Below are 57,671 nucleotides of genomic sequence, written 5' to 3'. Positions count from 1 at the left end.
TGAAAACGGGACACTTGGAGACAGAAAGCGCCTCACTCCACCCGTTACTGGCTTGCACTCATCAAGATTACTGCGCGATCGCCCCAATGTCAGAACTCGTCACCCGATTTTACGCCCGCTTCCTCACCAAAGACCATCCTGGGGTAATTGGTAAGTTGGGGACCTGTTTTGGTTCCCACGGTGTCAGCTTAGAATCTGTCGTGCAGACGGGAATTCACAAACATTTAGCTGAAATTGTTGTTGTCACCCACAACGTGCGCGAAGGCGATTTTCATCAAGCTTTAGCAGAAATTCGCCAGCTCGAAGCAGTGGATAGCATTCCTAGTATTTTGCGCGTGCTGGAAGAGAGGAATGGAGAGGAGTGAGGAGTGAGGAGTGAGGAGTGAGGAGTGAGGTACAAGGCGGACAAGGAAGAATAATTACTGTCAACCGTCAACCGTCAACCGTCAACCAATGACAAATGACAAATGACAACCAATTGAAAAAATTAGCCTTAAGGTAGTAGATTGAGCGAATTAGTACAAGTAGATTGTCTTAGACACGAAATCCTGATTCGATGGGCGAAAATGCATGACTAATTCCCCACCTCCCGATCCTCGGTCTTCCAGAACTCCTTTAGGATTTGATGAATTTCTTGCAGTCGTGCTGGCTTTGGCTGCGCTCGGCGGAATACTATTTTGGTCGCTATCTCGTTCGGGGCGAGGTTTTCAGATTCCCAATATCTTACCGTTGGTGACTGCCCCAGAAGCGCGATCGCCTGTGGCTGTGTCTCCCCAACCGCAAGCTAGTCCCGAACCTAGAGCGGAACTAGCGCCGATCCCCAGTCCTGCCCCAGAAGCGATCGCTCCAGAAACGCCTGTCACGCCCCGCAGACAGCCCGTAGCTCCATTTCCGGCGATCGTCCCTGTTCCCACCAGACCAACCACTCCAGCATCTCCAGAACCATCTCCAGCGCCACAAGTTAAGTTTCAAGATGTGCCTGCTGATTATTGGGCATATCCATTTATTACTGCTCTTGCCGAGCGCGGCATCGTCAACGGTTTCCCTGGCGGCTATTTCAAACCCACCGATCCGGTAACAAGAGCTGAGTATGCTGCGATTTTGCAGGAAGCCTTCAATCAATTGCCTGGTGTCGATAACCAAACTAAATATATAGATGTGCCGGATACTTTCTGGGGAGTTCCAGCGATTAATCGTGCCATTCAAACTGGGTTTTTACGGGGATATCCTGATAATACATTTCAACCCCAGCAAGAAATTCCTAAAGCTCAAGTTTTAGTGTCTCTCGCTAGTGGCTTAAACCTCGCACCACCAGCCATACCAGAGCAAGTGCTGAAGGAATTGTACGTGGATGCAGACCAAATTCCTAACTATGCCAGAGAGAAAATTGCCGCAGCGACCACATCTGGGTTAGTTGTAAATTATCCCGATGCAAAACAGCTCAATCCTAATAGCAACGCTACCCGTGCTGATGTAGCAGCCATCGTTTACCAAGCTTTGGTAAAAGCAGGACGGCTCGACCCGATTCAATCTCCTTACATCGCTGGAGTTCAACCGCAATGAATGGGAAGTGAGTATTGATAACTGATAACTGATAACTGAAAAAGCGATCGCGCCAAGATATATTTGTTGATTTGGGCGATCGCTTTTATTTGTTTGTGTTTTTATTCAGCTCTCCGCTACTGCGGCGGGCTATTTTTTACTACCGACGACTTGACTGGTAATAGCTTGAATTTCTTGCCCCAATTCTTCCCGTGTCTCTACTTTGAGTAGGTAACGATAGACAAACCAAGCAGAATAACCGATCCCGATTAATTCAAAAGTTGGTGCAAGCAGAGGAATATCATTGAGAGCATCTAAGATTGCCAAAACGACTTTGACAGTGACAATTGTTGCCACAATCAAGAGGACAACAGTAATTGGCTTTTGGTTTTCGTTATAAAACTTGGCAATGTATTCTGGTAGTTCGTCCAGAAAGGCTCTGACTTGAGCGCCTAGTTTTTTCAATTGCGCGTTCGACTGAGGAGCGGGAGGAAGCGCCAAAGTGCCTGCGGGTTCGCTAGCTGGCATTCCTTCAGGCGTGGTGGTGTATTCTTGTTGCTGTATCTGAGATTCCATAGTTTTACCTTGTTTTTGATGATGACTACTTTAATATCGCTGATTTAGCAACTGTCTGCATATACTACTGAACTGATTAGTTTGAGAATCAAAAATTCAAAACAAGTTCTTGGTTATTGTTCAAATATACTTAACTTCCACGGACGACTCGATCGACTTCAAGATAGATAAATCAGATCGAGTTCGTCAGCACTCAGACTGTCATAAGTTGTAAATTAAGCTACTTGACATTGCTAGCAACCGCTTGAGGAGACTCTACTTTAATTTGATTAGGACAAGGTTTTCCGGTTTCAAAATCGCTAATATTAGCAAGCGTAGTCTGGGCAATACTAGTCAGTGCATCTTTGGTAAAGAAGGCTTGATGACCAGTAATCAGGACGTTGGGAAACGTCAGCAACCTCTGTAACACGTCATCTTGCACGATGGTGTTTGAGAGATCTTCAAAAAAAATATCTCCTTCTTGCTCGTAGACATCTAAACCAAGATATCCAATTTTACCGGATTTTAAGCCTTTAATAGCTGCTTTTGCATCGATCAACGCTCCACGACTGGTATTAATCAGCATTACACCTGTTTTCATCAAGGCGATCGCTTCAGAATTAACTAAATGGTATGTCTCTGGTGTGAGCGGACAGTGAAGGCTGATAATGTCAGTACGGGCAAATAATTCCTGAAGCGAGACATACTGCACGCCTAAAGCTTGACAGTCAGGGTTTTGATATTTGTCATACGCTAGCACATGACAGCCGCAAGCATGAAGAATTTGCGCGACGATCGCCCCAATCTTACCAGTACCAACGATCCCCGCTGTCTTGCCGTGTAAGTCAAAACCCATCAAACCTTCCAGCGAAAAATTCCCCTCGCGCACGCGATAATGAGTGCGGTAAATTTTACGATTCAGGGCAAGAATCATCCCTAGAGTATATTCTGCTACTGCATAGGGTGAGTAGGCTGGCACGCGCACGACTGGTAAACCTAATTCAGTAGCAGCGATGATATCTATGTTGTTATATCCGGCAGCACGCAAAGCAATTAACTTCGTACCGCGATCGGCTAGACAAGTCAAGGTTTTACGATCTAATTGGTCGTTGACAAAGACGCAAACTACTGGATAGCCTTTTGCTAAAATGCTCGTTTCGCAGGTCAGACGAGGTTCAAAAAATACCAGTTCGTGTTTGTATTCGGCATTTGCAGTTTCTAAAAAGGTGCGATCGTAGGATTTGGTGCTAAATACAGCAACTTTCATCCTTATTCCTCTACTCAGTAAGTCAACAGTGAAAAGTCAAAAGTGAAAAGTTAAAAGTCAAAAAAGCGAACTTTTAGCTGTTGTGCTGTTGTAAAGATGTCATCCTGATGTGGCAAAGCTGCTTTTCATTGTACTTGAACCAGTAGTCGTTACAGTTCTTTGCGAACAGTTATCAGTTGTCAGTGGTTCATTAATTGTGACTTGTGACTTCTTCCCCGACTTCTTGCCGTATGAAGATGAGTGCTGCGATCGCACCCGATGGATTGTATCGTTATTCCCTAACTAGGGTTTGGGAAACCGATCTACCATGCATTGGCTTTATTATGCTCAACCCCAGTACGGCAGATGCAACCAAAGACGATCCTACGATTCGTCGCTGTATCAATTTTGCTCGTAACTGGGGATACGGAGGCATAGAAGTAGGCAATTTATTTGCTTACCGCGCCACCGATTGGTTAGTGTTGCGAAGAGTCTTCGATCCGGTTGGCTGCGAGAATGACTCTTATTTAATGCGAATGCAGCAAAGTGTCGAGAAAATTGTCATTGCTTGGGGTAACTATGGTAGTTGGCAACAAAGAGATAAATCCGTACTAGGTCTCTTGAGTCAGGGTCGAGTCTTGTATTGTCTAGGAGTCACCCTACAAGGACAGCCACGTCATCCACTCTATGTTAGAGGGGGTGCAGTCTTAATACCATATCGGGAGTCGGGAGTCGTAGGGGCGGGTTTCATGAAAAATTCCTGCGAACAACTAGAAGATCTGCAATTAAACGCGCCCGTACGGGAATCGGGGGAAGAGAGCTGAGGGAGAGTCGCCCAGCTGAGGGAGCAATTCTAGTCACCAGTCACCAGCCACTAGCCACTGATAACTGATAACTGATTCAGCCTCCAGCAGCAAATGTAACCAGAATTATGACTGAAAGCAAAATCCCAGGAGTTAAAAGCATCACTAGCGTTAATAGATCGTGGGCGTTCATGATTTTGCTGTTTGATAGCCTTACTCTACTACTCTAATCATTGTGAGTGAAAAATGAATTCTCACCATTGTAAGAGCTATTGATTTAAGATTTCACGTTGTAGAGACGTTACATGTAGCGTCTCTACTTTAACCCCATCAAGGGCTGTGCTACTTCTACCTCAGTGAGTCCCCGGCTTTGAATCAAAACACCAAATCCGCCTAAACCCATAGGATCGAGCAGTTGATGTAGGGCATCACGCCGCCATAGGACTTGCTGTAGCGATTGGCTTGTGGTTTGAGATAGTGCTGCAAGGCGATCGCCCAATCCTAACGCCATCAAAAATAATCCTTGTTGGGTGAACCCTATGGTTCGGAGATCGCAGCGATCGCCCCATCGCTGTAGAGCTGTAAAATCAACGTGAGCGGTGATATCTTGTTGTCCGATATTGATATACGGATCGTTGTGATGGTGGTGTTGATAGTAACACTGTAACGTCCCTTGCGATCGCACTGGATTGTAGTATCGATTGGCAGGATAGCCATAATCAATTGTCAATACATATCCGCGTCGCAACTTCTGAGCTACTGCTTGCAACCAGTCTAAAGCAGCCAAATTTACCTCGCTGCGATATCCATCTGGATAGGTAGAAGAAGTTATATTGATGCCAACCAAGTCGAAATATTCTTGCAGTCTGGGTGTAGATATCTCATCTGTAATTTCTGTAAAAGGAGAGTGGCTAGTGGCTAGTGGCTGGTGACTAGAATTGCTGTTTCCTTGTCCCCCTTGTCTTCCTTGTCCAACGTACACCTCTCGCAGCACACCTCGTTCGATCGTAATTTGATGTACGGGTAGTGCGTCTACTAATTCATTGGAAAAGAAACAGCCAGCGATCGAATTATCTGGGATTTCTTCTAGACTGCACCAGCGGATAGATCCCCCCGCCTGCGGAGAACCCCTTAAAAAGGGGGTTGTAGAGGAAATCTTGCCCCCCTTCTCAAGGGGGGTTGGGGGGATCGCCTCGCCTTGCTCAAGGAGGGTTGTAGAGGAAATCTTACCCCCCTTCTCAAGGGGGGTTGGGGGGATCTTCTGCTGCTGTAACTCTCGCAAAGCAGGAGACTGCTCGACTATGATGTAGTCTAGTACGGCGAAAAACTCTGGATAATGTTGCTCGACGTAATTAATTAAATCTAAAGCCAGAAAACCTTGTCCTGCCCCCATTTCGACCAAAGTAAAGGGCTGAGGTTTTCCTAAAATCTGCCACATTTGAACGAACTGCTCTGCTAGCAACTCGCCAAAATCAGCACCCAGATGAGTAGACGTAAAAAAATCACCCTGCTTGCCCATTTGGACGGCTTTAGTCGTGTAATAGCCGTAAGTAGGGTGATATAGTGCTAAGTCCATAAACTCAGCAAAAGCGATCCGCTGCTGAGAACTTGAGGCGATTCGACGCGCGATCGCCTCCTTCAACTCTAAACTGGAGTCATCTGTCATTTGTCATTTGTATTGATTATTTTTGACTGACGACTTTTGTACGGGCGGGTTCACTAGTTTGCTCTAACTTTGACAAATATTTTAGGTAAACCCGCCCCTACGACTTACGACTTATTTATCGGTCTACCGATCCCATGATGATGTCAATACTACCCAGGATCGTGACGATATCAGCAACCTTCACGCCTCGGAGGATGTGAGGCAGAATTTGCACGTTGTTGAAATCAGCTGCGCGGATTTTCCACCGCCAAGGGAAGACATTATCATCGCCGATAATATAAATGCCTAATTCCCCTTTGCCACTCTCGACACGGACGTAGTGTTCGCCTTTGGGAATCTTGAATGTGGGGGCAACCTTCTTACTGATGTATTGGTAATCAAAACCACTCCATTCAGATTTTGGACCAGCTTGCATCCGCTTGGCTTCTAGGTTTTCGTAGGGTCCACCTGGTAGTCCGGCAATGGCTTGGCGCAGAATTTTCACCGATTCGCGCATTTCCCGAATTCGCACTAAGTAACGCGCAAAGCAATCTCCGGCGGTTTCCCAGTGAACATCCCAGTCGAAGTCGTCGTAGCATTCGTAGTGGTCAACTTTCCGCAAGTCCCACTTTACGCCACTTGCCCGCAGCATGGGACCGGAAAGCCCCCAGTTAATGGCTTCTTCTCTTGTAACCGTGCCTACACCCTCGACACGACGACGGAAAATCGGGTTGTTGGTGATCAGGCGCTCGTATTCGTCTACTTTGAGCATGAAGTAGTCGCAAAAATCGAGACACTTATCGATCCAGCCGTAAGGTAAATCGACGGCTACACCACCAATGCGGAAGTAGTTGTTATTCACCATCCGGTAGCCTGTAGCCGCTTCCCAGAGGTCGTAGATCATCTCGCGTTCGCGGAAGATGTAAAAGAAAGGAGTTTGAGCGCCAACATCAGCCATAAACGGTCCCAACCAAAGTAGGTGGTTGGCGATCCGGTTCAGTTCCAGCATGATGACGCGGATGTAGCTGGCGCGTTTGGGAACGGGAATATCGGCTAATTTTTCGGGGGCGTTGACAGTAACAGCCTCGTTGAACATCCCCGCCGCATAATCCCACCGACTCACGTAAGGAACGTACATGATGTTGGTGCGGTTTTCGGCGATTTTTTCCATTCCTCGGTGCAGGTAGCCGATGACGGGTTCGCAATCGACCACATCTTCGCCATCCAGAGTCACGATCAACCGCATCACGCCATGCATGGAGGGGTGATGTGGTCCCATGTTGAGTACCATGGGTTCTGTTCTGGTTTCTATCCTTGCCATATGTTTAGCGATCGCTCCTTGAGCAGACAGTTATCAGTTATCAGTTATCAGTTATCAGTGACCGCTAACCGCTAACGACTCACCGCTTTTATTGCGTTTCTTTAATAATTATAAGAATTGACGGCTCCGAAAAAGTTTTATAAACCACTGATATTCATAAACTTTGGCAACTGTTGGTATAGATGGTTTAGCTGCCGATCTCCACTTGCTGCTCGTCGGTCTGTCGCAGGCAAATCCGTAAATGACTTGCCGTTCCTTCGCGATCGCGCACGACAGTTGCCGTCAAGAGTGCGTCATAGGGTTCGCAATTGTGGGGTTGGATGCGGACTTGCCAGTTTTGCAGTCGGTCAATTTGATAGCACAGTCGATTGAGTTGAGAACGAAAGGATGAGCGATCGCCTCGTTCGACAAACAAGACAAGTGGTTTGCCAACTAAATATTCTGGCGCTGCATTCAGTAGACTAACAGCAGCACGGTTAGCTTCGAGAATAACTCCCGCAGCATTGGTGACAAAATAGCCATCTGGAGCCAATTCAAATAAATCTTGGTAGCGTTGGCGCTCCTGCTCGACTAAAAATCTAGCTGCTGCCAATTCTTCATTTTGCTGCCGCAGCTCCTCAATAGCAACATAAATCTCTTCTAGAGAACAACTGAGTTCTCTAAAAGATTCTGCCAGTAACTCGGCTGGCGACCAAGCTGGTTCTTTTGCACGAATATACAAATTTTCTAAGCGACGGCACATTGCTTCTAACTGCATCGTTAGCTCGCCCGTGTTCTCAGCAAACTTATTTGGATTGATGGGCATAGTCTGCAAGAATAGCAATTTTTCTACAACACTTTAACTCTCAAGTATGACATTTGCTATGGAAAGCAAAAAAAACAACAACTTCTGACTTCCTATCTCAATACTTTTCGGTTAAAACAAGATCCCCCTAACCCTTCCTGATAAAGGGAGAATGAGAGAAAGTTGCACATTGGACAAAAATCTCCAGAAACCCGCCCTTTCCATGCAGCAAAATCATGAAAATCAAAGTCATCAACCCTAATACCACAGCTAGCATGACCCAAAAAATCGCGTTAGCAGCAAAAGCCGTCGCCAGTCCTGACACTGAGATTATTGCTTGCAACCCAACTATGGGACCAGTTTCAATCGAAGGACATTATGATGAAGCACTCAGCGTAGTTGGCTTGCTTGAAGAAATTCACCAAGGAGAAGCGACGGGGGTAGATGGTTATGTCATCGCTTGTTTTGGCGATCCTGGCTTGTTGGCTGCCCGCGAACTGGCAAGGGGTCCCGTCCTCGGGATTGCGGAAGCGGCGATGCACGCTGCGAGTTTTGTGGCTACTGGATTTTCCATCGTTACCACCCTCAAACGCACGCGAGTCATTGCTCAGCAATTAGCAGAAAACTACGGTATGAGTCGCTTTTGTCGTAATATTCGCGCGATCGATCTCCCCGTGTTGGAATTGGAAATTGTAGGATCTCTAGCTCGTAAGGCAATTATTCAAGAGTGTAAATCTGCCCTAGCTGAAGATGACTGCGGGGCGATCGTTTTAGGATGTGGTGGTATGGCTGATTTATCTGCTGAAATCAGCGGCGAGATTGGTATTCCCGTCATTGATGGTGTTACTGCTGCTGTCAAATTTGTAGAAGCTTTGGTAAGTTTGGGTTTAAGGACTAGCAAAGTTGGCGATCTAGCATATCCCATTCCTAAGCCTTATACTGGTATGCTTGCCCCTTTTGCTCCCAAACAGTAACAGCGATCGCATTTAATTTTAACTTTCAGTCAAACTAGCCTTGTAAGCAGCCCACCCACCAAGATGCGAAATATCAGTCCAATTGTATTTTTCAATTAATTCTTGCGGATAAAGAAATGCTGTCAAGACTTCTCCATCCTCTAGAACAATATCGCTTGCATACATATTCGGTGGCTCATTTGCCGACAAATATTCAAACTGCTCTTTCGTCATTTCATAGACTTCCCCAGGAATAGAAATTCCACCTTCTGCTACTTCATAAATCGCCGGATGCCAACCGTCACCAGCAGCATGAAGGCGATAGCGGGGTTGAGTTGCTGTTGTTTTGACAAACTTTGCTGACTGAAGATTTTGATGATCTGGTTGTCCGCGCAATGCCGAACCACAAATAAAAACTTTCTTCATACCTGAGTTAGTCATAGTTGGTAGTTGGTAGTTGGTAGTTGGTAGTTGGTAGTTGGTTATTGTTGGTCAGAGATTCCCTGTTCCCTGTTCCCTGTTCCCTGTTCCTTGTTCCCTGATAACTGTCAACTGTCAACTGTCAACTGATTTCTGTAATTGCTCGACTTCCTGTACGACTCGCGCTTTACTTGCTTTTAAGTGGGCAACCATTGCCTCAACTGCTGCTTTTTCATCTCGCTGCTGTATGGGTTGGTAAATTTGTCGATGTTCTGTACGAATTTCTAATACATCGGGGTTATGTTTGGTTGTTTGAATTCTCAACAGTTGCATTTGATCGAAGACTCGATCTAACAGGGAGACAAGCCAGGGATTGCCGGAACTCTGCGCTAATAACCGATGAAAACGGTAGTCAATATCTAATAAGCGAAAGCTAGTCAGTTGTGTAGGTTTACTATTCACTAACTTTTCTGCTTGCTCAACCATGCTTTCAAGTTCTTGCAGTTGCATTTCTGTCGCATGGTGACAGGCTCCTCTGACAGATAATTCTTCTAATGCAATTCGACAATCATATAATTGCATTGCGTCCACAATTGAGATCGTCGCAACCCGCAGGACTCCATCTAGGTCGCTTGTCGCTAGATTTTCATGCTGAAGTAAGCGAATTGCTTCTCGGATCGGCGTTCGACTTACCTGAAGCTTGTTCGCTAATTTGGTTTCTACTAGTCGCTCTCCTGGTGCTAGTTCCCCTGAGAGTATGGCATTCCGCAACGCCTGATATGCTTGTTCTTGTAGCGATCGCTGTCGCTGGAGCGACTGAGGAGACAGGGACAAAGCGGGACTCCTTAGCATCTGTCTGAAGAGGGATATTTGAGCTATTCCTATTTTATGTTTTTGACGGCACGATCTCCCTTAACTGTCGTTGTATATGTCATTAAGATGGAAGTCAGGGGATTGGAGCCAGAATGAATTTTGTGCGGCTAGCTCCTGACCTCTTCCTTATTTCTGCATACAGTATACAATTTTTCTCTGAGCGAGCGCGAGTTTTTGCTAGCGATCGCCACCCTCAATGATTAAATAGACATCTTCGATTGTCGAGATCCTTTGCCTGAGATAGACATACCCTTTCTATTAGGGAAGATTGTAGTCCAACATACAGTTTATTTTTTCAATTTATTCTTATATATCATCGTATACAGCATACACGGTTTTTAGCTCGGCTTCTGAGTCCAAACATGCATACCTGCTGACGAGTAAAGCGCACTGTCAGAGCAAAATTATCAGAGCGACCTAATGTTATAGCTTTCCTATATTCGCCCGTTCGCAGCAGATTTAAGTCAAGCTAGCAATTGCAATACAGAACTAATCATGACAACAACTGGAGTTAGACAAGAATTCCTCCAAACGAGTTCAGCAACGCAACAAGCCTTAGCTGATGCGGCAGCTGGCGTATCGTTGCGATCGGTGACGAAGAAATACGGCTCGTTTACAGCAGTTGAAAATTTGACTTTAGATATTCCTGCCGGAAACTACTGCTGTTTATTAGGTCCGAGTGGATGTGGCAAAACTACGGCACTGAGAACGATCGCCGGACATGAAGAAGTAACCAGTGGAGATATTTTAATTGGCGATCGCCGCGTCAACGACATTCCAGCAGCGAAACGCAATACTTCGATGATGTTCCAAAGCTATGCCTTGTTTCCACATAAAAGCATTTGGGAAAACGTCGAATTTGGCTTGAAAATGCGGAAACTCCCAGAACAAGAACGCCGTACCAGAGTGGGGGAAATGCTAGAAATGGTGGGTTTAAGCCATGTAGCCGAGCGTAAGCCAAATATGCTCAGCGGTGGACAACAGCAACGAATTGCACTAGCGAGAGCTTTAGCCACCCGTCCCCAAGTGTTAATGTTGGACGAACCTTTAAGCGCCTTGGATGAAAACTTAAGAGTCAGGATGCGGACGGAGTTACGCCGAATTCAGAAACAATTTGGCATGACCTTCATTCAGGTAACTCACCACGTCGAAGAAGCTTTTTCTCTCTCTGATATGGTGGTGGTGATGACCCACGGACGCATAGATCAAGTTGCCACACCTTCAGAACTTTTCAACACTCCCGCTTCTCAATTTGTGGCTAAATTTATGGGAGACAACAATATCTTTACAGGTAAAGTTGTCAACAGCGTTACAGATACGAGTTTGGATTTAATTCAACTAGAAGTAGAAGGAATTGGTTCGCTATTTTGTCGCGGTTATGCTGCACCAGTAGGCTCTACAGCAGCGTGTTCGATCCGTCCCGATTTAATGCAGATCGAGCCTCATTCACCTACTGTTCCTATTCAGTCTTCTCTCGCTGCCAATCAAATTACGGCTCGGATTGTCGCTGTAGAAATGACGGGTTTTGTGACGCGAGTTTCCTTGATGGCAGAAGCTACAGGGCAAGAAATATTATACAAAGCCCGTACAACTGATTGGGATGCAAACGCACTTGCAGAAGGGCAATTAGTTGTACTCAGTTGGTCGAAAGATAACTGCGTTTTCTTGGCTGCATAAAAAAAGTCAAAAGTCAAAAGTCAAAAGTCAAAAGGGCTTTTTTCTATTGGCTTTGGACTTGATGATGATGGCAGCGATGATGTTCATTAGTTCATTTACCTCATTTAGTAAAGATAACAATCTTCTTTCGGGGACAATGGCAGTAGCAATAATTAGTTTGAGCCAATACCTAGTTTCTCTAGCTTCTTTTAAGGCGATTTCTAGTTTGTGGACGAAATCAGCAGTACTCTGTGCTGCTCTGGATTCCTCAACATTTGCTCCTACAGAAGTTCCCGATCGAATAAGTTGCTTTGATATCTCCCTTGCTCCTCCCGATTTTTTATTCAAAAAACTGCAAAGCTTAACTCTCCGAACAGCGAACTGAAAAGCGCGATCGCAAATATCAACAGGCGGTGTCATATCATGCAAAAAGTGGCGATCGCGCCATCTTAACTTTTGACTTTTAACTTTTGACTTTTGACTTTGTAAAGTTATGGCGAAAATTAGTCGGCGCAAGCTGCTTAAAACAGGTTTGGCAGCAGGAGGAACTGCGATCGCGGCTGCTAGTTGTTCCAACCGTGGTCCAACAGTTATTACTAACAAACTTCAAGATGTGACGCTGCGATTAATTGGCACGGGTGCGGCACAAATTAATGATATTCGCGTCCAAGCCGAGAAAGATTTGGGTTTTAAAATTCAAATGCGGGCGTTGAGTACGGCAGAAAATATTCAAATTGCCATTACTCAACCCAAACAATACGATATTTTTGACGGTGAATATTTTGCCCTACCATTAGTCGCTCCTTCTGGCAATCTTCAGGCAATTGATACTAGAAAAATCAAAGAATTCGATAAAATTACACCGATCTTCACGACTGGAGAATTGTATCCAGGGGCAAGGGTTAACGCCTCTCAGGGAACGGCTCCACGCAAAGTCATGTTTTTAAAGGGAAAAGATTCGACTGAGTTTGCTTCAGAACCGACTGACTGGGCGACGATGATTCCATTTCAGTACAACGCCGATACGTTGGGATATCGTCCTGATTTAGTCGGTAAGAAAATTGAATCTTGGGCAGATTTATTTGACCCTCAATTTAAAGGAAAAACATCTCTGCTCGATATTCCTTCCATTGGCATTATGGATGCAGCAATGGTAATGGAAGCAACGGGACAGATGAAGTTTGGCGACAAAGGTAACATGACCAGGGAAGAACTCGACAAGGTGACAAACCTATTAATCGAGCAAAAGCAAGCAGGTCAATTTCGTGCCTTTTGGAAGACCTTTGATGAGTCTGTCAACTTGATGTCATCTGGGGAAGTGGTGCTGCAATCGATGTGGTCGCCTGCGGTAACTGCTGTGAGAGCAAGGGGAATCCCTTGCGTTTATGCACCCTTGAAGGAAGGCTATCGCGGTTGGGGTGGTGGTTTGGGTTTGTCGAAGAATCTTTCGGGAATCAAATTAGACGCTGCTTACGAATATCTCAACTGGATGTTAGACGGTTGGGTAGGGGGATTCCTCTCGCGTCAAGGTTACTACAGTGCTGCTCCCCAAAACGCCAGAAAGTTTATGAAGCCAGAAGAATGGAACTTTTGGTATGAAGGAAAACCTGCCGCGATCGACATTATCGATCCCTTTGGTAAAAAGATCGAGTCTAAAGGTGCGGTGCGCGATGGTGGTTCGTTTACAGAACGGATGGGTAACGTCGTCTGCTGGAACTCCTTCATGCAGCAGCAAGTTTATCTCGTCTACAAGTGGACTGAGTTTATTGTGGCGTAATCAGTTATCAGTTATCAGTGACCAGTTATCAGTTATCACGCACCACTTCCTATGAATAGCTCAAAAACTTTCCGCAATTATTTGTTGGTAGCTCCGCAAACTCTGGTGTTTGTCTTGTTTCTGGTGCTGCCAATTATCGCGATCGCAATTGTCAGTTTTTGGAATTTTAATGGCTTTGCGATGACCCCAGGATTCACTTTAAATAACTATCTGGGGATTTTTAGTTCGAGAGTTTACTTGTCAACTTATCTGAATACTTTTAAGTTTGCCTTTCTGGTTTGGCTATTTTGTTTACTGATTAGCTATCCGGTTGCTTACTTTTTGGCTTTTCACGTTAAAAGTCCCAAGTGGCAAACAATTTTATTTTTAATTTGTACCGTTCCCTTTCTGACCTCAAATATTATTCGGATGATTTCTTGGATTCCGTTTTTAGGTAGAGAAGGATTGATTAATCAGGCATTAATGGGATTAGGTATCACTAATCAGCCAGTGGAGATTTTTCTGTTTTCCGATTTTTCTGTCATTCTGGCAATGGTGCATCTCTACTGCTTATTTATGGTTGCACCAATCTTTAATAGCATGATGCGGATCGATCGCTCTTTAGTGACGGCTGCTGAGGATCTGGGGTCTTCTCCATTTCAAATTCAAAAGGAAATTATTCTACCTTTATCTGCTTCGGGAATTGCGATCGGTTCGATTTTTGTGGTGACGTTAGTGATGGGAGAATTTGCCACAATGCGGATTATGAGTGGTGGTAAGTCTTCTTCTGTGGGCTATTTAATTAAGAACCAACTCGATAGCTTGCAGTATCCCCTAGCAGCAGCAAATGCGGTTGTTTTGTTGATTGTTACGCTGATAATTGTCTTTGCAATTTTGCGCGTAGTTGATATTCGCAAAGAGTTATAAAAGGTTAGGTATTCGTAGGGGCGGGTTTGTTTTCAAATGTCACCGAGCTAGGGCAGAATTTGTTGTTTAAACCCGCCCCTACATCCGTCAGTTAATCGTAGGGGCGGGTTTAGCCGAAATCTGAGTCAGAGCCAAAATTTATTGGTGAACCCGCCCGTACACAAGTCAAAATTGAAAGCAGCACTTGAGTTATAAGTATGGCAGAAAAAAAACGATCGCTTTCATATTATCTGCTAGCAGGATTTTTCGGATTATTTGTTTTATTCCTTTATGGTCCGATGTCTGCTATTTTTCTCTTATCTTTGCAGGGACCCGAAGGACAGTTAACTTTCCCGATGCGGGGTTTTAGTTTTCATTGGCTCAAAGCAGTATTTGAACCGCAGCGGGTAGGGAATTTTGTGGATGGATTCGGGCGATCGCTTTGGCTGGGATTAATTGTCATGCTAATCACAGTTGTCTTTAGCGTGATGGCGGGGCTAGCGTTTCGTCGGAAGTTTTTTGGCTCAAATTTGATTTTTTACCTGACAATTTCTAGCTTGATAGTTCCTAGTATTTTAGTCTCATTAGGGATTGGCATTTTGTTTAGTATAGTTGGGTTAGATAATCAGTGGTATTCTTCAGCGCTTGCCGGACATTTAACCTGGACGTTACCTTTTGCCTTCTTAATTATGCTAGGAATATTCGGTCGTTTTAACCCCTCCTATGAAGAAGCTGCCCGCGATTTAGGAGCGAGTGACACGACAACATTTTGGCAAATTGTCTTTCCTCTGATTGCCTCTAGCGTCATTGGTGTAGGGTTGCTAGGATTTACACTTTCCTACGATGAATTTACCCGCACGTCATTGATTTCTGGGGAGACTAACACCTTACCATTGGAAATTTTTGGCATGACAACAAATGTCACTTCTCCCGCACTCTATGCCTTGGGAACATTGACAACTTTATTTTCTTTTGGTTTGATTGCGATCGCGTTAGTGGCAATTAATTCCCTATCTCGACAGCAAACAAGGTAAATTCAGAATCGCAAATCGGGCAAGATAATATTACAACCAGCGAGATCCGCAAATGTTTCGGTCATTTTTAGCTTGGACTCCCGAAAGCACCACTTGCAGGTTACGATTAAACGTAGCGATTCCCACAACGGGTATCGATGTTGAATTGCTCCAATTTTATGGACACGGATCGAAGTCCATCCCCCCACAGTACCATGCTCCTCTGAGCTGAGCGCACTAGTCTCTCAGAGCAGGGGAGACTAAGGAGGCGTTTTATGCTCACTCAAGAAGGACGTGTTGCCCTCACTGATATTACCGATCTCAATTTACTTAAAGCAGAATTGAACCGTTTGCCCCCTGTTGATGCAGGGGATTATATTGCGGAACTTTCGCCTCAACAACAGGCGATCGCTTTTCGGTTACTGAATAAGAATCAGGCGATCGCTGTATTTGAATACTTACCTCAAGAAGTGCAGGAAGAATTAATCGGTTCTCTGCACGATGCCCAGGTATTTCACCTGGTAGAATCAATGAGTCCTGACGACAGGGCAGAATTGTTTGACGAGTTACCTGCTGGTGTTGTCAAGCGGTTGTTACAGCAACTCAGCACCGAAGAACGACAGGCAACAGCAACGATTTTAGGCTATCCCGAAGGTACGGCGGGACGGGTGATGACGACGGAATACGTCCGCCTGCGTCAAGGTTTAACTGTAGGAGAAGCCTTAAATAAGATTCGACGCAATGACGAAGACAAGGAAACGATTTACTACGCTTACGTTACAGACGACAATCGCAAACTGGTGAGCGTGGTTTCCTTACGACAATTATTATTTACTATTCCTGATGTTCTCATTCGCGAGATTGCCAGTCAGCGTGTCGTGCGAGTCAGAACTGATACACCTCAAGCAGAAGCCGCCCAGTTGATGAAACGCTACGACTTGATCGCCATACCTGTTGTAGATCGGGAGGATCGCTTGGTCGGAATTATTACCGTTGATGACGTGGTAGATATTTTAGAAGAAGAAGCTACGGCAGATATTCAAAAATTAGCAGGGGTTAGCGGTGGTGACGAAGCGGCTTTGTCTCCTCCCCAGGTGACGATCCGCAAGCGATTGCCTTGGCTGTTGGCGAATATTGGGTTGTACGTAGGGGCTGCTAGTGCGATCGCGCCTTTTCAACAGGTGATTTCTGTTGTTCCCGTATTAGCCGTAATTATGCCGATTTTGTCTAACACTAGCGGCAATGTGGCGATACAAGCTTTGTCGGTGACGGTACGCGGGTTGGGTGTAGGCGAAGTGACACCTCTAGATACGTTAAAAATTCTCCGTAAAGAGATCTTGGCTGGGCTAGGAACAGCCTTAGCTTTGGCGATCGCTTTGGGGATTCTTTCCTTAATTTGGTCGCCACCCCAAGAACGCTGGGTAGCAATTGTAGCTGCTTCGGTGATGGCAATTAACGTATTTGTAGCGGCAAGTTTAGGAACAATGCTACCGATGGGATTAAAGCGATTGAAACTCGATCCGGCATTGATCAGCGGTCCCCTACTCACGACTATCCTCGATGCCGTTGGGTTCTTAACCTTCCTCTCACTAATTTCTCTCGCCTTGAAAATAGCAAGCAAACAGGCGTAGGATAGGCTTAAATTCGATCGCGCAGTCCAGCGAGTTACTATTAGTATTGTCGATACTTCCTACCTGCTGCGGTTGATTCTAATAGATTTTGCGGTGACTAACCGCTATGAGAATCTTACTAATTGAGGATGATGAACTTGTTGCCAAGGCTTTAGCTAAAGCTCTCGCCGGTCAACACTACGCTATCGATCTCGCCACCGACGGTCAGGCAGGGTGGGAACTATTAGTCGCATGTAAGTACGACTTAATTCTATTGGATGTCATGTTGCCCAAGCTAGATGGCATTACCCTTTGTCGGCGGTTGCGATCGCAAGGCGATCGCACTCCAATTATCTTAGTCACTGCTAAAGATAACAGCACGAGTAAAGTTCATGGTTTAGATGCTGGGGCAGATGACTACATTACTAAACCCGTTGACTTAGCAGAATTATCGGCTCGGATTCGGGCTTTACTGCGACGAGGTGATTTTGCCGCACCCCCTGTATTGGAGTGGGGCGACCTACGCCTCGATCCGAGTATATGTAAAGTCAGCTACAGTAACCAGCCAATCGATTTGACTCCAAAAGAATACGGACTACTAGAACTTTTCCTCCGCAATCGCCATCGCGTATTTAGTTGTGGGGTAATTCTCGATCGCCTGTGGTCTTATGACGAAGAAACTCCAAGTGAGGATACAGTGAGGTCTCACATCAAGGGGTTAAGGATGAAACTGCGAGCGGCAGGAGTGCTAGACGATCCAGTTGAGACTGTCTACGGCATTGGTTACCGCCTCAAATCGGCAGAACAGACAAAAGCTAAAAACACAAGCAAAGTTAGGAAAAAAGCAGCTCGTCTCTCACCGGAACAAGAACAGCAGACGCTTACAGGGGTGGCAAGAGTTTGGGAACGAGTCAAAGAAAAGTTTATTCGGCGAGTCGCCACAATCGAGCAAGCGATCGCTTTACTGCAACAGCGATCGCTGGACGAGCAATTGCGGCATCAGGCAGAGCAGGAGGCGCACAAGCTAGCAGGTTCGCTGGGAATGTACGGCTTTGCCTTGGGTTCTCGTCTCGCTCGGCAAATCGAAAACTTGCTGCAAGCTGGGGTCTCGATCGCTCCAGAGCAAGCGCGGCAGTTGTCCGAACTCGTTGCGGCACTGCACCGAGAATTGCAACGTTCAACCGTGCAGACTCCAGAACTACAGTCGATAGATGAATCCCCCTGGCTATTGATCGTAGAGCCAGACCGCTCGTTGTCTGAAGGTTTGGTCATGGAGGCAACTAGTAGGGGAATGCGCGGCGAAATAGCGACAGACCTAGTTGCAATCGAGGAGCGACTCAAAGCGCGATCGCGTCCTGATGCGGTGCTACTAGACTTTTCCGCTGATACGGCTCAAGCGGGCGTAAAATTGCTAACAGAGCTGAATGCTTTTACTCCACCCGTGCCAGCGCTAATTCTCACAGACCGAGATAGCTTACTCGATCGCGTTACTGTGGCTCGCTTGGGCGGACGCGGGTTTTTACACAAGTTCTTGCCTCCAGCACGGGTTCTCGATGCCGTGACGCAAATGTTGCAGCGCTGTCGTACTGCCACAGCAAGGATTCTAGCTGTAGACGATGACCCGCAGGTATTGCAAGCCCTACACGCTTTACTAGAGCCTTGGGGCATCAAACTCTCGACCGTCAACAATCCCATGCAGTTCTGGGACACTTTGGAAGCTGTAGCACCAGATTTACTCATACTTGATGTAGAAATGCCGCAGATTAGTGGAATTGAGCTTTGCCAAGTTGCCCGCAACGACCCGCGCTGGAGCGGTCTGCCAATTCTGTTTCTGACCGCGCACGCGGATGCTGAAACAATGCAACGCATATTTGCCGCAGGTGCTGACGATTATGTTAACAAACCGATAGTTGGCCCGGAACTGATCGGCCGCATTCTCAATCGGCTAGAGCGATCGCGTTTATTACAGAATCTCGCTCAAACCGATGCTCTGACTAAGGTTGCCAATCGCCGCCAGTCAACCCAAGAGTTATCCCAACTGCTGCGCTTAGCCCAGTTGCACGATCGCCCGTTGTGCTTCGCTATTCTAGACTTAGATCGTCTCAAGCAGATTAACGACCGCTACGGTCATGCAGTCGGAGACGAAATACTGTCTCGCTTGGGAGAGCTGCTGCGACGAACTTTCCAAAGTGAAGATGTTGTAGGTCGATGGGGGGGCGCAGAGTTCGTTGTCGGGATGTATGGGATGACGGCGAGCGATGGAGTGCGGCGGCTGGTTGAAGTCCTGGTTAACTTGCGTCAGCAACAATTTACCGTTCCCGATCGCGAGCAATTGACCGTGACTTTTAGTGCTGGTGTCGTCCAGTATCCCCAGGACGGTTCCGACTTGCAAGCGCTATATCAAGCCGCTGGTATTGTCTTACAGCAAGCTAAAATCGCGGGAGGCGATCGCGTACTCAGTTGTTGAGTAAGTTTACCCGTTGGGGCAAGCTGAAGAAGCTGGGAGAGTCAAGAGAAGTCGGGGAAGGAATGTTATGAAAGCTCCATTACCTGAAGATGAAGCGGCAAGACTGGAAGCTCTACGCCAATACCAAATTCTGGACACTGCCCCAGAAGTGGCTTTTGATGACATTACTCGGCTAGCAGCACAGATCTGCAACACTCCTATTGCCCTGGTTAGCCTAATTGACGATTGCCGCCAGTGGTTCAAGTCAAGAGTGGGATTGGAGGCAACGGAAACACCTCGCGATCTCGCATTTTGCGCCCATGCTATTTTGCAACCTAACGATGTTTTAATTGTCCCAGACACGCTAGAAGATGAACGATTTGCCATAAATCCCCTAGTGACTTCCGTGCCTCACATTCGATTTTATGCTGGCGCGCCGTTGCTTACCCCTGAGGGGTATCCACTGGGAACCCTATGTGTTATCGATCGCGTTCCACGACGGTTGAGCGATGCTCAGGTAGAGGCACTAAGCATTCTAAGTCACCAAATCATCGCTCAGCTAGAACTGCGACGGAATTTAGCAGGATCGACGAAACTCAATGCTCGATTGCGAGCTGAAATCAGCGATCGCCAGCGGGTTGAAGCGGAACGAGAGCAACTTTTGGTTCGCGAACAAACAGCACGGACTGAAGCAGAAACAGCCCGCAACAGAGTGACAAACATTCTAGAAAGTATCACCGATGCGTTTTTTGCTTTGGATAGTGAGTGGCGATTTACCTACTTGAACGATCGAGCAGAGCAACTTTTACAGCGATCGCGCGATCGCTTGCTAGGACAAAATATTTGGTCAGAGTTTCCTGAAGCCGTAAATTCTAATTTTTACCAAAAGTATCACCAAGCAAGAACGCAGCAAGTTAGTGTCGAATTTGAAGAGTTCTATCCGCCGCTTCACACATGGTTTGCCGTCCACGCCTATCCTTCTGAAGACGGATTGTCTGTTTATTTCAATGACATTACAGGGCCCAAAGCAGCAGAGGATAAGCTAAAACAGACAACATTGCTGCAACAGGCAATTTTAGAGAGCGCCAACTACACGATTATTTCTACCAGTGCTGACGGTACAATTTGCACCTTCAACTCCACTGCCGAGCGCTGGTTGGGATATGCTGCCTCTGAAGTTGTTAACAAAACCACGCCCGCACTCATTCACGACTGGAACGAAATCGTCCAACGGGCGCAGGAATTATCGCAGGAGATGGGAGTACCGATTGAGCCTGGATTTGAGGTTTTTGTTGCCAAGGCACGGCGCGGAGAGCCAGACGAGTGCGAATGGACTTACATCCGCAAAGACGGCAGCCGCTTTCCAGTACTTCTATCGGTGACGCGCTTGGTAGATGCAGCAGGTAATCTTACCGGATTTCTCGGCATTGGCAGCGACATTACAGAACGCAAGCGCTCGGAAAGGGAATTACAACGCCAGAATTTGCGCTTGCAACTGTTTGCCGAAGTCTCGCTGAAGATCCGTCAGTCTTTGCAGTTGGAAGAAATTCTCCAAACTGCCGTTACAGAAGTGCAAAGAATTCTCCAGGTAGATCGAGTACTAGTCTATCAGTTACGGTCGGATGGCTCTGGCACCGTCGTGCAAGAAGCGGTAGTACTTGGCTGCATGGCAATTTTGGGACGGAAGATTGTTGACCATTGCTTTCAACAAGAGTATTTGGAACTTTACCGACGCGGGCGGATTAGCGCGATCGCTGATATCGAACAGGCTGACATCCAACTTTGCCATGTGGAATTTTTGCGGCAGTTTGATGTCAAGGCAAACTTGGTAGTACCGATTCTGCTGCGGGAAGACCTTTGGGGTTTATTAATTGCACATCATTGTACTGCCCCCCGACAGTGGACGAGTTTTGAACTGGAGCTGCTGCAACATCTAGCCAACCAAATCGGCATTGCGATCGCCCAATCTCAACTCCTAGAACAAGAAATCCGGCAACGCCAAGAACTGCACGCCATGAGTCGGGCGCTGGAAAGTGCAGTCGAGGGCATCTCGCGACTGGATACACAGGGACGCTATATCATGGTTAACCCAGCCTATGCCAGCATGGTGGGCTACCAACCAGAAGAAATAATTGGTATGGAGTGGCAGATGACCGTCCACCCCGAAGACCGAGAAAAAATGCAGGCTGCTTATCAAAAGATGCTGCTACAAGGCAAGGTAGAAGTTGAAGCCAGGGCGCTGCGTAAAGATGGCTCGGTCTTCGACAAGCAACTCGTCATGGTTACAGAATACGACCAACAGCAGCAATTCATCGGTCATTACTGCTTTATGAAAGACATTAGCGATCGCCGAGAAATCGAGCGGATCAAAGATGAGTTCGTCTCGGTGGTGAGCCACGAACTGCGGACACCTCTAACTTCGATTCGCGGCGCTTTAGGTCTTTTAGCTAGTGGCGTACTGCACCTCAATCCTGAAAAGGCGCAACGCATGTTAGATATTGCCGTCAATAATACCGATCGGTTAATCCGCCTGATCAATGACATCTTGGATATCGAGCGCATCGAGTCAGGCAAAGTTACCATGAACAAACAAGCTTGCGATGCTGCTTCCCTAATGAGCCAGGCGATCGAAATCGTGCGTCCCCTGGCAGAGAAAGCAGAAATCCGTTTATCCGTCTCTCCAATCTCTGCTCAACTATGGGCTGACGGCGATCGCATCATTCAAGTCTTCACCAACCTACTCAGCAATGCGATTAAATTCTCACCCCCAGGATCTACCGTATGGCTCAGCGCCGAATTATGGAGTCGGGAGTCGGGAGCAGAGGAGCAGAACCAGCAATTCAATTCACTCACCACGCACCACTTACCACGCACCACTCCCGACATCACCTTCCAAGTCAAAGACACGGGACGAGGTATTCCAGAGGATAAGCTCGAAATTATCTTTGGACGCTTTCAGCAGGTAGATGCCTCTGACTCGCGGAAAAAAGGAGGAACTGGCTTGGGTTTAGCCATCTGTCGCAATATCGTGCAGCGTCATGGGGGGCAAATTTGGGTGACTAGCACTCTTGGCGCAGGCAGTACTTTTTACTTTACCCTGCCTATTTTCCAGGCTACACCACATGCTGGAGCGGAAATCTCAACCGCTACCTCACTCCATACCCCTTACTCCCCACCCTTGATTTTGGTATGCGATGACGATCCCTCTGTCCGCACTGTAGTGCAAGCCATACTCGAACAGGGAGGATACCGAGCGATAACAGTAGCTTCTGGACAGGAGGCAGTCTTGGAGGCAGCTCAACAGCATCCTGATGCGATCCTCCTCAACTTAATGATGCCAGAGATGAACGGCTGGGAAACTTTAGCAGCGCTAAAAGCACAAGCAAAGACAAAAGATATTCCGGTCACGATCCTCAGCGGCTTATTGCCAGATGCATCACCTCATCCAGGGGTGAGCGATTGGATTGTTAAACCTCCAGATGAGCGATCGCTGTTCCAAGCTTTGGGTCGAGCCTTAACTGGACGCGATCGCAGTATCAAAGTCTTGATAGTAGAGGATGAAATCGATCTGGCACGAGTGCTAATTGCTATGTTTGAACGCTATGGCATTGAAACTTTCCATGCCCAGACAGGTAGAGAAGCGATTCAACTCAGTCAAGATATTATTCCTGACTTGCTGGTACTCGATCTGTTCGTGCCGGAAGGCGATGGCTTTGTCATAGTAGATTGGCTGCGACAGCATAACCGTTTGTGCCAAGTACCCCTAGTTGTCTACAGCGCTAAAGATCTGAACGATACCGATCGCGAACGATTGAAGCTAGGACAAACTCTATTCCTCACCAAAGGACGAATTCAACCAGAGGAATTTGAGCGGCGAGTCATTGGCTTGCTTAATCGCATTATTTACCATCGGGAGGGAAATAGCGATGGTGGCAGCTAAGCGTATCCTGATTATTGATGACGAAGACGATATTCGAGAGGTAGCCCAACTCAGTTTGGAAGCAGTAGGTGGCTGGGAAGTTGCAACCGCAGCTTCAGGAATGGAAGGATTGGAGAAAGCGGCAGCCGAACAGCCAGATGCTATTCTCTTGGATGTCATGATGCCCGATATGGATGGCATTGCTACTTTTCAACAACTGCAAGCTAACCCTGCAACTGGGCATATTCCAGTCATTTTACTTACGGCGAAGGTACAATCTGCCGATCGGCAGCGCTTCGCCCAACTCGGCATGACAGCAGCGATCGACAAACCTTTCGATCCAATGGAATTAGCCGATCGAGTGACAGAAATCTTGGGCTGGAATTGTTAAAAAAATCTTTTCCCTCTCCACGAGTTCTCCATTTTTTCACTCTAACTTCAAGATAGAGCTAACCGATCCTGACTCGATCTCAGATTGAATGACTCAATCGGGTACAAAGATCGTTCGCAGCTCCTACTGACTGAAAATTTCAAACTCTAGTGCAGTGCTGGTAGCAAGCCGGAGAGATAGATAACTCAGATGGAGGGATATTTATCGTGTACAACATCGATCGCACAGAAGAATTTGATTCAAGCGTTGCTTTACTCGTTGATATTTTCAAACTAAAAAACAAGACAATTGTAGAATCTTGCCGCAAGACTTTTATTGCTCTATTTGGTTCTGACTACACAACAGACTTGATGACAGCAGCAGTCTTTCAATTAGCTGCAACTGATGCCGATACTTGCCACTGGACTTTACACACTTTTTACGAGTTAGATGCTTGTCTCAAATTAATAGAAGGAGTTTTTGAGTTCGCCATTCAAAAATTGATTGGCTTGGGTTTTATTCTAGGTCGAGATTTCAGCGCCAATGCCAACGGAGAACTTTTGCTTAATCGAGTAGCTAAGATAGCTTTGTTAGAGAATATTTCAGATGCAGATTGGAACTTTCTAAAAGAGATTCTGCAAGTTATTGAATAGCTATAATAAAAATATTAACCAATAAAAATCAAAGTTCAAGGCTAGTTATTTGAAGTATGAACGTTTCAAGATTACATCGCTCTCAAATCGATTTATTCCTACCAATTCGCCAGTGGCTTGAATCGATACAAATTGTTGACTCTGGCATAGCGCGCCTAGTGTGTCAAGTTATTCCTGCTCGTTGTCCGTTCGAGCGCAAAATTCAACTATTTAACCGCACCTTACTGTATATTCCACCGCTGTGCAAGCTAAATCCTCTCTACGAGCAATTAGTTGAACTGCGCTACAAATCCTTATGTTATTTAGCAGATGAATGCGGTGAAGATGTCACTAGTTACTGCTAAAGATTAGAGTTCGAGCTGCTTTGCGATCGCAACGGTTTGCCATTTGGACAAATCGCCTGTGCCAAAACTAAATTGAACGAAAAATTAGAGTTAGTTTCTCTAGAATTAGATGCCAATGATTCGTTAAAACGAGGGAAAAATTAAATGACTAACACTCTGGTAAAAACTCGAGACAAGGCGAGCAAAAAACAGGCGATCGCACCTCAATCACAGCCAATACAACCCGCTAGCAATCGCTACAGAAAACGCATAGATAAGAAAATTGCTGCCCGCACTGAAGAAATTTCGTTGAACTTATCAAGCTCGATCTCCATGGCAATACCGAAGTTTTGCAAACACCAAATAGTTCATTTCATCGGTGGTACAGGCACGATTAAGGGTCGTAGAGCCAGTGCTGGAGCATGGTTGTATACCATAGAAATGGCTCAAGGTCCAGAGCCAGAAATGGGAGGAATTGGCAGTGAAACGATTATCTTGCTATACGAAGCAGATCTCCAGAGCTAGAGAACTAGATAATGCTGCTGGCGCTAACTATAAGCAGCCTCCAAACGGGACAAGTCCCCCTGAACCAAAGCCTCCACTGCTTCCGCTTCAGTCGGTAATTCCGCTGTCAAGACTTCCCTACCCGTTTCGGTAACTAACACGTCGTCCTCGATCCGAATGCCGCGCACGTCGGTAAATTGAGCTAAACGTTCCCAATTCACAACATCGCGATACTTCTCAGCGCGATCGCGATCGGTTAAAATTGCCGGGACTTGATAAAACCCTGGTTCGATCGTCACTAACATCCCAGGACGGAGAGGACGATTCAACCGTAAATAATTTAACCCAAAGCGATCGCTACGTTTGCGCCCTTCCTCATATCCAGCAATATCGCCTAAATCTTCCATATCGTGGACATCTAAACCCAATAAATGCCCGATACCGTGGGGAAAAAATAGGGCATGAGCATCCATTTCGACTAAATCTTCCGGCTGACCGCGCAAAATGCCTAAATCGACCAAACCTTGAGCAATAACTATCGCCGCTAATAAATGTATGTCTCGATACTCTACGCCGGGACAAATTTTTGCAATACAAGCATCGTGCGCCGCCAACACCACATCGTAAATCGCCCGTTGAGTGGCTGAGAATTGCCCAGATACAGCCCAAGTGCGGGTGACATCCGCCGCCCAACCCGTAGATGTTTCTGCCCCTACATCCACTAGTAACAAGTCTCCCAACTGCAACGGGTGATGATAGCGATCGTTATGTAACACCTCTCCATGCACCGTCACAATACTGGTATAGGCACAGCTCATGTTATTGGCAAGAATGACGTGTTCCATCGTTGCCCGCACGTCCGCTTCCCATGAAGCGTTAGTTGTCACTGCCATACCAGCAATATGAGCTTGTACCGTCACGTCAGCAGCTTGCCGTAATTGAGTTAAGGCAGCGCGATCGTGATTGAGCCGCAGTGCTACAATTGCTTGAGCTAAATCCAAATCAATGCCTTGCAATACCTTAGCTGGTGAAATTGGACGGTTAAGGATGCGAGACTGTTGGAGAGCCGTCATAGTATCTTGTGCGGCAATAGTTGCTGCCCCCACAGCGCGAGATTCCAACTCGCTCATGGGTAAAGCTGCATCTGCACCAATCTGAGTCGCAATATCCTTTCTGCTGGGCATTTCTCCATGCCAGAGGGCGCTTTCTGGTTTGGGATCGTCTACAAATAAGGTCATTTTTCCCCCTTCTAGACGAATCGCAGCCATTTCCAGGGGAATGCCAGCAAAATAGAGAAAGTGACTGCTGGCACGAAAAGGAAAGCAATTAGCAGGAAAATTACGCGCGCTACTGCGTCCCGACCATAATACAACTGGTACATCAAGGCGATCTGCTAGTTGCTGTCGCCGCTGCCGCAGAGTTTCAACTTCAGTGTCATGAGTCATTGAAAAGTGAGTCGTAAGTCGTAAGTCGTAAGTCGTAAGTCGTAAGTCAAAACAAATGACAAATGACTAATGACGAATAACCAATGACAAATTCAGTCATCATCTTGGTTATCTGCGTTGGGCGCTTCGTTGTCCTCATCATCGCCGTCTGCTTCATTCTCGTTGTCTTCTTCTACATCCTCGTTCGTGTCTCTGACTCTTTCATCTCCACTAGGAGTACAGCTAACAAGTCCGCCTGCTACGCTCAGCAAAACAATAACACTTAGTAAACTTCCGATCGCCGCTCTAGGGTTCAACCATTTACTTAGGTCTTTCATTCGCAACCTCCGAGGCGTAGAACACATCAATATTTAATTATTAACAAGATTTTAATATCTTGCGTTCATCTATGGAACTGGTTAACAGTTGACGGTTAACTGTCAACTGTTAACCGTCAACTGTCAACCAACAACTAACAACTATCCATGACCCTTCACTAAAACCCCGTTGAGAAAAATATCTGCGAGTCCTTCCGCCATTTCTTTCATTTGTTGGGGTGAGGCATTGGGTTCCATTAACGTGTTGTGACTAAAACCAGAGATGGCAAACATGCCTAAAAATACTTGGGCGACAAGCCGAGGATTCATCGGGCGGTAAATACCGCGCTCCATCGCTGTTTGAAAGAAAGCCTCGGCTACATCCGTCATTTTGGCAATTACCTCAGATTGGACGCGATCGCGCAAATCTGGGTGAAATTGGGCTTCCATGAAGCAAACCCGCATCAAATCGGCATTTTTCTGAAAATTCCACATTCGCCGCTGCATCACTTGTGCTACAGCCTTGTAGCTACCCATTTCGCTCAGTTCTGTCAGCAGATCGGTGAGAATTTCTACCCAACCTTGGGTTGCTACTTCTACCAAAATTGCTTTTTTATTAGAAAAGTGACGAAACAGCGTACCTTCCGCCACACCAGCAGCTTGTGCTAAGTCGCGGGTTGTCGTACCGTCGAACCCTTGACGCGCGAACAATCGCTGCGCCGCTTGTAAAATGCGATCGCGAGAAGAATCTGCTGGCTGTGAAGCACGGTTGAAAACTTGCATAGAAGGTAATTATGGTTGTATCGATGTTAATACAACTTGTAGGGACATTCTCTTACATCCAGCTGCACAACTGGCAAACTTTAATAGATCGTTAATAGATCTATCTCGTACGCACAATTGAGTCCAATATATGATGCATCAGATCGTACATTTTATCCGCTCAATTTTATCTGCATTTAAGATCTGGCAACGCTTGCTTGCCATATTAACAATTGTAACTATCTTGTTTTGGGTTGTTTGTTCGGAAACAGCTTTAGCTGATTCAGTTATCAGTTATCAGTTATCAGTTATCAGTGAGAAAGGCGAGAGGCAAGAGGCGAGAGGCGATTTCTCTGCCACTCTCCCACTCTCCCACTCTTCCTTGTCTTTTTTGTCCCCCTTGTCCCTTCTTACCCCGACTCCCGACTCCCGACTCCCGACTCCCCCTTCTAAGTCAATCCAACCTTATTACCAGCGGGTGAGCCAGGATTTAACTGAATTTCGTCTCAGTAATGGGATGAAGTTTATTGTCTTGGAACGCCATCAAGCCCCAGTCGTATCTTTTCTGACCTATGCTGATGTGGGTGGAGTTGACGAACCAGTAGGTAAGACGGGTGTGGCTCACTTTTTGGAGCATTTGGCATTTAAAGGCACGACGCGGATCGGTACGCGAGACTACACCGTAGAAAAACCACTGTTAGAACAATTAGACAAATTAGCAGCAGAAATTACCGCAGCTAAAGTAGCGAAAAAAGAGGCAGAAGTTACCAAATTACAAGCGCAATTTGAGCGAGTAGAAGCTGAAGCAGCCCAGTTAGTCAAACAAAATGAGTTAGGGCAAATTGTCGAACAAGCTGGTGGCGTAGGTTTAAATGCCAACACTTCGACAGAAGCAACGCGGTATTTTTACAGCTTTCCCGCTAACAAACTAGAAATGTGGATGTCGTTGGAGTCAGAACGTTTTCTCGAACCCGTATTTCGCGAATTTTACAAAGAAAAAGATGTCATTTTAGAAGAACGACGGCTGCGGGTAGAAAATTCACCCATCGGACAAATGGTGGAAAAGTTTCTCGATACTGCTTATCAAGTCCATCCTTACAAGCGTCCTGTTATCGGTTACGAACAAGATATTCGCAACTTAACACGGGATGACGTACAGCAGTTTTTCGATACTTATTACATACCAAGTCAATTAACGATCGCAATTGTCGGTGATGTGAATCCCCAACAGGTAAAACAGCTAGCTCAAGTTTATTTTGGACGCTATCGCGCCAAGGCTGCTCCTCCCAAGTTGACAACAGTAGAACCAAAACAGCAAAAAACGCGAGAAGTAACGCTCAAACTAACGACTCAACCTTGGTATTTAGAAGGCTATCACTGCCCCGCGATTAACGATCCAGATTATGTGGTTTATGAAACGATTGGCAGATTGTTGAGTAACGGACGGACATCGCGGCTCTATCAATCTTTAGTAGAGAAGCAACGTTTAGCTTTGTCAGCTCAAGGTAGCAGTGGATTTCCCGGTAATAAGTATGAAAATTTAATGCTATTTTATGTTTTAACAGCTCCAGGGCATACAGTTGATGAAGTGGGAACAGCAATGAGAAAAGAAATCGATCGCCTTAAAACCGAACCAGTTTCAGCGATGGAATTGGAGCGAGTCAAAACACAAGCTAAAGCAGATTTATTGCGATCGCTCGACTCAAATATGGGGATGGCACAGTTGTTGTTAGAGTACGAAGTCAAAACAGGTTCCTGGCAAAATTTATTTAAAGAACTAGAAGCGATCGCTCAGGTATCGTCAGCCGATATTCAACGAGTTGCACGACAAACTTTCATCCCCAAAAATCGCACGGTCGGGCGGTTATTATCTTCTTAAAAAAGTGGTGCGTGGTGCGTGGTACGTGGTGCGTGAAAATACTGCCGACCTTACTTCTCACCAACTACCAACTACCAACTACCAACTACCAACTACCAACTACCAACTACCAATTTACATGGACAAACTACAAAAATTACTGCAAGATGACCTTCCCCGCCTGGGTACGTACTTTTTAGATATGACAGCGGTACAGGGAGATGGGGTGTTACTCGTCAATTACTACCCTAATGATGCGATCGCCCAAATGGAGGCAAAATTTCTGAAAGCAAGTGTTATTCCCAAATATTCAAGGCAAATGGGATTAGCCGATCTAGTAACGCAATTTGAAGCACACGATCGCCAAACTCAAATGGTGGTGGCTGTGGTTACGCCAGAGACGAAAGGTACGGTAACTATAGAAGTATCGTCTACGCCCCCACCAGCAGCAGAACCCGAAACAGCTAAACCCTCAGCTAAATCAACTACCAAATCCCCAGCTAAATCGACTACCAAGTCTCAAGCCAAGGGGAAAACTTCAACTCGGACAACTGCTAAATCTCCAGCACCAGAACCCGCACCGGAACCAGAAACAGCCAAACCCGAAACAGCTAAACCCTCAGCTAAATCAACTACCAAATCCCCAGCTAAATCGACTACTAAGTCTCAAGCCAAGGGGAAAACTTCAACTCGGACAACTGCTAAATCTCCAGCACCAGAACCCGCGCCAGAACCCGCACCGGAACCAGAAACAGCCAAACCCGAAACAGCCCCACCCCCAGCTAAACCAGCTAAACCAGCTACTAGACACAAAGCAAGGCGCACTCCGCCTCGGACGGCTGCAAGGCGAAGAAAGGCAACTTAGAGTCAACATCCATTTGCTAAACATTCGGCAAATGTTTCCAAAAATTAGCACAAGAACCTGTAAATTTAGCGCTGTAGGATCGTTTGCATAGCTGTAAGCCAGGATGCAAATGACTCTTCACTCATATACGGTAAAGCTGATTTCAGTCGCTTTCGCATTGGCTAGCGTGGGACTGGATACGACAAGAGCGATCGCGCAGACGATATATCCATTTAACGGTAACTATGATACAAAAATTGATATCGTACCGATTGACGAGGAGCTATCTCAATCAATTGAGCTAGCTACGAGTTCCGATCCTGAAGCCCCTTACGGTCTAACTCAGTATGAAGGATTAATCTACGCGCGAACCGATCCTGCAACTGGTGCGCTTAACTTTGATACCAATCCCGCTACGTTTGGCTTACCAGATCTGCCACCAGGTTACATCGTATTTGAGGGAGAAGGAACTGATAACAAGTTGCGGGGAACCGCCACGGCTACGGCTACACTTGACCGTGAAAATCTGACGGGATTTGGTTCCGGTACGCTGACGATTACAGGCGGTGAGGGCATATTTACAGGCGCGACTGGGACGTTAAATTTCACTCAAGTCGATCGCCTCAACCCAGATCCGAACGCTCTTTCGCTTGAGGGTGATGCTGTCATTACTGGCTCAATAGAGACAGTTCCAGAACCAGGAGGTGTTGGAACGCTGGCTGGTGTCGGTGCAATTGGCGCTGGTTTGCTACTGCACCGCCAACGCCAAAAGTTGACCAAAAACACTTAAGACGATCGCCGCCGTCCCTGACCGAATAAAATCGCTCTAGATTCTTCCGTGACAGTTGGCGTAGCGCTGCTAATTTCGTCAGCCCTAGCATAGGCACGTTGCACGGCAGGACGTGCTTTTATGCTCTCAAACCAACGTTTGAGATTGGGAAAGTCATCTAAATTTTGCTGCTGCGTTTCGTAGGGTACGATCCAGGGATAAGCTGCCATATCTGCGATCGAGTAGCTGCCCGTGATAAAAGGTAGATTTGTCAGCCGTTCGTCAAGTACGCCATACAATCGCTCGGTTTCTTTGACATAGCGAGCGATCGCATAAGGAATTTTCTCCGGTGCGTAAGTGACAAAGTGATGGTTTTGTCCCAGCATGGGACCCAATCCACCCATTTGCCAGAACAGCCATTGCATTGTCTCGTAGCGATCGCGTAGGTTATCTGGTAGGAATTTTCCGGTTTTTTCTGCCAAATATTGCAGAATTGCCCCCGACTCAAAGACGCTTATCGGTTCGCCACCATCAGGGGGGTCGCGATCGATAATCGCTGGAATTTTATTATTAGGTGAGATCTTGAGAAATTCTGGGTCGAACTGTTCGCCTTTAGCAATATTGACAGGTTTGATTTCGTAAGGTAGCTCTGCTTCTTCAAGAAAGATGGTAATTTTATGTCCGTTTGGAGTTGTCCAATAGTAGAGTTCGATCGTCATGGCAATTCGCTCGGAATGCATAAACTCTTCGATCGTAACTGGAATTAGTGAGTGGTTGGTAGTTGGTAGTTGGTAGTTGGTAATGGGTAATCGGGTGGTGCGTGGTGCGTGTTGATAGGGTGTGGTGTGTGGGGTGTGGGGTGACAGTGACCAGTGACTCCTGACCAGTGACCAGTTAGTTATTTTATCTCCCCCATCCTCCTCAGCTCCCGATCTCTCCCGATCGCTCCCTCAGCAACCTTGCGCTCTCTTCTCTCCCTTGTCCCCCTTATCCCCCTTGTCCCCCTTGTCCCCTTATCCCCCTTGTCCCCTCAGCTCTCCTCTGGAGGCAAATCCACGCTGTAGAGGGTGTCCCCGGCTAAATTGTGTAGGGTGACGGTCATCACTTCACTGTCGCAATCGATTTTGACCATACCAAAAAACTGTAACCCTTCTGAAGGGGGTCGATTCGGCTTTGTTCCCTCTGGCAAGCTGTTAAATTTCACCTGTGGTCCAAAAGTATTATCTAGCTCGTTAGGTCCAAACGTGCCTGAGTTTAAAGGACCCGCGACAAACTCCCAAAAAGGTTTGAAATCAGTAAATTGAGCTTTGCTAGGGTCGTAGTAGTGAGCGGCAGCATAATGTACGTCCGCTGTCAACCAAACGACATTGCGGATATTTTGCCGTTGGATGAACTGAAACAAATCTGCAAACTCTAGTTCTCTCCCTAGAGGAACGCCATTATCGCCATTTGATAGCGCTTCATAGGCTGTCGTCCCATCTGGAATGACTAACCCGATTGGCATATCGCTAGCAATAACTTTCCAGGTGGCGGTTGAAGTGAGTAATTGTTGCTTTAACCAACTGACTTGAGCTTTACCTAAAAATGCCGTCTCGTCGCTTGCCTCAGTTTGGCGATTTGCCGAGTTTGCGCCTCGATAGCTGCGCTTGTCGAGCATGAAAATGTCGAGCATCGCTCCATACTGAAACGAACGATAAATCCGCTCTGAATCGTTAGGATCGAAGCGAATTGGTTGGTATTCTAGAAAGGCTTGTCTCGCCCGTTCTGCCAGAAGATTCACATCTTTAAGCTGATAACGAGCATCTGTACCGATATCTGTAAGAATCTCGCCTGGATACCAGTTGTTCGTGGTTTCGTGGTCGTCCCACTGAACGAGTTGAGGGACTTCGGCATTGAAGCGGCGGACGTTTTCATCGAGTAGGTTGTAAATATAATTGCCGCGAAACTCAGTCAGCGTTTCTGCTACCTTTGCTTTTTCTGGTGTAGTGATGTTTTTCCAAATGCTACCATCGTCGAGTTTGACTTCAGACAAGATCGGGTTATCAGCGTAAATTGTATCGCCAGAGTGGATGAAAAAGTCTGGATTGAGTTGTCGCATAGTTTCATAGATCTTCATGCCACCAAATTCTGGATTAATTCCCCAGCCTTGTCCGGCTGTATCTCCCCCCCAGACAAATTTAATGTCGCGTTTTTTCGCTGAAGGCGTGCGAAAAGTTCCCGTGACCGGAACGCTAGAAATACTGGAGTTGTTCAAATCCTGAAAAGTGAATCGGTAGAAGATTTGCTCGTCGGTTGGCAGTCCTGATAGGTCAACGCGGACTGTAAAGTCAGTTGCTTCTAAAGCTGGCGCTCCGATAACTCGTCGGACATGGCGAAAATTTTCACTCGTACTGTATTCTACGATCGCGCGGGCGGGGCGATCGCAACGACTCCAAACTACGGCGCGATTGCCTGTAAGATCGCCACTAGCAACTCCATAAGGGATTGTCGGGCGCATTTTGTCTGAGGTCACAATTCCTGGGGCTTGCGCTTTCACTTGTCGAGATGGCGACAACAAACTGGCAGCTACAGCCCCGCTGGTGAAAGCCGAACCAAGCAGAAATGAGCGACGGTTAATGTGTCGCGAGTTGAAATTCATAAATATGTCCTCAATCTCTACAGGAAAAAACAGAAAAATTTTGAAAATCTTAATTTTTGACAAGTCAAAATAGGCTGTTGAACAGATGTAATTCAGCTGCCTTTAAATTTGACGCGATCGCTATTCTGCTAGTAGTTAATGATGAGAAAGTAACTTTGAGAAAAAAAGTTTACGGCAATAATTTATACAAATCTCGCTTCTCAGTCAAGCAGCAAAAATTAACCTTGACTTAACTATTTGATGACGTTAATCATCTATGTGTCAACACAACTCATACTTATGCTCTGCCTTCTCGCGATCGAACTTCTAGCTGTCAAATTTATCTAGAACTCATATTTAATTGAAATCTACGTAGGATGCGTTACGCGATCGTGCTAACGCATCACTCTCAGTTTTTGGTGCGTTACTGTAAATTTTGTCATCCAGTCGGGCATCTTAACTATAGAAGCTATACCAATCGCTCGTACTAGCTTTATCTTTGCTTTCTCATACGCCTGAGAATTTATTAATCTAAGCAAAATTACTCAGAGGATTTTCACATGAATTTGACTGGACTGAAATGGACTAAAAATGTTAAAACCCAAGATGGTAGATATTGGGCTTATAAGGATAAATCTGAATATATTGAACCAGCAGAAAATATTTTTGGTTTAAATTGGAAGTTCAATCAATATGAAAATGCTTGCAAGCCTCAAAAAGACGATTTTATTATTTTAAGACAGCACGCCAGGATAACTCACGTAGTTCGAGTTTTAGATAACGAATTGTACAAAGACTTGACAGCAACAGAATTTAGCCTTTATCGGATGGTAAAAACGGTTTGGATAGCTAATGATTGGCACAATCCACCAACTTACGAGCAAGTCTTCGATCAAAAAATCTTTTTTCCGAGAGATGGAAGAGTTATCAACTTAGAGAGTATGAATGTTTTTCAAGAAAACTGGAATTCAAAATCAGGATTATTAGGTTTTCAAAAACACGTTCAACAATTCCTTCAAATTAATTAGTTATCCTAGAGCTTGCACTGAAGGCAATCGCCGTCAGTGAATGAACTCGCTGGTTTATAGCCCAAGTCGAATAAAGCTGACTAGAATATAATTTGACTGAATTGTCCGCTCGTCTTAAGTGTAGGCAATAAAACGTCCACAAATAACAATCCCCATCCAAGCAAGTAAGGAGATAATGGCAATTGCTTTTACAAAAATTAATTGTTTTACTTGACGTGATGGGGAAAATTTCCAGTGGAATATGACTGCATTTAATAGGGCGATCGCAAGTAGCAGCAGCTTAAATCGAAATGCAGGGTTTACAGCTAATAAAGTTGCTTGCGCCGCAAAAAGCAACAATCCTGACAAGGCTACGATAATAAAACTCATCCGTGCTAACCGCAATAGGTAGCGCACGCTATCAGCAATAGAAAGGCGACGATAATATCCCAGCAATCGCAGATCGAAAATGGCGACGCAGCCAATTAATACGGAAAATCCGAGAATGTGCATCACCTCTAGCCAGGGATAAAACTGTCGTGCGGTTTCGCCAATTGCAGAATACTCCAGCCATTCTAGAATATTCATAGACTCAACTGGAACATCCATTGACTTGATTGGCGGTTTTTGCCCGTGCAACTGTCGTGCCATCAGTTAGACGCGCTAGCAGTACCCTGAGTTGATTTGGCGGTTGGCAATTACGCAACACTACCAACTGAATTGAGTCTCCCACTTGCAAGCGGTCTTGCAAAGGAGCGACCATTGAGGATACAGGAGGAAATTCTACCCGCGATCGCGTGCCCAACAAGTCAGGGGAAACTGTCAATTGCTTTTGAGTATCCGATCCTAATTCACTGGTGGATAACTGGCGAAACTCTGGTGGTACTTCTAGATTTTTGGGCAATTCCACAATTAACGTACTGTGGGGAGATTGCCAACGCACTTGCTGCACGGTTCCTTGTATGTACAGCGGGCGACTGGCATCGTATTCTCCTGTAAAGCCGTGATGGGCTGCGACTTTGGTCACGCTTCCGGCTGAGAATAGCACAATTACAGTAGTTATTCCCAACCGCATCCACTTTTGAGAAAATAGCATGGATTCCTCCTTGACAATTTTTAGGGAATTAACTTGACAATGTGAGCGCCACGCATCACGGGTACTTTGACATCCAGTTGCACTAGCTTGGGTTCTACACCGTCCACCACACGCCAGAAGTCGATCGTTGTCTGTTCTACAAGTCGTTGTGGGTTGAATTGGGCGAAATTTGCTACGGCAAGAAATTGACCGGAAGCATCAAAAGTAATTCCTTCGGGTAAAATGCCTTCAAACGAATACGTGCCTCTAGGGGTAAGAATTCCAGTTTGGCGATCGAAATCGAGTAACGTCAGCGAAGAGTAGTAAGTCAAGCGCGGGTCTTTAGGTGGTAAAAACGAATTTTCCATATTCAGCGATACAACTCGCTGCCCATCGGGACTAATCGCAAATTCCTCCGCCGAAGCGCCTACAGGGGCGGTTGATAAGATGGTATGCGCGACTTTTCCAGCTTGCGGCGTATCGTTAAATGCAATAACTGTTAGTGTCGAATTACCCACGCCGACGTAGAGATCTGCAGTTCCGCCAAACCAATACAAGTTTGTGACGATGAAGTGACGACCATCGGGAGTCCAATGCCCGACAGAGGGAAATTTTCCGGTAATCAGTGGTTCGCCCCAAGCCTCTAGTTTGATGCTGTTGCCTGTAACTCGATACCGCGCAAATCGGGCTGCGTTTTGCATGGCAAAGGTTGCAGCCAAAAAGTTACCACGGGGAGAAAATTCAATATGCAATGGTGCTTCAGTTGCACCAGGAAATTTCATAATCGAGGGTTGACCTAGTTGCCCGTTGCTTTGAATTGGATAGATATAAATATGCTCGTTTTCGTTGCGCGACACACTGACGGCGAGTAACCTACCATCAGGGGATAATGTTGTGGCTTGAGTTCGTCCTCGTACTTGTACTGTTTGCACGATTCGAGGCGAGGAAGGATTAGAAAGATCGATCGCATTGATATTCTGCCCTGGTTGTAGTTGTGTCCTTTGCGTTGCCCCTGGTGGCGGTGGGCGATCGACTTCTGTGACGTAGGCAAAGCGCCCATCTTGAGAAATAGCCAAGTTTGAGGGCCAAGCCGTAACTGCATTAGATACGGGTAAGCGAATTGGATTTAACTCTCGTAAACCATTAGTCAGGGGAATCAGCGATAGTTCGTCTCTCATCTGGGGCGATCGCGCCCCCAAATTATTATCTATGTAAGCCGAAGCTACCATATCGGCATCAGAAAGTACGGCAAGATAGCGCCCTTTAAATTGAAAATAGCTAGGAAAGATTTGACCTGTAAATGCTGAGGCGGTTGTTTTTTGCTCGAAATTGGGACGTTCTTGAGCAATTCCAGTTTTAGCAAATAATCCGATCGCCAAAAGAACAACACAGGCGATCGCCCAAACTTTTCTTCTCATCGACGTATTTCACTTAAATTCTCAATTCGTCAACTTTTTTGATGCTAGCTTGAGAATTAGTAAAAATTAATACAGATATTCGTCAAGATTGATTCACTATTAGTATCAATCGGTAAATTAGATGAAAAAAGAAAAGCGATCGCCACTATTAATGCTATGAACACAGAATGGTTGCGTTGCTTTGTCGTCCTAGCAAAAACCTTAAATTTCAGACGCGCTGCCGAACAACTACACATGGCGCAACCATCCTTATCGCGGGCGATCGCTCAACTGGAAACAGAACTGGGAGTTCAACTTGTCAAGCGCACCACGCGCCAAGTCCAACTGACAACGGCGGGACAAGTTTTCTTGACGGAAGCGCAAGCAATTTTGCTACGCACAGAGCAAGCAATTCGTGCGGTGCGTCAAACTGCCATCCAAGCATCGGGAAGATTGGGTGTAGGATTTACAGAAATGGCACTACAGACAATCGTGCCGAAAGTCCTATCTGTATTTCGCGATCGCTTCCCCCAGATCGAACTCGACATTTTTGAAGCCTGTACGGAAAATCAAGTAGAAGCACTACAACTTGCCAAAATCGATGTTGGATTTCTACATCCACCGCTTCGCACGTCATTTTTGACAGTACTACCAATCGATCGAGAACCCCTGATGTTTGCCTTACCTGTAGGGCATCCACTGTCACTACAAGAGGCGATCGCTTGGTCGGAACTGGCTAATGAAACACTCATACTACACCAACGGCAGGATGGACCTGTATTATACGACTACATCATCCATTGCTGCGAACGAGCGGGATTTACTCCCAAAATCGCTCACAGAGCCACAGGACAAACTTTTATCGGCTTGGTGACAGCTCAACTAGGAATTAGCCTGTTAGCACCGAGTATGCAGCAGGTCAAAAACCCAGGAGTGGTATTTGTAGCGATCGCGGACGACGCACCAACTTTGGAGTATGCTTTTGTATGGCGGCGCGAGGACGCATCGCCCATAGTTGAAGCATTTCGTCAAGTGGTTGAAGAAGTTGCTGTTGAGTGGTGACGAGTTCTTGGTTGTTGGTTGTCGATCGGAGCATAGTGCGTGTGGTGTTGGGGGCGGTTGCGTCTGGTTGGTGAGTCCAATGTATGACCTATTTTTGATCTGGGAAACAGTCAATCTACGACTGAAACCGTTGAATCCGAGCTAAACCTGCCCGCACAAGTACTTGGTTTGTTAGAGATCTCATGCCACAGATTCCTGACCAGATTTTTGACTGAGTTCTTCAACTACATGGAGAAACTGCTGCACGATGGGCGAGAAATTATCGCGACGACGAGCGATCGCCAGTTGTAATTTTGGTGCAGTTCCCTTTAATCGTCGATAAATCACCTCTGTGTCACCGACGTTTTGCAGATATTCTGGCACAAATGTAATTCCCATCCCTGCGGCAACTAAACCGACTCTCGTTTGGCTGGTTTCGACTTCTTGCACTACATTGGGATAAAAACCTGCCTGTTCGCATAATCCAACGATTCGATCGTAGAATTTCGCACCTGACTGACGCGGATGCAGAATAAACGCTTCGTTGGCCAGCATACTTAAAGTTAAGTGTTTTCGATCGCTCAAATGATGTCCTTTCGGTAAGGCAACAATCCAGACTTCTTCAGCAATCGGTTGCAGGGTAAGCAATTTCTCGTCAACGGGGAGATAGAGGAAGCCCACATCTACCTGATGACTGTGAAAGGCAGCGACCTGATCGTGCGTACAACGTTCGTTCATCGTCAGTTGCACGTCGGGATAGCGTTCGCGAAATACTCGCACAATTTCTGGGAGAACGCTTCGCAGCGCCGAGGCAGTAAAACTCAATCGCAATTGTCCGACTTCTCCTCGCGCCACCCGTTTGGTTGTTTGGATCGCTTGTTCTGTATGACGAAGAATCTGCTTGGCTTCCTCAAAAAAGGTTTGTCCGGCGATCGTCAGTTGCACGCTGCGTTTGCTGCGCCGAAACAACTGTACGTCCAATTCTGCTTCTAAAGCCTGAATCTGCCGACTCAAAGCAGGCTGAGTCATGTGCAATCGCTGGGCTGCACGACCAAAATGCAAGTCTTCTGCCACCGCAACAAAGTACCGAAGATCGTGGAGTTCCATAGCGGATTAATAACTTCAAAACATTAATAACAGGACAAAGAAGCATTGGACAGTATTAATTATCGCCTCTTATGTTAAAAGGTGTACGCGATTTTTAAGTTCTGCATCATTTAATAACTAATTCGTCACCTTTCTCGACTCAATTCCTTTGTTACCTATTCATCAGGAGGTTATGGTATGGATCGCAAAGGCTCGATTCAGCGTCGCAATTTTTTACTCGGTGCAGCTGCTTCTGCAACAGCGGCGATCGCAATCGGCAGTCAGACGCATCAAACGGCAAAGGCTCAGTCAGCCGAATTTCGCTGGCGCATGGTGTCTCGTTGGGATAAAACCTTTCCCGATCAACTGGCTGCCGGACAGCGATTAGCCGATCGCATTGCTGCCATGAGCGGAGGGCGATTGGTCATAGAGGTATTGCCACCAGATACAGTTGTTCCCTCTTCTGAGGCGTTGAAGGCAGTGAGCAATGGCACTGTAGAAATGAGCCGCAGTCTGGCATACGATTGGCGAACTCAGTCTCCGGTTTTAGAGTTTTTCTTTGTCGTTCCCTATGGGTTCACTCAAAATGAAATTAGCGTCTGGCTGCACTACTTTGGCGGACAGGAGTTGTGGGATGCGGCGTATGCTCCATTTGGCGTGAAAGCCTTTCCTGCGGGTTCATTAGGCGCACAGTCCTTCGGTTGGTTCCGCAATGAAATTAATACGTTGAACGATTTAAAAGGTATGCGATTTCGCACGACAGGCGTAGCCGCAGATGTCATATCTAAGTTGGGAGTCCGCCCAGTATCGATGGATTTAGAGGAAATTCGTCAAGCCATGCCAGCGGGAAAGCTAGACGGATTTGAGCTTGTCGGTCCGCTGGTCGATCTGCATTATGGTTTGCACAAAATCGCGCCGTATTATTACTTCCCATCCTATAATCAACCCTCCGGCTTAGTTGAGTTAGTTGTGAATCGGGAAAAGTATGAAGCATTACCGACCGACTTACAGCAGATTGTGGCGATCGCTGCCCAAGCGGAACACGACCAGGGTTTCGCAGAAGCTAATGCAGGGAATGCCAGGGCGCTCCAGACGTTGAGCCGCGATTATAATATCCAGGTTCGGCAGTTGCCACCGGATGTCATGAAGGCGTTAGGAAATGCTTCTGGTGAAGTCATTGCAGAAATGCGATCGCGTGGCGATCGCTTGACGAAACGAACTATCGATTCATTTCTATCCACTCGTCAAGTCCTGATGCAATGGAGTCAGGTAACTGAGCAAAGCTTTTTAACCGCACGAACGTTACCATTTACGTATGGTTAACTGACTTGTATCGCGATCGTGCTTCACCTCGTAGCTCTCGTCGGGCTGCCTAAAAATCGGTGTAGGTCCTCTACCAGATATAGGGGCGTACATTCGAGCAGCCATTTTTTGCTAGATCTCTCAAACCTACATTTCGTAGGTTCATGCAGGAGGTCTACTACTCACTCCTCACTCTACAATGACTTGGCAAACTCTTGGATTGGAACCACATTTATACAATTACTTATTATCTGTTTCCTTGCGAGAACCAGAAATTTTGATGCAACTACGTCAAGAAACTGCTCGTCATCCATTAGGTAAAATGCAAATTGCCCCGGAACAGGGTCAATTTATTGCCTTATTGTTGCAATTAATCGGAGCAAAAAAAACTTTAGATATTGGTGTATTTATGGGCTATAGTTCTTTATTAATGGCATTAACATTACCCATTGATGGTATAGTAGTATCTTGTGAAAAAAGTGAAGAATATGCTGCGATCGCGCGTCACTGGTGGCAACAGGCAGGCGTAGCAAATAAAATTGACTTGCACGTTGCACCAGCCAAGGAAACTCTTCACCATCTCATAGAAACAGGTGGAACTGAAACATTTGATTTTGCTTTAATTGATGCAGACAAGAGTAATTACGAGATTTACTACGAACAAGCACTTCAGCTGATACGTCCAGGCGGATTAATTGCAATTGATAACGTGTTATGGTCGGGACGAGTTGCCGATCCACAAATTCAGGATAATCGCACTAAGAAATTACGCACCTTAAATCAAAAACTTCATCAAGATCGGCGGATTACTCTCAGCCTTGTACCAATTGGAGACGGTTTAACTTTGGCAAGAAAGGTAATGAATGCTAATTGCTAATTGCTTCCTTATCTCTCTTGTCCCCCTTGTCCCTTCTTCTCCGACTCCCGACTCCCGACTCCCTGTTTTAATTTTTCTTGCTGGCGGCTTCTTTTCTCCTCGGTAAGCGTATCAAAGCAATCAGGACAAGAAATTCCCTCTTCGTACTTTTCGGATTGTTTATCTAATTCCGAAATTGGGTGTCCGCAACTACGACACATTTCATAATTGCCTGGCGCTAAACCTTGTTGCACGGCTACCCGTTCGTCAAATACAAAACACTCTCCTTGCCACAAACTTTCTTCAGATGGAACTTCCTCTAAATATTTCAAAATTCCACCTTTGAGGTGATAAACTTCCTGAAATCCTTGAGACAGCATGAAAGATGAAGCTTTTTCACAGCGAATTCCTCCCGTACAAAACATTGCTACCTTTTTATGTTTGTCGGGATTGAGATGTTGACGCACGTATTCAGGAAATTGGCGAAAAGACTGGGTTTGGGGATTTTGCGCTCTTTGGAAACTCCCAATTTTTACTTCATAATCATTGCGGGTGTCAATCACAACGACTTCAGGATCGCTAATAATTGCGTTCCAGTCTTGAGGATTGACATAAGTACCGACTTGCTGACTCGGATCTGCTTCTGGTATTCCAATGGTGACAATTTCCCGCTTCAACTTCACCTTCATTCGCTCGAATGGAGGTGCTTCCGCATGAGATAACTTATACTCTAAATCTGCAAAACGCGGATCGGAGCCAAGAAAAGCAAATAGGGAATCAATTACCGTTCGGGAAGCAGCGGCAATTGTGCCATTAATTCCCTCCTCTGCGAGTAGAATCGTCCCTTTCACCCCTTGAGACAGGCAGTAAGACAATAGCGGTTCGCGTATTTCGGCGCAGTCTGGTAAGCTGACAAACTTGTAAAACGTGGCAACAACCTGAGTCATGGCTTGGAACTGGTAGAAATTTCTGGAATATTTTTGGTGATTTTGCTCGTTTAGCTCTTGACCATATTGTTTTAGAGTAGCTATAATAACAAAGTTGTCGAAAAAACGACAGCAAACTCATGACTCGCGGGGGTTTAGCTCAGTTGGTAGAGCGCCTGCTTTGCAAGCAGGATGTCAGCGGTTCGAGTCCGCTAACCTCCATATTTGATGATTAATTATTTAACCCCAACTACCTAATTGACTCGACGCTTCTGATTTGCTTGTCAAATAGATCGGTCAAAATACTCATAACCGATCGCTTGCGGATAATAATCCCAGCATTGACTCCCATCCCAGATTGTAAGGAAATTGGTCTGCCATTCACCGATAAATTTTGCGATTCTAATTGAATTTTGGCAGGAAAAGCGTAGTATTGTCGCTCTTGAGTTGGTGCTAAAGCATCGGAACCAACCCAAATAATTTTTCCTTTGAGTGTACCGAATTCTGTTGAGGGAAAAGAATCGACGCGCACGTCTACTTTCATTCCCTCGCGCACGAAGCCAATATCTCGATTTGTCAGATATACCGAAGCAACCAAATTATCGTTGGGAACGATCTTTAAAATCGGTTTCGTATCACCTATCACAAAACCCGCAGCACGGGGTTGCAAGTCAAATACAGTTCCATTTACTGGAGATTTGAGTTGCTGATATTTGACAGATTGTACGGCTTTACTAATTTGCGCGTCAATTTCTGCTAACTTTGTCTTATTTTCCAATCGCTTCTGGCTTAATTGACTATCAATTTCCGCTATTTTTTTGTGATTCTCAGCAATTTTACTATGAACTTCTTTCGCTGATGCGGCAATTGTATTCTGTAATTCTTCCTTAGCTCGATCGATAGAAATTGCCAACTTTTGTTGTTCGGCTGTTAAGCGATCGACCTCTCCTTGTTTGGTAATAACTTCTTGTTGTTGGCGCTCGTATTGAATTTGAGAAATTGCCCCTTCTCCGGTTGCTAAGGGAGTAATCCGCTTTAAAATTTGATTGTTGACCTTGAGAATTTGCTTTGCCGTTGCTAGCTCTTTTGTAGTTTGCGATCGCTGTTTTTCTAATTCTTGAACTTGCTTTCGCGCTGCCTGAACTCTCGATTGAATTTCATTTTGGCTGGCTGTCAATAATTGACTTTGATTATTTGCAAAATCTGTCGTTTCTCCAGAAGTAATATTACCCCCCTTGAGAACATTTTGAAAATAGCGATTTTCCGACATCAAATCGGCGCGTAATTTCAACAGAGAAACTAAATCGGCACTTCCAGAAACCACAGGTTTACTACTATTAATCGCCTGGTCGTACAACTGATTTTCTTGCACTAAACTAGAGCGAACTTTTGTGAGAGAATCTAAGTCAGCTTGAGGTGAAGTCGGGTCTAAAGTGACTAAAAGCTGATCTTTTTTCACGCTCTGACCGTCTTGAACGTGAATTTCTCGTACCACTCCCCCAGTGGGAGCTTGAATTTCTTTAACTGCCCCTAGCGGCTCTAATTTACCCGTTGCGACTACAGTTTGATCGAGTTTAGCAAATGTCGCCCAGGCGATCGCCGAAGTTGTCGCACCGACAATCAACCAAATAAACAAATGCGACCACAAAGCAGGACGGTTTAATACTACCGATGAATTCAGAAATTGTTCTTCAGATTTTGCTAGCGGTTCGGTATTCACAGTTGCGACTCCTGTTCTAGATAATTTAGGTATCTGTAGGGGCGCACAGCTGTGCGCCTCTACAAGGGAATTCACAGTTGTGACTCCTGTTGTTGATAGAGGCAGAAATAACGCCCCTTGAGTGCCATTAATTGTTGGTGAGTGCCTTGTTCTACCACCAGCCCTTTATCCATTACCAAGATCGCATCGGCGTTTTTTACCGTGGCGAGGCGGTGGGTAATGAAAAATACGGTGCGCGAGTGAAATGCTTCTGCCAAATTCTGACAAACCTGCCGTTCCGAATCGTAATCGAGAGCGCTGGTGGCTTCGTCTAAAATCAGCAGTTTGGGGTTCTGCAATACCGTGCGGGCGATCGCAATCCGTTGTCTTTGTCCCCCCGACAGCGCCGAACCCCGTTCCCCAACGTTGGTGTTGTAACCGTTGGGTAGAGACATGATAAAGTCGTGGGCGACGGCAATTTTAGCAGCGGCAATAATTTGTTCTGGACTCGCTTCTGGATTCGTCAGGGCAATATTTTCCTGCACCGTGCCGTTGAATAACAAAGTGTCCTGCAACACCATGCCGATTTGTCGCCGCAGGGAATACAACTCAACTTTGCTAATGTCGTAATTATCAATTTGAATCGTCCCTGTCGTCGGTTCGTACAGACGCGGTAACAACTTCGTCAGCGTACTCTTACCCGAACCACTCTGCCCGACAATCCCGACAAACGTACCTGCGGGAAATTCTAGATTTACATTAGTCAGTTGAAACACACCGCTGTTGCCAAAGCGGAAAGACACGCCATCAAATTTGACTGCCCCTTCAATTTCTGGCATTGGCAGTTGCGCCCGGTTTGCCTCGTCTACTTCTGGGTGTGCGTCGAGAATATCACCTAAACGCTCGATTGATAAAGCAGTTTCTTGGAAGTTTTGCCACAGTTGGATCAACCGCAACAAAGGACTGGTGGTGTAGCTAGAAATGATCCGAAAGGCGATTAATTGTCCCAGGGTTAATTGTTGGGCAATCACCAGATATGCCCCAACCCACAGTAATAATAGCCCGGAAAACTTATTGAAAAATCCGCTCACCGAACTTGCCGTAGTCGAAGTCACCACGGTATTAAACCCAGCGCTGATGTAACGGGCGTAGCGTTCGTACCAGTGCCAGCGCGATTTGAGTTCGATGTTTTGCGCTTTGACTGTTTGAATTCCCGAAACAACTTCTACTAAATAGGATTGGGTATCGGCGTAGCGTTCTGCTTTCACCCGCAGTTGCTTGCGGACGATCGGCGCGACGAAAATTGTCAATATGGCAAAGATCGGAACTGTTGCCAGGGCTACGAGTGTCAGTATCCAACTGTAAAAGAGCATCACGGCGATGTAAATCACCGAGAACACGGCATCTAATACCACTGTCAGAGCAGTACCCGTGAGGAATTGCCGAATATTTTCTAACTCGTTGATCCGAGAAGCTAATTCCCCGACGCGGCGGCGATCGAAATAACTTAACGGTAGCCGTAGCAGGCGATCGATCACTTCCGAGCCTAAAGCAATGTCGATGCGGTTCGTAGTATCGACAAATAAATAAGTTCTGACTCCCGTGAGTAAGGCTTCAAATAGCGCTACCCCTAGCAACAGAATGCCCAGGACGTTTAATGTATCCAAAGCGCCGTTAACCAAAACTTGGTCGATGATGACTTGGGTAACGAGGGGATTGGCTAAACCAAATAGCTGCACGAAAAATGATGCGATCAAAACTTCGATCAATACACCGCGATGGTGGGCGATCGCAGGTAAAAACCAGCGCAGGCTAAATCTTTCCGTCTTTTCCCCCGGACGTGCTTGCAGGAGCAACACTTGTCCTCCCTCGCCCCAAGCGCGAGCAAAATCAGCAGGAGTTTGACGGTGAATCCCGATTTCGGGAACGGCAAGTGTCAGTTCTTTGTCGTCGCAAGCGTAGAGAATTGCCAAACTATCGTGGTAGCGAATTAAAGCAGGAGTCTTGAGACGCGCGATCGCTTTACTGGGGACTTGAATTAATTGGGCGCTCATGCCTAACATTTCGGCGATCGCGCCGCAGCTTTGCAAAGAAATTGTTCCGAGAGATTTCTGCTGATTTTCCAATACCCGTCGCACCGTGTCCCGTCGCCACGATACGCCCAAATACTGACACAACATTTGGAAGCAAGCCATTGCTGCGCCAATTTCTCCCTGTCCGCGCACAAAGGGATATTTTACAGGTTTGGTGTTGGTTGCTGGGGCTACTGGGGGTTGTTCAGGGGCGTAGGGAACTTCTAGATCGGTAGGAGCAAGTACGACGGGCATAGTTCGTTCGACTTCCTGGGGTAATTTCACGCCCAGCAGCCGCACACCTGGCTCTGTAATTGTGGGGGCTGAACCGTTCAGCTCGAAACGGCTGCCGACGATCGCCTCTTCACCACTACTAATCAGCCAAGTGCGATCGCTCTTTAATTGCGTCCCATCTGCTTGTCCTGCGAATAAATTCACCACCTGAACAGATTGACTCAGTTGAAATACCAAGTCTTTCAGTTTTGTGGCACTGTCGGCGCGACGTTGGAGTTCTACACTCAGGAGTTCGCACAATTCACATGGAGAAAATTGCGCTTTGACGTGTTGGGCAAAAGTCGGTTCGGCTTCTAGACTTGCTAAAAAGTCGGCGGCGGGAATCGCGATACAAACAACTTCTGTAGAGGCGATCGCGGTTTCACAGGGAGTATTGCGAATCAAACTCGCCCACCCCAAGACGGTTTTTGGTTCGACTAAACCCAAACTTACCGGGCTTTGCTGGCGGCGATCGTAGCCGATTAATCTAGCAGTACCCTGGTAGATCACTAACACCTGCGTCGGCATTTTTTCCCGCACGAGTAGCGGTTGCCCGATCCGATAGCGCCACAATTGACATTTCGTTGCTAATTCCTGTAGAGTCGTTGCTGGCAGCGGATGGAATAAATTGGTTTGAGCGAGAAATGCCTGAAATTGAGAGCTAGAAATAGTAGCTGTCATGACGAATTCAAAAGTTAAAAGTCAAAATATGCCAAAATCAGAATTTGCAGAGCGATCGGCTCGATCCTGTGCGGGGTCTGACTTGGCTACGGGCAAATGCTAAGACCAAGAAAATTGCAATGGTTCGAGCTGCTGAATTTGTTCGTTCAGCCAGGTTTCAAACATTTCGTTGAGCAAACGCTGCCGCATATTTGCGTCTAATTGAGCTGGTAGCAACTTTTCCAACCGGACGATCGTAAACCAGTTTTCGATCCGAGTCGGTCGCCAAAGCTGCCCTGGTTGACCGATGGAAAGAATTTTGGCAAGAGTTGGATTGAGTTGACTGAGTGGCACGGGTCCGATGACTCCGGCTGTATTTGCCTCCGATCCTTTAGAGTATTGTTGTGCCATTTCAGCAAAGGTTTGCTCCCCTTCGAGGATGCGAAAGTAAATTTCTTGTGCCAGCAAACCGTCTGTTGTCCGCAGTAAGGAAAAAATAGCTTGGTCGAAAGCTGCTTTGCGACTCATAAAATAGGACTCGACCTTTGCACCCCAAGTATCTTGTTTGAACTTCTCAATCAGGAGCGATCGCACGGCGACTTCTGCCATCTGTGCCTCACTCATGCCAGCTCTTTTTAACCAAGCTTCTCTTGACTCTGGATCGTTTATGTGATACTGTCTCTCAAACTGCTCGATTGCTTGTTGGCGTTCGGCTTCGGTACAAAAATAAGGAGCGATCGCGCGATCGATAACGATTCCCCGCATCAACTGCGGTAACAATTGATAGCGACTCAACAGAGACGGAATTTCTTGAGTGGGAATGATGCTGTTTAATTGAAACTCTGGTGCCATATCAATATATAGATATATAAATTTACAGCCCTAGCTGGAAAACGCATAACATAATTTGTGTTCGACTAGGGTTGCTCATAATTGTCCTTGCGAATACTAATACTAATCTCGATCTAGCCGATCTCGCGGTAAAAGGTAAAAAGTCTTTATTCTTTACTCAATTGACTTCCCTACTAATTTTTGATTAGCGCTGTATAGGTAAAAATTCCCCACATTAGCTGCATACTAAATTTACTCCCATCTCATCTTATCCATGTCATCTTTAGCGGAATTCGCTTTTCTTTAGCAATCTTTGATTTTTCTTATGACGTTGTACTCCAGCTAGGGAAAATTAAATGACAAAACAACTAAAGTTACAAGAATTTCGGATTTCTTGATAAAAGTTTATTTTTAGTGATTAACGCTCGGCGATCGATTGTCAGCGTCCGCTCGCTGCTCGATCGCAATTCTCGATTGCGTGTGTGACATTTGTAGGGGCGCACAGCTGTGCGCCTCTACTCGTGTGTTTTATCCAATTGAAAAACGCTATCAAACCTTTTGTACCTGAATTAACAATCTCAGGGCAAAAAACAGAGTATACTGTATACAAAAATGTCTGGGAATAAATATTCTAATCTGAGATATTGCCAAATGGTAGATACTTTATCCCAACTGTCGATAAACAGCGATCGCCTCATCCAAAGCATCGAACAGTTAGCGCAAATTGGCGCTTTGCCTGGTGGAGGAGTGCGGCGGATTGCCTACAGTGCCACAGATATGCAAGCTCGCGATCGGGTGCAACAATGGATGCAAGCCGCAGGGATGAGCGTGAAGATCGATCCGGCTGGCAATATTATCGGTAGATATCCAGGCAAATATCCCGATGCAGCAGCTTTAGCAACGGGTTCCCACATCGATACCGTACCGAATGGCGGACGTTATGATGGTGCGTTTGGAGTCTTGGCAGGATTGGAAGTGGTAAGAGTCCTGCAAGAACAGCAAATTCAACTGAATCGCTCTCTAGAAGTCATTGTCTTCACTGATGAAGAGGGGACGATGATTGGCAGTAAAGCAATGTCCGGTAGAGTCATTCTCGATCCGGCGACATATCCCCGTGTTGATGGCATCGACATTCAAACTTGTTTGACGCGGGTTGGCGGCGATTGGAACCGACTGACAGAAGCACGTCGCACCGCCGCAGACATAGCAGCTTTTATCGAGTTGCACGTCGAGCAAGGTCCCGTTTTAGAATGTCTTGGCAAGCAGATCGGTGTTGTAGAAGGAATTGTCGGGCAAAGACGCTATATTATTACCGTTAAAGGTAGTTCCAGCCACGCGGGTTCTACACCAATGCAAATGCGGCAAGATGCCTTGGTAGCTGCCTCAAGAGTTGTACTGGCAGTGAATAAAATTGCGCATACCCCAGGCGGGCAACAGGTAGCAACCGTAGGCTGGATGGAAGTTTTACCCAATGCGGCAAATGTCATTCCTGGGTTAGTAAAGATGAGCTTAGATATTCGGGATTTATCCAGCCAGCATCTCGATAATTTAATGGCAGAGTTGAATGCAGAGATAGAAACGATCGCCGTTGAAACTCAGACTTATATCGATTTACAACCCCGTTTGCGAAACGAGCCAGCTTTAGCAAAACCGCAGATCCAACAAGCGATCGCGCAAGTGTGCGAAGATTTGAGATTGAGTTACACCCATCTACCCAGTCGCGCCAGCCACGACGCGCAAGAACTCGCCACTTTCACCGATATGGGGATGATTTTTGTGCCGAGTAAAGCGGGTGTCAGTCATGCTGAAACGGAGTTTACTTCGCCAGAACAGTGTGCTGAAGGAACGAATGTTTTATTGCACACGTTTTTGGAATTGGATCGGCAATATATCTAATTCGCATTGCATACAGGCAGTAATCAAGAGTCTTCCCAGAGATATACTTTCCCTTTTTGACTTTTGACTTTTAACTTTTGACTTGCTTACCAAGGCAAAACTTCGCCATTGCTGTGCCAAAAAGTCCCCGTATTATCTAATGACAATTCATTAATTCGGGCTAGCAATCCTTGCACTGAGACTTCCGGGGTAATGCCAGAGGCACTAAAGTTTGTCATGCGGGTTTGGACTAACCCTGGATGGAGAATCGCCACGGCAATTCCCATCGGTTTGAGATCGTGCGCTAGAGATTTACCCGCCATCGATAATGCAGTTTTAGACATCCGGTAGCCGTAGGAACCGCCAGAAGTATTATCGCCGATCGAACCCATGCGGCTAGTCATCATCACGACTTTAGAACCCGCTTTGAGATGAGGTAGTAGTGTATGCGTCACACGCAAAGCACCGAGGGCGTTTACTTCAAATTGTCTTCGGATACTGTCAAAGTCCAGGTTTTCTAATGTGATGCGTTCTACGATCGCCGCATTGTTAATTAACACATCAATCGGCATTTGTTGCAGGCGATCGCGTAGTTGGGTGACAGATGCATCTGAGGTAATATCGATACCAGCTTCGATTTGTACGCCTAATTCTTTTAATTCATCCGACACATTACGACAAACCGCAATGACGTTTTCCCCTCGCGCTTGGAGTTGACGGCAGTATTCGTACCCAATCCCGCGATTTGCCCCCGTGATTAAATATGTTGCCATGTTGTTCTCCTCGTCATTCTGTCTTAGAAGCAATTCTTCTCGGTTGGGATGCATAGTTCTCGATCCCCCAACCCCCTTTTTAAGGGGGCTTTATTCCCCCCTTAAAAAGGGGGGTTAGGGGGGATCGAATCTTAACCAAGAAGTCTTGGTGGTCTTAGAAGACGGTAACGTAAAATGGCGGATGAAAAAGCGATCGGGAACGGCAGCTTCTTTTCCTGGGATGAGACGATGGCGAATACGCGATTCTGTCACCCAAATTTGCCGACCTGCTACAGTTAAATTCACGGGCGATTCCATTTTGTCCGCCAAAACTTCGATCGCTTTCGGTTTCGATGCAGGTGCAAGAATGTCACGAATGCGGAGCAGGCGACCGTTACCACTGGCGATCGCACCTTCTAAGACTAAGAGCGAACCGTCTGGAGCAAATACCATGCCATCAGGGTTTTCAATCGAGCGTTGCAGCGAAATTGCTGCTACTTGCGGTTTTCCTTGTGGTGATGGAGTCACTTTGAAGAGTCTGCCACCGGAAAACAGCCCCACAACTACGATGCCATTAGTTGCTCTAGCAATGCCAGCTAAACCGATTGGCTGAGAGCGCAATCGCTCATCTTCAGCCCAAACCTGAAGTTGCTTAGCTCCAGGCGCAAGATAGTGAATGCGAGGACGATTGCTATCGGTGAGGTAAACTCCACCCGTGGGGTCGATCGCCATATCATTACCGAAACCGCCATCTGGCATCAAAATCACCCGCAACACTTTACCAGTACGAATATCGAGTGCAAAGATCCGATGGGGACGGCGAGTGACTTTGCCATCAGCACCGCGCACGCCTAAAAAGTCTGATGATGCTCCCCACAAAATACCGCGTTGCTCGTCGAGCCGCAGACTATTAGCGGCAAATATTTCATGACTTCCAGGGAAGAGAGTTTCAATTCTACCATTTGGTCGAACTTGGAGAATTTTGCCGCTCGTGACTGAACCCACGTATAGCGTCCCATTGCTGGCGCGAGCAATCCCGTTTGGGTATTGAAACCCATTCGGTAAGCCAATGCGAGTTTCTTCGCGCGCTGGAGTTAAACTTGCAATAGTTAACTCAGGAGATGCGATCGCCCTGGTATTAGAAAGCAGCACAGCAGCGAGTGCAATTGTACGGAAAAGCGTTCTCAGCATAACCAAGCATCAGCAAGTCAAAAGTTAAAAGTTAAAAGTCAAAATAGCTGCTTTGATGCCAAGGTTGCAAGCTGTTTTGATGTCCTCTACTCTTGAGTATTGACTTTCTGCGGTAGTAGCCAGTTGAGTAACAATGCTGTCAGTCCCCCGGTGGAAGTAGCAGAAGAGAAAATGTTTTTCACTAAAGCAGGCTTATCGTCGAAAATTTCTGGTACGTAAACCACACCCAAACCTAAGACGAGAGAAACAGCAACAATTATCAGAGCGCGGCGATCCAATTTTACAGAAGTAATAATATCCATTCCCGCTACCGCGATCGCGCCAAACATCACCACGGTAGCACCGCCCAAAACAGGCTGAGGTAGCGATTGAAACAAGCCGCCAACAATTGGCAATAAGCCTAGTACAGCGAGAATTCCGGCAATGAAGAAGCCGACATAACGGCTACCTACCCCAGTCATTTGAATCACGCCATTATTCTGACTAAATGTGGTCACGGGAAAAGTATTAAATACTGCCGCAGTTACGCAATTAATTCCATCTCCCAAAATTCCGCCTTTGATCCGCCGCATATACAAACTACCTGAAACGGGTTGTTTGGTAATTGCCGAAGTAGCAGTCAAGTCACCAATTGTTTCAATTGAAGTGAGGATGTAGAGAAATATGAAAGGAATGAAAGAAGCAAAATCAAAACTCATACCGTAGCGCAAGGGTATCGGCACGCTAAGCAAAGGCAACTTACCAAAAATACTGAAATCTACTAGTCCTAAAAAGATTGAGATAATATAGCCTACTGCCAAACCAATTGCGATCGCCCCCATTCTTAAATAGCGATTGCTACTGACACTGAAGAAGACAATCACAGCAAGTACCAATCCCGATAATGCGAGATTCTGCACGCTGCCAAACGTACCATTCTTTTGTGCTGCCAAACCTCCCGCCATGCTAATAATTCCAGCTTTGATCAGACTCAGACCGATAATCATCACTACCGTACCGGAGACGATTGGCGAAATAATTTTCTGAGCTAGATGCAAAAAACGGCTGAAGATAATTTGCACGAATGCGCCAAAAAAGCAGACTCCAAAAATTCGTGCTAGCGCTGCTTGTGGTGTTCCGCCTGCTTGTACTACTGCCGTACCAATGCCAACAATCGAACCTAAAAAAGCGAAACTCGTTCCTTGCAAACTCAGCAATCCCGAACCAACTGGACCGAACCTTTTTACCTGAAGAAAGGTAGCAATACCGGAAACAAACAGCGACATACTGATGATGTAACTTGTTTCGGTCGGAGACAGACCCAAGGTAGTAGAAATAATCAGTGGTGGTGTAATAATGCCGACAAAGGCAGCCAGTACGTGTTGTAAAGCTACAAAAACTGCTTCACCGACAGGTGGGCGATCGTTTAAGCCGTAAATCAATTCCGCAGCAACTTCAGGTTGTGTTGCTTCTAACTGCTGGTCTTCTACAATCGTTTGTGATTCCATTATTTAGCTATCAGTTATCAGTTATCAGTTATCAGGGAGTAGTAAGTGGTGAGTCGTAAGAGATAAGAGATTTCTGATTTACGACTTACGATTTACGACTTAACGCAATGGTCCAGCTAAAATCACTTTAGCGATCGCGCCTCTGACATCTGCTGGTTCTTCTTCGGCAAGTTGCTGATACCATTTTTGGGTAATTTCTGGCTCTTTACCGTGAATCATTTCGGCGCGTTTGCGGGCTTTTTCAACTACTGCGCTAGTCCGTTCTTTCCGGTCTGCTTCGTAGCGTTTTAAGGCATATTCCATACTAATATTTGTTGTGAGCAGGTATTGAGTTAACACCAACCCATCTTCCATTGCTTGACAACCACCCTGTCCCAAATCTGGACAAGTAGCGTGTGCGGCATCTCCGAGTAAAGCAACTCTACCGCGCACCATTCGGTCAATTGGTCCCACGTCGTGAATTTCTAAACGATTTGTTTTGTATGGATCGAGACGCTGAATTAAATTTTGGACGGGTTGCGCCCAGCCTTGAAAATGTTCTGTCAATTCGGCGCGGTAATGTTCGGGACTGGAAACAGTACCTTTAGGCAAGGGAACATCAAAAAAGAAGTAGAAGCGATCGCCTGATACTGGCATCATTGAAGCCCGTTTGTGTTCGCCAACAAAAATTACCCAAGAATTTTTTGCGGCTAAATCTTCACTAGCGGGAACTAAACCGTTCCAGTTCACGTAATGACCGTACTTCGGTTGCACTTCTTGTCCCAAGACATACGTGCGCAGAAGCGATCGCACTCCATCTGCTGCTATAAGTAGATCGCCTGTAGTACGATGTCCGTTCTCAAAAATTGCCGTAACGCTATTCTCATCTTGTTCGACTGCAATACATTTATGTTCTAGCTTGACTTCGCCGGGATAAGCCTCCAAGAGCATTTGTTGCAAGTCAGTACGGGCGACTGGATAGGGACGCTGCCCGACTTCCTCAACTAAGGGACGCAGATCGATATCGTTTAATACATCCCCCTTGAGGGTAAGATACTGCATCCGATCCATCAAGCCGCCGATCGCTGCCATCTTTTCCCCTAACCCCAGGCGGTTGAGGACTTTTACACCATTCGACCACAATGAAATCCCCGCACCCGCCGGACGCAGTTCTTTTACTCTGTCATAAATCTCAACTTCATACCCTGCCTGACGCAGAGCGATACCTGCGGTTAAACCGCCAATTCCCGCACCGATGATGACAACCTTGAGGTTATACATTGTAACTTTGCCCCTGCGTAACTTGCCCCTATGTAACTTGCCTCTACGTAACTTGCCTCTACGTAACTTGCCTCTACGTAACTTGTCCCTACTCAGCGACCAAAACAATTCAAAATTTTGAATTTTGAATTTTGAATTTTAACTTTTGAATTTTGCTCATGCTTCTAACTCTGCAAGTTCGTCAGCATTAGTATCGTCCTGCTCGGTAGCTCCTGCTTTTTGGTCATATGGTAACAACCAATTTAATAAGATAGCCGTCAGTCCACCAGCAGAAATTCCAGAAGAGAGAACGTTTTTAATTGCTAGTGGTAATGCATCAACAATTTCCGGCGTATAAGTCACCCCTAACCCCATTGCCAAGGATGTACCGACAATTACCATCGCACGGCGATCGAGTTCTACTGACGAAAGAATGTTAATTCCTGCAACTACAATTGAGCCGAACATGATAATTGTGGAACCACCCAAAACAGCTTGCGGTAGAGTTTGAAAGATACCACCGACAATTGGAAATAGACCTAAAAGGGCAAGAATTGCCGCAATGTAGTAGCCAATATACCGACTGCCCACACCCGTAATTTGAATCACGCCATTATTCTGACTGAATGTCGTGTTGGGGAATGTATTGAATAATGCCGCAATCAGAGAATTTACACCATCTCCTAAAATTCCTCCTTTGATGCGCCGCATGTAAGTCGCCCCTTTAATTGGCTCTCCAGATACCGCTGATGTGGCTGTGAGGTCGCCAATTGATTCTACTGTGGTGATGATATAGAGCAGAATGAACGGCACGAAAGCAGCAAAGTCAAAGCTCAGTCCGTAACGGAATGGAATTGGCAAGGCGATTAACGGCAAATTTCCCAAACCGCTAAAGTTAACCATGCCTAACACGCTAGCCGCAGCGTAACCGACTAACAGTCCAATGACGACTGAAGCCATCCTCAGCATTGGTTTCTGGCTCACGTTTAGCAAGATGATGGTTAGCAGCACCAATGCAGCAACACCTATATTTTGCAGACTACCGAAGGTTCCGTTCTTTTGCGCTACTACCCCTCCACCCATACTGATAATTCCGGTTTTGATCAGGGTTAAACCGATAACGCAAACGATTGTACCCGTGACGAGAGGGGAAATAATTTTTCTGACTAGGTGTAAGAAGCGGCTCAAGAAAATCTCAATAAATGCTCCAAAAAAACACAAGCCAAAAATTAAGCTCAGCGCTCTTTCTGGCGTTCCTCCGGCTGCGACTACTGCTGTTCCTGCGGAGATAATTGGCACTAAAAAAGAGAAGCTAGTTCCCTGAATGCTGAGCAATCCCGAACCAATAGGTCCAATTCTTTTTGCTTGAATAAATGTCGAGACTCCCGAAATAAACAGTGACATACTGACAACGTAGCTAGTGTCAGTTGGGTTCAGCTTCAAAGCGTTAGCAATCAACAGTGGGGGCGTAATAATACCGACAAAGATTGCTAAGACATGCTGCATAGCTGCTAGCACTGCTTCCACAAATGGAGGCTTATCGTTCAGTCCATAGATTAGCTTGTTAACAGGGGTTACGGCGTTGCGCTCCTTAGTTGGCGAAGTCGATTCAACACTTATTTTTGTCATTAGAATTCCTCAAATTCAGCGCTTATTTGTGAGGTTTATAAAACTATTTTCATTATTGTCATGCAAGAGCGATCGCCTCTTAATTTCCCAACAATCGCCTGCTGGAGTTCAGTTGATTTTTACTACTAAATTGTCATTAAATCTCAGAGGGTTGAGATTGTTTTGCATCATTTAATACAATTTACTATGGTTTTTCTTTCCTCTCTTGACTTGCTAACTCGAAATATTTAGCAATCGAAAATACAAATTATCTCCAACTTCAATATTCTGTATTTTGAGATACAAAATATCGATTCCAAAAAACGCTCGTTGTCGATTGGTCGCTGTCTAAAATTTGTTAAATTACTTCTAGAATTGTCGCGTAGTCAGGAAATTGCAGGCATCGAGCATTGCCGTCTAAACCTAAACTCGATAGATATGGTATACAGTATACTAAATCTTCTAACAACACAAGCCTGTTGCGGATCTGAAATATTAAGTGGTGCGATCGAAGCGTGATGAATACGGTTGATTATTTGGACAACTGCTCAAATAATATTGCCATTTGAGAAAAACAGCTGAGTTGAGCATTAGCTAGTTGGAAGAGTAGAAAATCGTGCCATATTTCAAACTAGCATTTTTGACTAAAATTCTTTCCCAGAATGGTTTTGAGCTAGCTGAATACAGCTTTTATCTCTGCTCTCTCTTTGAGCAGAGAGCCGACAGAGCAAAAATGTTTCTAAAAACAGATATGTAATAAGAGTTCATCATGTTATATAATAAAAATGTATCTTAAGGCACGGAAAAAGATTCGGACATACGCTTACAGACCGGACAACTGTAACTTGGGTAATTGTCAAGCGTTGTGGTGACAGGTTTAGAAGTGCCTCCTGCAATGACTTTAATTGAGGAGGACGATTGTGAAAACTCTCAGCCAAACAAGCAACTCTCAGTGGGAAAACTACCAACAATTAGAACTCATTCCTAGCCGAATTCCTAATCCAGATGGTAAAGCTTCTACATTTAAGTTTGGATTGGACTTTGCTTGGCGAGTACTGATTTCCTTACTTGTCGATGAATTAGTCGATCGCGAACAACAAGTAGAGTATATTGAACGGTGCTGGGCTAACAAGGAATTCGAGCAACCAGATAATTCCACCAGTTCGCTGCAAAAACTTTGGCTGCTGATGAATTAACATCTGCAAGTGTCTGCCAAATGAAATTTTTTGAGTTAGCAATTCTGGAATAACAATTGCGTCTAGATTGAAAGTTCGTACTGCGATCTAGACTTTTTTGTAGTTGGAATTACAATTTTTTCACTCAAGTTCCACTAGCGTATACAGTATGCTTACAACCCGATAAGGTCTTGAAAGCTAAAAGTAAGGATGTGTACTAGGCATTGGAG

General features: G+C 45.9%; 51 protein-coding genes and 1 tRNA gene (1 of these 52 cut by a window edge). 25 read left to right on the top strand and 27 right to left on the bottom strand.

Annotated features, from left to right (window positions below; translation table 11 throughout):
- Both QH73_RS14445 and QH73_RS14440 read left to right on the top strand, forming a co-directional pair.
- A protein-coding gene (locus tag QH73_RS14445) for a homoserine dehydrogenase (protein ID WP_132867091.1) crosses the window boundary here: on the top strand, positions 1–365 show its 3' portion. It extends 1,120 nt beyond the left edge of the window; 365 of the gene's 1,485 nt are visible here — the last part of the coding sequence; its start codon lies beyond the left edge, outside the window; its stop codon occupies positions 363–365.
- A 205-nt stretch (positions 366–570) separates the two neighbouring features.
- Positions 571–1,563 carry an S-layer homology domain-containing protein gene (locus QH73_RS14440; protein WP_039713240.1) on the top strand — a complete coding sequence of 331 codons (993 nt, stop codon included), beginning with the start codon at positions 571–573 and terminating at the stop codon, positions 1,561–1,563.
- Between the two features lie 129 nt (positions 1,564–1,692).
- Here QH73_RS14440 and QH73_RS14435 read toward each other — a convergent pair whose 3' ends face one another.
- The gene (locus QH73_RS14435; RefSeq protein ID WP_039713241.1) at positions 1,693–2,118 is read right to left on the bottom strand and encodes a CAAD domain-containing protein; all 426 of its coding nucleotides are present in this window, start codon (positions 2,116–2,118) and stop codon (positions 1,693–1,695) included.
- Between the two features lie 220 nt (positions 2,119–2,338).
- Entirely contained in the window at positions 2,339–3,364 is a 1,026-nt protein-coding gene (locus tag QH73_RS14430) for a 2-hydroxyacid dehydrogenase (RefSeq protein ID WP_039713242.1), read from the bottom strand.
- Positions 3,365–3,567: 203 nt separating this feature from the next.
- Here QH73_RS14430 and QH73_RS14425 point away from each other — a divergent pair, with 203 nt between their 5' ends.
- Entirely contained in the window at positions 3,568–4,167 is a 600-nt protein-coding gene (locus QH73_RS14425) for a DUF1643 domain-containing protein (RefSeq protein WP_309476482.1), read from the top strand.
- 295 nt (positions 4,168–4,462) lie between these two features.
- Here QH73_RS14425 and QH73_RS14420 read toward each other — a convergent pair whose 3' ends face one another.
- The 3 genes from QH73_RS14420 to QH73_RS14410 form a co-directional block, all read right to left on the bottom strand.
- Positions 4,463–5,812, bottom strand: a complete 1,350-nt coding sequence (locus QH73_RS14420) for a class I SAM-dependent methyltransferase (protein ID WP_132867040.1) — start codon at positions 5,810–5,812, stop codon at positions 4,463–4,465.
- A gap of 115 nt (positions 5,813–5,927) precedes the next feature.
- Positions 5,928–7,112, bottom strand: a complete 1,185-nt coding sequence (locus QH73_RS14415; protein ID WP_039713244.1) for an NAD(P)H-quinone oxidoreductase subunit H — start codon at positions 7,110–7,112, stop codon at positions 5,928–5,930.
- Between the two features lie 187 nt (positions 7,113–7,299).
- Positions 7,300–7,917, bottom strand: coding sequence for a PAS domain-containing protein (locus QH73_RS14410; RefSeq protein ID WP_052289730.1), 618 nt, complete (start codon positions 7,915–7,917; stop codon positions 7,300–7,302).
- 215 nt (positions 7,918–8,132) lie between these two features.
- Between QH73_RS14410 and QH73_RS14405 the strand changes: the two genes are divergently transcribed.
- Positions 8,133–8,870, top strand: a complete 738-nt coding sequence (locus QH73_RS14405; RefSeq protein WP_039713245.1) for an aspartate/glutamate racemase family protein — start codon at positions 8,133–8,135, stop codon at positions 8,868–8,870.
- Between the two features lie 18 nt (positions 8,871–8,888).
- Here QH73_RS14405 and QH73_RS14400 read toward each other — a convergent pair whose 3' ends face one another.
- The gene (locus tag QH73_RS14400; RefSeq protein ID WP_039713246.1) at positions 8,889–9,290 is read right to left on the bottom strand and encodes an allophanate hydrolase-related protein; all 402 of its coding nucleotides are present in this window, start codon (positions 9,288–9,290) and stop codon (positions 8,889–8,891) included.
- 114 nt (positions 9,291–9,404) lie between these two features.
- Positions 9,405–10,121: a GntR family transcriptional regulator gene (locus QH73_RS14395; RefSeq protein WP_039713247.1), complete on the bottom strand. Its 717-nt coding sequence runs from the start codon at positions 10,119–10,121 to the stop codon at positions 9,405–9,407.
- Positions 10,122–10,637: 516 nt separating this feature from the next.
- On the opposite strand from QH73_RS14395, the gene QH73_RS14390 reads away from it, so the two are divergent.
- The gene (locus QH73_RS14390; RefSeq protein WP_052289731.1) at positions 10,638–11,819 is read left to right on the top strand and encodes an ABC transporter ATP-binding protein; all 1,182 of its coding nucleotides are present in this window, start codon (positions 10,638–10,640) and stop codon (positions 11,817–11,819) included.
- 27 nt (positions 11,820–11,846) lie between these two features.
- Here QH73_RS14390 and QH73_RS14385 read toward each other — a convergent pair whose 3' ends face one another.
- Entirely contained in the window at positions 11,847–12,218 is a 372-nt protein-coding gene (locus tag QH73_RS14385) for a four helix bundle protein (protein ID WP_039713248.1), read from the bottom strand.
- Positions 12,219–12,291: 73 nt separating this feature from the next.
- On the opposite strand from QH73_RS14385, the gene QH73_RS14380 reads away from it, so the two are divergent.
- From QH73_RS14380 to QH73_RS28195, 10 genes are all read left to right on the top strand, one after another.
- Positions 12,292–13,575 (top strand): ABC transporter substrate-binding protein, encoded by a 1,284-nt coding sequence (locus QH73_RS14380; protein WP_039713249.1) that lies wholly within the window; start codon positions 12,292–12,294, stop codon positions 13,573–13,575.
- 51 nt (positions 13,576–13,626) lie between these two features.
- Positions 13,627–14,481 (top strand): ABC transporter permease, encoded by an 855-nt coding sequence (locus QH73_RS14375; protein WP_039713250.1) that lies wholly within the window; start codon positions 13,627–13,629, stop codon positions 14,479–14,481.
- A gap of 197 nt (positions 14,482–14,678) precedes the next feature.
- Positions 14,679–15,494 carry an ABC transporter permease gene (locus QH73_RS14370; protein ID WP_039713251.1) on the top strand — a complete coding sequence of 272 codons (816 nt, stop codon included), beginning with the start codon at positions 14,679–14,681 and terminating at the stop codon, positions 15,492–15,494.
- A gap of 254 nt (positions 15,495–15,748) precedes the next feature.
- Positions 15,749–17,104: a magnesium transporter gene (gene mgtE, locus QH73_RS14365; RefSeq protein ID WP_039713252.1), complete on the top strand. Its 1,356-nt coding sequence runs from the start codon at positions 15,749–15,751 to the stop codon at positions 17,102–17,104.
- Between the two features lie 106 nt (positions 17,105–17,210).
- The gene (locus QH73_RS14360; protein ID WP_039713253.1) at positions 17,211–19,550 is read left to right on the top strand and encodes a response regulator; all 2,340 of its coding nucleotides are present in this window, start codon (positions 17,211–17,213) and stop codon (positions 19,548–19,550) included.
- 67 nt (positions 19,551–19,617) lie between these two features.
- The gene (locus QH73_RS14355) at positions 19,618–23,469 is read left to right on the top strand and encodes a PAS domain S-box protein (protein WP_039713254.1); all 3,852 of its coding nucleotides are present in this window, start codon (positions 19,618–19,620) and stop codon (positions 23,467–23,469) included.
- A complete protein-coding gene (locus tag QH73_RS14350; RefSeq protein ID WP_132867086.1) occupies positions 23,459–23,839 on the top strand; it encodes a response regulator in 381 nt (126 codons plus the stop codon). The genes QH73_RS14355 and QH73_RS14350 overlap by 11 nt, the downstream gene beginning before the upstream one ends.
- A gap of 206 nt (positions 23,840–24,045) precedes the next feature.
- Positions 24,046–24,471 carry a hypothetical protein gene (locus tag QH73_RS14345; protein ID WP_039713256.1) on the top strand — a complete coding sequence of 142 codons (426 nt, stop codon included), beginning with the start codon at positions 24,046–24,048 and terminating at the stop codon, positions 24,469–24,471.
- 56 nt (positions 24,472–24,527) lie between these two features.
- Positions 24,528–24,815, top strand: coding sequence for a Mo-dependent nitrogenase C-terminal domain-containing protein (locus QH73_RS14340; RefSeq protein WP_039713257.1), 288 nt, complete (start codon positions 24,528–24,530; stop codon positions 24,813–24,815).
- A gap of 144 nt (positions 24,816–24,959) precedes the next feature.
- The gene (locus QH73_RS28195) at positions 24,960–25,319 is read left to right on the top strand and encodes a hypothetical protein (protein WP_236147012.1); all 360 of its coding nucleotides are present in this window, start codon (positions 24,960–24,962) and stop codon (positions 25,317–25,319) included.
- 23 nt (positions 25,320–25,342) lie between these two features.
- Here QH73_RS28195 and QH73_RS14330 read toward each other — a convergent pair whose 3' ends face one another.
- The 3 genes from QH73_RS14330 to QH73_RS14320 all read right to left on the bottom strand — a co-directional run bounded on the left by QH73_RS14330 (position 25,343) and on the right by QH73_RS14320 (position 27,822).
- Positions 25,343–26,743, bottom strand: a complete 1,401-nt coding sequence (locus QH73_RS14330) for an aminopeptidase P family protein (protein WP_039713258.1) — start codon at positions 26,741–26,743, stop codon at positions 25,343–25,345.
- Between the two features lie 92 nt (positions 26,744–26,835).
- Positions 26,836–27,060: a hypothetical protein gene (locus tag QH73_RS14325; RefSeq protein WP_039713259.1), complete on the bottom strand. Its 225-nt coding sequence runs from the start codon at positions 27,058–27,060 to the stop codon at positions 26,836–26,838.
- Between the two features lie 141 nt (positions 27,061–27,201).
- Positions 27,202–27,822: a TetR/AcrR family transcriptional regulator gene (locus QH73_RS14320; RefSeq protein ID WP_039713260.1), complete on the bottom strand. Its 621-nt coding sequence runs from the start codon at positions 27,820–27,822 to the stop codon at positions 27,202–27,204.
- 130 nt (positions 27,823–27,952) lie between these two features.
- Here QH73_RS14320 and QH73_RS14315 point away from each other — a divergent pair, with 130 nt between their 5' ends.
- The 3 genes from QH73_RS14315 to QH73_RS14295 all read left to right on the top strand — a co-directional run bounded on the left by QH73_RS14315 (position 27,953) and on the right by QH73_RS14295 (position 31,293).
- Entirely contained in the window at positions 27,953–29,680 is a 1,728-nt protein-coding gene (locus tag QH73_RS14315; protein ID WP_039713261.1) for a M16 family metallopeptidase, read from the top strand.
- A gap of 4 nt (positions 29,681–29,684) precedes the next feature.
- Positions 29,685–30,524: a hypothetical protein gene (locus QH73_RS27795; protein ID WP_201278144.1), complete on the top strand. Its 840-nt coding sequence runs from the start codon at positions 29,685–29,687 to the stop codon at positions 30,522–30,524.
- 109 nt (positions 30,525–30,633) lie between these two features.
- Positions 30,634–31,293 carry a hypothetical protein gene (locus tag QH73_RS14295; protein ID WP_132867038.1) on the top strand — a complete coding sequence of 220 codons (660 nt, stop codon included), beginning with the start codon at positions 30,634–30,636 and terminating at the stop codon, positions 31,291–31,293.
- Here the strand turns inward: QH73_RS14295 and QH73_RS14290 are convergent.
- Complete coding sequence (locus QH73_RS14290) at positions 31,290–32,012, bottom strand: glutathione S-transferase N-terminal domain-containing protein (protein WP_236147011.1); 723 nt, start codon at positions 32,010–32,012, stop codon at positions 31,290–31,292. The genes QH73_RS14295 and QH73_RS14290 overlap by 4 nt on opposite strands.
- 290 nt (positions 32,013–32,302) lie before the next feature.
- A complete protein-coding gene (locus QH73_RS14285; protein ID WP_039714456.1) occupies positions 32,303–33,910 on the bottom strand; it encodes an alkaline phosphatase D family protein in 1,608 nt (535 codons plus the stop codon).
- A 539-nt stretch (positions 33,911–34,449) separates the two neighbouring features.
- Here QH73_RS14285 and QH73_RS14280 point away from each other — a divergent pair.
- Complete coding sequence (locus QH73_RS14280) at positions 34,450–34,917, top strand: hypothetical protein (protein ID WP_039713263.1); 468 nt, start codon at positions 34,450–34,452, stop codon at positions 34,915–34,917.
- Positions 34,918–35,031: 114 nt separating this feature from the next.
- Here QH73_RS14280 and QH73_RS14275 read toward each other — a convergent pair whose 3' ends face one another.
- From QH73_RS14275 to QH73_RS14265, 3 genes are read right to left on the bottom strand one after another with little or no spacing between them, the layout of a single operon-like run.
- Positions 35,032–35,484 (bottom strand): DUF6644 family protein, encoded by a 453-nt coding sequence (locus QH73_RS14275; RefSeq protein ID WP_236147010.1) that lies wholly within the window; start codon positions 35,482–35,484, stop codon positions 35,032–35,034.
- Between the two features lie 4 nt (positions 35,485–35,488).
- Positions 35,489–35,992 (bottom strand): DUF6152 family protein, encoded by a 504-nt coding sequence (locus tag QH73_RS14270; protein ID WP_052289733.1) that lies wholly within the window; start codon positions 35,990–35,992, stop codon positions 35,489–35,491.
- Between the two features lie 20 nt (positions 35,993–36,012).
- Entirely contained in the window at positions 36,013–37,389 is a 1,377-nt protein-coding gene (locus QH73_RS14265; protein ID WP_052289734.1) for a lactonase family protein, read from the bottom strand.
- Between the two features lie 156 nt (positions 37,390–37,545).
- Here QH73_RS14265 and QH73_RS14260 point away from each other — a divergent pair, with 156 nt between their 5' ends.
- Complete coding sequence (locus QH73_RS14260) at positions 37,546–38,430, top strand: LysR family transcriptional regulator (RefSeq protein ID WP_039713265.1); 885 nt, start codon at positions 37,546–37,548, stop codon at positions 38,428–38,430.
- A gap of 180 nt (positions 38,431–38,610) precedes the next feature.
- Here QH73_RS14260 and QH73_RS14255 read toward each other — a convergent pair whose 3' ends face one another.
- Positions 38,611–39,516, bottom strand: a complete 906-nt coding sequence (locus QH73_RS14255; protein ID WP_039713266.1) for a LysR family transcriptional regulator — start codon at positions 39,514–39,516, stop codon at positions 38,611–38,613.
- 177 nt (positions 39,517–39,693) lie between these two features.
- Between QH73_RS14255 and QH73_RS14250 the strand changes: the two genes are divergently transcribed.
- Positions 39,694–40,818, top strand: coding sequence for a TRAP transporter substrate-binding protein (locus QH73_RS14250; RefSeq protein WP_039713267.1), 1,125 nt, complete (start codon positions 39,694–39,696; stop codon positions 40,816–40,818).
- On the opposite strand, the gene QH73_RS28825 is transcribed toward QH73_RS14250, so the two are convergent.
- Complete coding sequence (locus QH73_RS28825) at positions 40,798–40,923, bottom strand: hypothetical protein (protein WP_286194114.1); 126 nt, start codon at positions 40,921–40,923, stop codon at positions 40,798–40,800. The genes QH73_RS14250 and QH73_RS28825 overlap by 21 nt on opposite strands.
- 73 nt (positions 40,924–40,996) lie before the next feature.
- On the opposite strand from QH73_RS28825, the gene QH73_RS14245 reads away from it, so the two are divergent.
- Entirely contained in the window at positions 40,997–41,674 is a 678-nt protein-coding gene (locus QH73_RS14245; RefSeq protein ID WP_039713268.1) for a class I SAM-dependent methyltransferase, read from the top strand.
- 8 nt (positions 41,675–41,682) lie between these two features.
- Here the strand turns inward: QH73_RS14245 and trhO are convergent, their stop codons facing one another.
- Complete coding sequence (gene trhO / locus QH73_RS14240) at positions 41,683–42,600, bottom strand: oxygen-dependent tRNA uridine(34) hydroxylase TrhO (protein WP_039713269.1); 918 nt, start codon at positions 42,598–42,600, stop codon at positions 41,683–41,685.
- A 128-nt stretch (positions 42,601–42,728) separates the two neighbouring features.
- Here trhO and QH73_RS14235 point away from each other — a divergent pair.
- Positions 42,729–42,801: transfer RNA gene (locus tag QH73_RS14235), tRNA-Ala, on the top strand.
- 28 nt (positions 42,802–42,829) lie between these two features.
- Here the strand turns inward: QH73_RS14235 and QH73_RS14230 are convergent.
- From QH73_RS14230 to QH73_RS14220, 3 genes are all read right to left on the bottom strand, one after another.
- Positions 42,830–44,374 (bottom strand): beta-barrel domain-containing protein, encoded by a 1,545-nt coding sequence (locus tag QH73_RS14230; RefSeq protein ID WP_063777298.1) that lies wholly within the window; start codon positions 44,372–44,374, stop codon positions 42,830–42,832.
- Entirely contained in the window at positions 44,371–47,304 is a 2,934-nt protein-coding gene (locus QH73_RS14225; RefSeq protein WP_039713271.1) for a peptidase domain-containing ABC transporter, read from the bottom strand. Before QH73_RS14225 ends, QH73_RS14230 begins: the two co-directional genes overlap by 4 nt.
- A gap of 99 nt (positions 47,305–47,403) precedes the next feature.
- Positions 47,404–48,135, bottom strand: a complete 732-nt coding sequence (locus QH73_RS14220; RefSeq protein ID WP_039713272.1) for a peptidylprolyl isomerase — start codon at positions 48,133–48,135, stop codon at positions 47,404–47,406.
- Positions 48,136–48,765: 630 nt separating this feature from the next.
- On the opposite strand from QH73_RS14220, the gene QH73_RS14215 reads away from it, so the two are divergent.
- Complete coding sequence (locus tag QH73_RS14215) at positions 48,766–50,010, top strand: Zn-dependent hydrolase (RefSeq protein WP_039713273.1); 1,245 nt, start codon at positions 48,766–48,768, stop codon at positions 50,008–50,010.
- Between the two features lie 86 nt (positions 50,011–50,096).
- Here the strand turns inward: QH73_RS14215 and QH73_RS14210 are convergent, their stop codons facing one another.
- From QH73_RS14210 to QH73_RS14190, 5 genes are all read right to left on the bottom strand, one after another.
- Complete coding sequence (locus tag QH73_RS14210; RefSeq protein ID WP_039714459.1) at positions 50,097–50,762, bottom strand: SDR family oxidoreductase; 666 nt, start codon at positions 50,760–50,762, stop codon at positions 50,097–50,099.
- Positions 50,763–50,876: 114 nt separating this feature from the next.
- A complete protein-coding gene (locus QH73_RS14205; protein WP_039713274.1) occupies positions 50,877–51,932 on the bottom strand; it encodes an NHL repeat-containing protein in 1,056 nt (351 codons plus the stop codon).
- Between the two features lie 86 nt (positions 51,933–52,018).
- The gene (locus QH73_RS14200) at positions 52,019–53,419 is read right to left on the bottom strand and encodes a nucleobase:cation symporter-2 family protein (RefSeq protein ID WP_201278143.1); all 1,401 of its coding nucleotides are present in this window, start codon (positions 53,417–53,419) and stop codon (positions 52,019–52,021) included.
- 99 nt (positions 53,420–53,518) lie between these two features.
- Positions 53,519–54,679, bottom strand: coding sequence for an FAD-dependent urate hydroxylase HpxO (gene hpxO / locus QH73_RS14195; protein ID WP_039713276.1), 1,161 nt, complete (start codon positions 54,677–54,679; stop codon positions 53,519–53,521).
- Between the two features lie 156 nt (positions 54,680–54,835).
- On the bottom strand, positions 54,836–56,287 hold the full coding sequence (locus tag QH73_RS14190; RefSeq protein WP_039713277.1) for a uracil-xanthine permease family protein: 1,452 nt from the start codon (positions 56,285–56,287) through the stop codon (positions 54,836–54,838).
- A gap of 899 nt (positions 56,288–57,186) precedes the next feature.
- Between QH73_RS14190 and QH73_RS14185 the strand changes: the two genes are divergently transcribed.
- Positions 57,187–57,462 (top strand): hypothetical protein, encoded by a 276-nt coding sequence (locus QH73_RS14185; RefSeq protein ID WP_052289735.1) that lies wholly within the window; start codon positions 57,187–57,189, stop codon positions 57,460–57,462.
- Positions 57,463–57,671: the final 209 nt, after the last annotated feature.

This window comes from Scytonema millei VB511283 (assembly GCF_000817735.3).
Taxonomy (GTDB): domain Bacteria; phylum Cyanobacteriota; class Cyanobacteriia; order Cyanobacteriales; family Chroococcidiopsidaceae; genus Chroococcidiopsis; species Chroococcidiopsis millei_B.
The sequence above is the reverse complement of the archived record's forward strand: the minus strand, read 5'-3'. Positions and strand labels throughout refer to the sequence as shown.

Bases quoted from the DNA above. Each gene is read 5' to 3' on its own strand.
- QH73_RS14440 (WP_039713240.1), top strand. From the start codon at position 571: ATGACTAATTCCCCACCTCCCGATCCTCGGTCTTCCAGAACTCCTTTA.
- QH73_RS14435 (WP_039713241.1), bottom strand. From the start codon at position 2,118: ATGGAATCTCAGATACAGCAACAAGAATACACCACCACGCCTGAAGGA.
- QH73_RS14430 (WP_039713242.1), bottom strand. From the start codon at position 3,364: ATGAAAGTTGCTGTATTTAGCACCAAATCCTACGATCGCACCTTTTTA.
- QH73_RS14420 (WP_132867040.1), bottom strand. From the start codon at position 5,812: ATGACAGATGACTCCAGTTTAGAGTTGAAGGAGGCGATCGCGCGTCGA.
- QH73_RS14415 (WP_039713244.1), bottom strand. From the start codon at position 7,112: ATGGCAAGGATAGAAACCAGAACAGAACCCATGGTACTCAACATGGGA.
- QH73_RS14410 (WP_052289730.1), bottom strand. From the start codon at position 7,917: ATGCCCATCAATCCAAATAAGTTTGCTGAGAACACGGGCGAGCTAACG.
- QH73_RS14405 (WP_039713245.1), top strand. From the start codon at position 8,133: ATGAAAATCAAAGTCATCAACCCTAATACCACAGCTAGCATGACCCAA.
- QH73_RS14400 (WP_039713246.1), bottom strand. From the start codon at position 9,290: ATGACTAACTCAGGTATGAAGAAAGTTTTTATTTGTGGTTCGGCATTG.
- QH73_RS14395 (WP_039713247.1), bottom strand. From the start codon at position 10,121: ATGCTAAGGAGTCCCGCTTTGTCCCTGTCTCCTCAGTCGCTCCAGCGA.
- QH73_RS14390 (WP_052289731.1), top strand. From the start codon at position 10,638: ATGACAACAACTGGAGTTAGACAAGAATTCCTCCAAACGAGTTCAGCA.
- QH73_RS14385 (WP_039713248.1), bottom strand. From the start codon at position 12,218: ATGACACCGCCTGTTGATATTTGCGATCGCGCTTTTCAGTTCGCTGTT.
- QH73_RS14380 (WP_039713249.1), top strand. From the start codon at position 12,292: ATGGCGAAAATTAGTCGGCGCAAGCTGCTTAAAACAGGTTTGGCAGCA.
- QH73_RS14375 (WP_039713250.1), top strand. From the start codon at position 13,627: ATGAATAGCTCAAAAACTTTCCGCAATTATTTGTTGGTAGCTCCGCAA.
- QH73_RS14370 (WP_039713251.1), top strand. From the start codon at position 14,679: ATGGCAGAAAAAAAACGATCGCTTTCATATTATCTGCTAGCAGGATTT.
- mgtE (WP_039713252.1), top strand. From the start codon at position 15,749: ATGCTCACTCAAGAAGGACGTGTTGCCCTCACTGATATTACCGATCTC.
- QH73_RS14360 (WP_039713253.1), top strand. From the start codon at position 17,211: ATGAGAATCTTACTAATTGAGGATGATGAACTTGTTGCCAAGGCTTTA.
- QH73_RS14355 (WP_039713254.1), top strand. From the start codon at position 19,618: ATGAAAGCTCCATTACCTGAAGATGAAGCGGCAAGACTGGAAGCTCTA.
- QH73_RS14340 (WP_039713257.1), top strand. From the start codon at position 24,528: ATGAACGTTTCAAGATTACATCGCTCTCAAATCGATTTATTCCTACCA.
- QH73_RS28195 (WP_236147012.1), top strand. From the start codon at position 24,960: ATGACTAACACTCTGGTAAAAACTCGAGACAAGGCGAGCAAAAAACAG.
- QH73_RS14330 (WP_039713258.1), bottom strand. From the start codon at position 26,743: ATGACTCATGACACTGAAGTTGAAACTCTGCGGCAGCGGCGACAGCAA.
- QH73_RS14325 (WP_039713259.1), bottom strand. From the start codon at position 27,060: ATGAAAGACCTAAGTAAATGGTTGAACCCTAGAGCGGCGATCGGAAGT.
- QH73_RS14320 (WP_039713260.1), bottom strand. From the start codon at position 27,822: ATGCAAGTTTTCAACCGTGCTTCACAGCCAGCAGATTCTTCTCGCGAT.
- QH73_RS14315 (WP_039713261.1), top strand. From the start codon at position 27,953: ATGATGCATCAGATCGTACATTTTATCCGCTCAATTTTATCTGCATTT.
- QH73_RS14295 (WP_132867038.1), top strand. From the start codon at position 30,634: ATGACTCTTCACTCATATACGGTAAAGCTGATTTCAGTCGCTTTCGCA.
- QH73_RS14290 (WP_236147011.1), bottom strand. From the start codon at position 32,012: ATGCATTCCGAGCGAATTGCCATGACGATCGAACTCTACTATTGGACA.
- QH73_RS14285 (WP_039714456.1), bottom strand. From the start codon at position 33,910: ATGAATTTCAACTCGCGACACATTAACCGTCGCTCATTTCTGCTTGGT.
- QH73_RS14280 (WP_039713263.1), top strand. From the start codon at position 34,450: ATGAATTTGACTGGACTGAAATGGACTAAAAATGTTAAAACCCAAGAT.
- QH73_RS14275 (WP_236147010.1), bottom strand. From the start codon at position 35,484: ATGAATATTCTAGAATGGCTGGAGTATTCTGCAATTGGCGAAACCGCA.
- QH73_RS14270 (WP_052289733.1), bottom strand. From the start codon at position 35,992: ATGCTATTTTCTCAAAAGTGGATGCGGTTGGGAATAACTACTGTAATT.
- QH73_RS14265 (WP_052289734.1), bottom strand. From the start codon at position 37,389: ATGAGAAGAAAAGTTTGGGCGATCGCCTGTGTTGTTCTTTTGGCGATC.
- QH73_RS14260 (WP_039713265.1), top strand. From the start codon at position 37,546: ATGAACACAGAATGGTTGCGTTGCTTTGTCGTCCTAGCAAAAACCTTA.
- QH73_RS14255 (WP_039713266.1), bottom strand. From the start codon at position 39,516: ATGGAACTCCACGATCTTCGGTACTTTGTTGCGGTGGCAGAAGACTTG.
- QH73_RS14250 (WP_039713267.1), top strand. From the start codon at position 39,694: ATGGATCGCAAAGGCTCGATTCAGCGTCGCAATTTTTTACTCGGTGCA.
- QH73_RS28825 (WP_286194114.1), bottom strand. From the start codon at position 40,923: ATGGCTGCTCGAATGTACGCCCCTATATCTGGTAGAGGACCTACACCG.
- QH73_RS14245 (WP_039713268.1), top strand. From the start codon at position 40,997: ATGACTTGGCAAACTCTTGGATTGGAACCACATTTATACAATTACTTA.
- trhO (WP_039713269.1), bottom strand. From the start codon at position 42,600: ATGACTCAGGTTGTTGCCACGTTTTACAAGTTTGTCAGCTTACCAGAC.
- QH73_RS14225 (WP_039713271.1), bottom strand. From the start codon at position 47,304: ATGACAGCTACTATTTCTAGCTCTCAATTTCAGGCATTTCTCGCTCAA.
- QH73_RS14220 (WP_039713272.1), bottom strand. From the start codon at position 48,135: ATGGCACCAGAGTTTCAATTAAACAGCATCATTCCCACTCAAGAAATT.
- QH73_RS14215 (WP_039713273.1), top strand. From the start codon at position 48,766: ATGGTAGATACTTTATCCCAACTGTCGATAAACAGCGATCGCCTCATC.
- QH73_RS14210 (WP_039714459.1), bottom strand. From the start codon at position 50,762: ATGGCAACATATTTAATCACGGGGGCAAATCGCGGGATTGGGTACGAA.
- QH73_RS14205 (WP_039713274.1), bottom strand. From the start codon at position 51,932: ATGCTGAGAACGCTTTTCCGTACAATTGCACTCGCTGCTGTGCTGCTT.
- QH73_RS14200 (WP_201278143.1), bottom strand. From the start codon at position 53,419: ATGGAATCACAAACGATTGTAGAAGACCAGCAGTTAGAAGCAACACAA.
- hpxO (WP_039713276.1), bottom strand. From the start codon at position 54,679: ATGTATAACCTCAAGGTTGTCATCATCGGTGCGGGAATTGGCGGTTTA.
- QH73_RS14190 (WP_039713277.1), bottom strand. From the start codon at position 56,287: ATGACAAAAATAAGTGTTGAATCGACTTCGCCAACTAAGGAGCGCAAC.